Annotated in this window: 49 protein-coding genes and 1 pseudogene; 19 read left to right on the forward strand and 31 right to left on the reverse strand. The window is 64.9% G+C overall.

From position 1 onward, the window contains the following. Nucleotides 1-428 precede the first annotated feature (428 nt). The 12 genes from tyrS to A5785_RS13220 form a co-directional block, all read right to left on the reverse strand. Complete coding sequence (tyrS, locus tag A5785_RS13165) at nt 429-1730, reverse strand: tyrosine--tRNA ligase (RefSeq protein ID WP_064866857.1); 1302 nt, start codon at nt 1728-1730, stop codon at nt 429-431. Between the two features lie 75 nt (nt 1731-1805). Then, the gene (locus tag A5785_RS13170) at nt 1806-2018 is read right to left on the reverse strand and encodes a Trm112 family protein (protein ID WP_064866934.1); all 213 of its coding nucleotides are present in this window, start codon (nt 2016-2018) and stop codon (nt 1806-1808) included. Nucleotides 2019-2129: 111 nt separating this feature from the next. Further along, on the reverse strand, nt 2130-5201 hold the full coding sequence (locus A5785_RS13175; RefSeq protein ID WP_064866859.1) for an AMP-binding protein: 3072 nt from the start codon (nt 5199-5201) through the stop codon (nt 2130-2132). 108 nt (nt 5202-5309) lie between these two features. Further along, a complete protein-coding gene (gene argH / locus A5785_RS13180) occupies nt 5310-6767 on the reverse strand; it encodes an argininosuccinate lyase (RefSeq protein WP_064866860.1) in 1458 nt (485 codons plus the stop codon). Further along, nucleotides 6760-7962 (reverse strand): argininosuccinate synthase, encoded by a 1203-nt coding sequence (locus tag A5785_RS13185; protein WP_049698547.1) that lies wholly within the window; start codon nt 7960-7962, stop codon nt 6760-6762. The genes argH and A5785_RS13185 overlap by 8 nt, the downstream gene beginning before the upstream one ends. A 150-nt stretch (nt 7963-8112) precedes the next feature. Then, entirely contained in the window at nt 8113-8610 is a 498-nt protein-coding gene (locus tag A5785_RS13190; protein WP_064866936.1) for an arginine repressor, read from the reverse strand. Nucleotides 8611-8642: 32 nt separating this feature from the next. Next, a complete protein-coding gene (gene argF, locus A5785_RS13195; protein ID WP_064866865.1) occupies nt 8643-9566 on the reverse strand; it encodes an ornithine carbamoyltransferase in 924 nt (307 codons plus the stop codon). Then, on the reverse strand, nt 9563-10750 hold the full coding sequence (locus tag A5785_RS13200) for an acetylornithine transaminase (RefSeq protein ID WP_064866867.1): 1188 nt from the start codon (nt 10748-10750) through the stop codon (nt 9563-9565). The genes argF and A5785_RS13200 overlap by 4 nt, the downstream gene beginning before the upstream one ends. Then, nucleotides 10747-11745, reverse strand: coding sequence for an acetylglutamate kinase (gene argB / locus A5785_RS13205; protein ID WP_064866869.1), 999 nt, complete (start codon nt 11743-11745; stop codon nt 10747-10749). The genes A5785_RS13200 and argB overlap by 4 nt, the downstream gene beginning before the upstream one ends. Further along, complete coding sequence (argJ, locus tag A5785_RS13210) at nt 11742-13022, reverse strand: bifunctional glutamate N-acetyltransferase/amino-acid acetyltransferase ArgJ (protein WP_064866938.1); 1281 nt, start codon at nt 13020-13022, stop codon at nt 11742-11744. The genes argB and argJ overlap by 4 nt, the downstream gene beginning before the upstream one ends. Nucleotides 13023-13036: 14 nt before the next feature. Further along, nucleotides 13037-14074, reverse strand: coding sequence for an N-acetyl-gamma-glutamyl-phosphate reductase (argC, locus tag A5785_RS13215; RefSeq protein WP_064866871.1), 1038 nt, complete (start codon nt 14072-14074; stop codon nt 13037-13039). Between the two features lie 38 nt (nt 14075-14112). After that, nucleotides 14113-14811, reverse strand: coding sequence for a TetR/AcrR family transcriptional regulator (locus A5785_RS13220; RefSeq protein ID WP_064866873.1), 699 nt, complete (start codon nt 14809-14811; stop codon nt 14113-14115). A 125-nt stretch (nt 14812-14936) separates the two neighbouring features. Between A5785_RS13220 and A5785_RS13225 the strand changes: the two genes are divergently transcribed. Then, nucleotides 14937-15614 (forward strand): DUF4386 domain-containing protein, encoded by a 678-nt coding sequence (locus A5785_RS13225; protein ID WP_064866875.1) that lies wholly within the window; start codon nt 14937-14939, stop codon nt 15612-15614. A gap of 25 nt (nt 15615-15639) precedes the next feature. Here the strand turns inward: A5785_RS13225 and pheT are convergent, their stop codons facing one another. The 3 genes from pheT to A5785_RS13240 form a co-directional block, all read right to left on the reverse strand. Further along, nucleotides 15640-18114: a phenylalanine--tRNA ligase subunit beta gene (gene pheT / locus A5785_RS13230; protein ID WP_064866876.1), complete on the reverse strand. Its 2475-nt coding sequence runs from the start codon at nt 18112-18114 to the stop codon at nt 15640-15642. A 57-nt stretch (nt 18115-18171) separates the two neighbouring features. After that, nucleotides 18172-19233: a phenylalanine--tRNA ligase subunit alpha gene (gene pheS, locus A5785_RS13235; RefSeq protein WP_064866878.1), complete on the reverse strand. Its 1062-nt coding sequence runs from the start codon at nt 19231-19233 to the stop codon at nt 18172-18174. A gap of 193 nt (nt 19234-19426) precedes the next feature. After that, nucleotides 19427-20737: an acyltransferase family protein gene (locus A5785_RS13240; protein WP_331436053.1), complete on the reverse strand. Its 1311-nt coding sequence runs from the start codon at nt 20735-20737 to the stop codon at nt 19427-19429. A 112-nt stretch (nt 20738-20849) separates the two neighbouring features. On the opposite strand from A5785_RS13240, the gene A5785_RS13245 reads away from it, so the two are divergent. After that, nucleotides 20850-21308: an SRPBCC family protein gene (locus tag A5785_RS13245; protein ID WP_049698134.1), complete on the forward strand. Its 459-nt coding sequence runs from the start codon at nt 20850-20852 to the stop codon at nt 21306-21308. A gap of 13 nt (nt 21309-21321) precedes the next feature. On the opposite strand, the gene A5785_RS13250 is transcribed toward A5785_RS13245, so the two are convergent. The 4 genes and pseudogenes from A5785_RS13250 to infC form a co-directional block, all read right to left on the reverse strand. Then, nucleotides 21322-22116, reverse strand: coding sequence for a TrmH family RNA methyltransferase (locus A5785_RS13250; protein WP_197494435.1), 795 nt, complete (start codon nt 22114-22116; stop codon nt 21322-21324). Between the two features lie 55 nt (nt 22117-22171). After that, nucleotides 22172-22552 (reverse strand): 50S ribosomal protein L20, encoded by a 381-nt coding sequence (rplT, locus tag A5785_RS13255; protein ID WP_049698135.1) that lies wholly within the window; start codon nt 22550-22552, stop codon nt 22172-22174. A gap of 40 nt (nt 22553-22592) precedes the next feature. After that, complete coding sequence (gene rpmI, locus A5785_RS13260) at nt 22593-22787, reverse strand: 50S ribosomal protein L35 (protein ID WP_005208912.1); 195 nt, start codon at nt 22785-22787, stop codon at nt 22593-22595. A 105-nt stretch (nt 22788-22892) separates the two neighbouring features. Next, nucleotides 22893-23547 (reverse strand): annotated as a pseudogene (gene infC, locus A5785_RS13265) (translation initiation factor IF-3). 261 nt (nt 23548-23808) lie between these two features. Between infC and A5785_RS13270 the strand changes: the two are divergent. From A5785_RS13270 to A5785_RS13280, 3 genes are all read left to right on the forward strand, one after another. Then, nucleotides 23809-24249 (forward strand): DUF1844 domain-containing protein, encoded by a 441-nt coding sequence (locus A5785_RS13270; RefSeq protein ID WP_005208917.1) that lies wholly within the window; start codon nt 23809-23811, stop codon nt 24247-24249. Between the two features lie 159 nt (nt 24250-24408). Further along, complete coding sequence (locus tag A5785_RS13275; RefSeq protein WP_005208919.1) at nt 24409-24708, forward strand: DUF1540 domain-containing protein; 300 nt, start codon at nt 24409-24411, stop codon at nt 24706-24708. Nucleotides 24709-24814: 106 nt separating this feature from the next. After that, a complete protein-coding gene (locus tag A5785_RS13280) occupies nt 24815-25201 on the forward strand; it encodes a hypothetical protein (RefSeq protein WP_152930025.1) in 387 nt (128 codons plus the stop codon). 59 nt (nt 25202-25260) lie between these two features. On the opposite strand, the gene A5785_RS13285 is transcribed toward A5785_RS13280, so the two are convergent. Then, on the reverse strand, nt 25261-25689 hold the full coding sequence (locus tag A5785_RS13285; RefSeq protein WP_049698136.1) for an Lrp/AsnC family transcriptional regulator: 429 nt from the start codon (nt 25687-25689) through the stop codon (nt 25261-25263). A 68-nt stretch (nt 25690-25757) separates the two neighbouring features. Between A5785_RS13285 and A5785_RS13290 the strand changes: the two genes are divergently transcribed. Further along, complete coding sequence (locus tag A5785_RS13290) at nt 25758-26399, forward strand: LysE family transporter (RefSeq protein ID WP_049698137.1); 642 nt, start codon at nt 25758-25760, stop codon at nt 26397-26399. Nucleotides 26400-26450: 51 nt separating this feature from the next. Here the strand turns inward: A5785_RS13290 and uvrA are convergent, their stop codons facing one another. Next, on the reverse strand, nt 26451-29333 hold the full coding sequence (uvrA, locus tag A5785_RS13295; RefSeq protein ID WP_049698138.1) for an excinuclease ABC subunit UvrA: 2883 nt from the start codon (nt 29331-29333) through the stop codon (nt 26451-26453). A 290-nt stretch (nt 29334-29623) separates the two neighbouring features. Between uvrA and A5785_RS13300 the strand changes: the two genes are divergently transcribed. The 4 genes from A5785_RS13300 (at nt 29624) to A5785_RS13315 (ending at nt 34678) form a co-directional block, all read left to right on the forward strand. After that, nucleotides 29624-30310 (forward strand): MBL fold metallo-hydrolase, encoded by a 687-nt coding sequence (locus tag A5785_RS13300; RefSeq protein WP_049698551.1) that lies wholly within the window; start codon nt 29624-29626, stop codon nt 30308-30310. 200 nt (nt 30311-30510) lie between these two features. After that, nucleotides 30511-31518, forward strand: coding sequence for a DoxX family membrane protein (locus A5785_RS13305; RefSeq protein WP_049698139.1), 1008 nt, complete (start codon nt 30511-30513; stop codon nt 31516-31518). Between the two features lie 56 nt (nt 31519-31574). After that, a complete protein-coding gene (locus A5785_RS13310; protein WP_049698140.1) occupies nt 31575-32342 on the forward strand; it encodes a hypothetical protein in 768 nt (255 codons plus the stop codon). Beyond that, nucleotides 32339-34678 carry a HelD family protein gene (locus A5785_RS13315; RefSeq protein ID WP_049698141.1) on the forward strand — a complete coding sequence of 780 codons (2340 nt, stop codon included), beginning with the start codon at nt 32339-32341 and terminating at the stop codon, nt 34676-34678. The genes A5785_RS13310 and A5785_RS13315 overlap by 4 nt, the downstream gene beginning before the upstream one ends. Nucleotides 34679-34698: 20 nt before the next feature. Here the strand turns inward: A5785_RS13315 and helR are convergent, their stop codons facing one another. From helR to uvrB, 3 genes are all read right to left on the reverse strand, one after another. Continuing rightward, nucleotides 34699-36885, reverse strand: a complete 2187-nt coding sequence (helR, locus tag A5785_RS13320; protein WP_049698142.1) for an RNA polymerase recycling motor ATPase HelR — start codon at nt 36883-36885, stop codon at nt 34699-34701. A gap of 278 nt (nt 36886-37163) precedes the next feature. Then, the gene (locus A5785_RS13325) at nt 37164-37604 is read right to left on the reverse strand and encodes a universal stress protein (protein ID WP_049698143.1); all 441 of its coding nucleotides are present in this window, start codon (nt 37602-37604) and stop codon (nt 37164-37166) included. 173 nt (nt 37605-37777) lie between these two features. Then, entirely contained in the window at nt 37778-39940 is a 2163-nt protein-coding gene (uvrB, locus tag A5785_RS13330; protein ID WP_049698144.1) for an excinuclease ABC subunit UvrB, read from the reverse strand. A gap of 79 nt (nt 39941-40019) precedes the next feature. On the opposite strand from uvrB, the gene A5785_RS13335 reads away from it, so the two are divergent. Then, nucleotides 40020-40541, forward strand: a complete 522-nt coding sequence (locus tag A5785_RS13335) for a DUF402 domain-containing protein (protein ID WP_064866940.1) — start codon at nt 40020-40022, stop codon at nt 40539-40541. 7 nt (nt 40542-40548) lie between these two features. On the opposite strand, the gene coaE is transcribed toward A5785_RS13335, so the two are convergent. Both coaE and A5785_RS13345 read right to left on the reverse strand, forming a co-directional pair. Beyond that, entirely contained in the window at nt 40549-41742 is a 1194-nt protein-coding gene (gene coaE / locus A5785_RS13340) for a dephospho-CoA kinase (RefSeq protein WP_064866880.1), read from the reverse strand. Between the two features lie 137 nt (nt 41743-41879). Then, nucleotides 41880-42461, reverse strand: coding sequence for a helix-turn-helix domain-containing protein (locus A5785_RS13345; protein ID WP_064866882.1), 582 nt, complete (start codon nt 42459-42461; stop codon nt 41880-41882). Between the two features lie 192 nt (nt 42462-42653). Here A5785_RS13345 and A5785_RS13350 point away from each other — a divergent pair, with 192 nt between their 5' ends. Genes A5785_RS13350 through A5785_RS13365 form a run of 4 tightly spaced genes read left to right on the forward strand, consistent with a single transcriptional unit; the run spans nt 42654 to nt 47189 of the window. Continuing rightward, nucleotides 42654-44117: a purine-cytosine permease family protein gene (locus A5785_RS13350; protein ID WP_064866884.1), complete on the forward strand. Its 1464-nt coding sequence runs from the start codon at nt 42654-42656 to the stop codon at nt 44115-44117. Continuing rightward, entirely contained in the window at nt 44114-45079 is a 966-nt protein-coding gene (locus A5785_RS13355; protein WP_064866886.1) for an isopenicillin N synthase family dioxygenase, read from the forward strand. The genes A5785_RS13350 and A5785_RS13355 overlap by 4 nt, the downstream gene beginning before the upstream one ends. Then, entirely contained in the window at nt 45079-46146 is a 1068-nt protein-coding gene (gene add, locus A5785_RS13360) for an adenosine deaminase (protein WP_197494436.1), read from the forward strand. Before A5785_RS13355 ends, add begins: the two co-directional genes overlap by 1 nt. Next, the gene (locus A5785_RS13365) at nt 46143-47189 is read left to right on the forward strand and encodes an isopenicillin N synthase family dioxygenase (protein WP_064866889.1); all 1047 of its coding nucleotides are present in this window, start codon (nt 46143-46145) and stop codon (nt 47187-47189) included. The genes add and A5785_RS13365 overlap by 4 nt, the downstream gene beginning before the upstream one ends. 156 nt (nt 47190-47345) lie before the next feature. Here A5785_RS13365 and rpsA read toward each other — a convergent pair whose 3' ends face one another. Continuing rightward, on the reverse strand, nt 47346-48815 hold the full coding sequence (rpsA, locus tag A5785_RS13370; protein ID WP_049698146.1) for a 30S ribosomal protein S1: 1470 nt from the start codon (nt 48813-48815) through the stop codon (nt 47346-47348). A gap of 290 nt (nt 48816-49105) precedes the next feature. On the opposite strand from rpsA, the gene A5785_RS13375 reads away from it, so the two are divergent. Together A5785_RS13375 and A5785_RS13380 are read left to right on the forward strand one after the other, a co-directional pair. After that, on the forward strand, nt 49106-49708 hold the full coding sequence (locus tag A5785_RS13375; RefSeq protein WP_064866891.1) for a 2'-5' RNA ligase family protein: 603 nt from the start codon (nt 49106-49108) through the stop codon (nt 49706-49708). Then, nucleotides 49674-50585 carry a class I SAM-dependent methyltransferase gene (locus tag A5785_RS13380; RefSeq protein WP_442902850.1) on the forward strand — a complete coding sequence of 304 codons (912 nt, stop codon included), beginning with the start codon at nt 49674-49676 and terminating at the stop codon, nt 50583-50585. Before A5785_RS13375 ends, A5785_RS13380 begins: the two co-directional genes overlap by 35 nt. Nucleotides 50586-50615: 30 nt before the next feature. Here A5785_RS13380 and A5785_RS13385 read toward each other — a convergent pair whose 3' ends face one another. The 3 genes from A5785_RS13385 to A5785_RS13395 are packed head-to-tail and all read right to left on the reverse strand — an operon-like array spanning nt 50616 to nt 53296. Continuing rightward, entirely contained in the window at nt 50616-51401 is a 786-nt protein-coding gene (locus A5785_RS13385) for an amino acid ABC transporter ATP-binding protein (protein WP_269449552.1), read from the reverse strand. Then, nucleotides 51398-52357 (reverse strand): amino acid ABC transporter permease, encoded by a 960-nt coding sequence (locus A5785_RS13390; protein ID WP_064866893.1) that lies wholly within the window; start codon nt 52355-52357, stop codon nt 51398-51400. Before A5785_RS13390 ends, A5785_RS13385 begins: the two co-directional genes overlap by 4 nt. A gap of 3 nt (nt 52358-52360) precedes the next feature. Next, on the reverse strand, nt 52361-53296 hold the full coding sequence (locus A5785_RS13395; RefSeq protein WP_197494437.1) for an ABC transporter substrate-binding protein: 936 nt from the start codon (nt 53294-53296) through the stop codon (nt 52361-52363). Between the two features lie 319 nt (nt 53297-53615). On the opposite strand from A5785_RS13395, the gene A5785_RS13400 reads away from it, so the two are divergent. Beyond that, on the forward strand, nt 53616-54887 hold the full coding sequence (locus tag A5785_RS13400) for a lipase family protein (protein WP_442902852.1): 1272 nt from the start codon (nt 53616-53618) through the stop codon (nt 54885-54887). Here A5785_RS13400 and A5785_RS13405 read toward each other — a convergent pair whose 3' ends face one another. Further along, nucleotides 54888-55988, reverse strand: a complete 1101-nt coding sequence (locus tag A5785_RS13405) for an isocitrate/isopropylmalate dehydrogenase family protein (RefSeq protein WP_064866895.1) — start codon at nt 55986-55988, stop codon at nt 54888-54890. It abuts the gene before it with no gap. A 152-nt stretch (nt 55989-56140) separates the two neighbouring features. Here A5785_RS13405 and A5785_RS13410 point away from each other — a divergent pair, with 152 nt between their 5' ends. After that, nucleotides 56141-57640 carry an APC family permease gene (locus tag A5785_RS13410; RefSeq protein ID WP_064866897.1) on the forward strand — a complete coding sequence of 500 codons (1500 nt, stop codon included), beginning with the start codon at nt 56141-56143 and terminating at the stop codon, nt 57638-57640. Nucleotides 57641-57671: the final 31 nt, after the last annotated feature.

A 57671-nucleotide genomic window follows, 5' to 3' on the forward strand; every position in this document is an offset into this window, starting at 1 on the left:
TGACCAAACAAAAACTAGCAACACCCAGACCCAAAGACCTGAGCGTCACAAAAATAAATCATCACATAATCCAAAAACTTGGACACACGATGCCAAAATATGGCATCAGACAATCTTGTCAATACACTATCGAGTTCTCAAAGAACACACACCTACCAGCGCCACCCCGCATGGCGAGGCGCTCTCTAGTAAGCTGGTGTTTGGAATTGTTGACCCCGTCTCCGGAGCAACTCTTCCAGGCTACCAGATCCGATTCGCGTTCGCAACACCGTGTGTCGCGGGCTATTCGTTTCTGGCCGCATCGGTGTTCCAGGCCATCAGACCTGAGACACTGCAGTTTCCCCGATTCCGTGTCGGCCCCGGGGTCTTGCTCGCTGCGGTGCAACAAGAAAGTTACACACACGGGAACAGGGCGTCAAATCGCCTGGTCAGAGGCTTAAACGAGCGCCGGCAAAGCTCTTCTTACCGCGTCGGATGACCAGCCAACGGCCGTGCAGTAGGTCGGAAGTGCCTGGAGTCCACTCCGGATCGGTGATCTTGGTGTTGTTGACGTAGGCACCTCCTTCCCCGATCGCGCGTCGTGCGGCTTTGTTGCTCTCAGAGAGCCCGCTGTCCACGAGAAGTCCGACGAGCGTCGGTGCGTCGGAGCTGTATTCGGCGATCGTGGTCTCGCCCAGTGCTGCCGCGAGCGTCGACTCATCGAGATCGGCCAGTTCGGCGCGACCGAACAATGCGTGACTGGCCAGTTCCACGGCCTGGGTGTTGGCTGCGCCGTGGATGAGTGTCGTCATCTCCGCTGCGAGGCGCTTCTGCGCCAACCGAAGATGCGGAGTCTCTTCGGTTGCACGCTCCAGCTCCCCGATCTCTTCCCTGCTCAGGAACGTGAACCACTTCAGGTAGCGCACAACGTCGGCGTCGGACGTGTTCACGAAGTACTGGTACCAGGCGTAAGGACTGGTGAGTTCCGGGTCGAGCCAGAGGCTTCCGCCGCCGGTCGACTTACCGAACTTCTTGCCATCCGACGAGGTCACGAGCGGAACCGTCAGCGCGTGCACGGTGTCTCCGGTGATTCGGCGCGTGAGATCGACACCGCCGACGATGTTTCCCCACTGATCCGAGCCACCGATCTGCAGGCTGCATCCGTGCCTGCGGTGCAGTTCGAGGTAGTCGTTGGACTGCAGCAGCAGGTAACTGAACTCGGTGTAGCTGATCCCATCGGACTCGAGGCGTCGTCGAACAGTTTCTCGAGCGAGCATCACGTTGACCGAAAAGTGCTTACCGAGGTCGCGGAGGAACTCGATCGCGCTCAGCCCTGCCGTCCACTCCATGTTGTTGACCAGCAGCGCGCTGTTCGGACTGTCGTCGAATCGCAGGAAGCTGGCCAGCTGGTCGCCGATGCGTCCGGTCCATCCGCCAACTGTGTCGACGGAGTTCATGGTCCGCTCACCGACATCACGCGGGTCGCCGATGAGTCCTGTCGCACCACCTGCGAGAGCGATAGGCCGATGACCTGCGAGTTGAAAGCGACGCAGCGTCAGAAGCGGCACCAAATGCCCAGCATGCAGGCTCGACGCCGTCGGGTCGAAGCCCGCGTACACAGTGATCGGGTCGGCTTCGACAGCGGACCGCAGTTCATCGATGTCGGTTGACTGCGCGATCAAGCCTCGCCACTGCAGATCGTCGAGAATGTCTGAACCATCGATTCGGTCTTCAGAGGTCAGTGTGCTCACACATCGATCTTGTCATCTACGCGTGCGCGGCCGGCGAACACCCGACCTGTATCGATCAGACCCGACCCTCATCGATCAGGCAGAAGTGAGACGTTGATGCTCTTCGTCGTCGACCGCGCGCGCCTCAGTGGCCAACATGACCGGGATGCCGTCGGCATCGACCCGGTAGGCGACACGAAGCCGCGGGTTGTAGAGCTCATCGCCCGCGTCGAGCAGCGGTCCGTGATCCTGCGGGCACACCAGCCGGTCACGAACGATCGGATCCAGTGACTGCGCGCGAGAACCCATCGACTTGCTTCCTCTCTCAGCGGATTTCCCCAGCGGATTTCGACGCACCGCGGGGCACGACAGCAAGCCTAACGGCGCGGCGAACGCGTCGATCACCCGCTCGCCTCGACATCAACGCGTGCCGGTCGCGGCTCCCCCGGCTGTTGTCCTGGTCGGCGCGCCCGTTCCGACCGCTCTCGCCGACGTCGTGCGATCGCGGGAGGTTGCGGAGGAGGAATCCGGCAGCCAATCCACTCTGCTCACCGCAGTCTTGGTGAACCGTCGGTACCTGCCCTCCGAGTCGCGGTACCAGACCTTCGACCCGGGTTTCGGCACACCGCGAGCCGCCAGTGCGCTCGCCTGCGGGCGATAAGACTCCGATACCGGGATCTCGTCGACGACGCAGACCAGGTGAGGTCGACGGTGCGCGGGCAGTGCGCCAAGGCCGAGCCGCAGTTGCGTGACTGTCAACGAATCCACGTCGACATCGGACCGCATCGTCAGCGCGGCCACCACGATCTGGCTTCCCGGATCGCCGAGCCGGTAGGCGGCCACCTGATCGACACCGGGCACCCGCGAGAGCAGTTGCTCGATCGGCGGAAGGTAGATGGGGCCCTCGATCGAATGCGCCACGGTGTCAACCGATCCCATGAACCACAGGTCGTCGTCGGAGTCCCGGTAGAACAGGTGACCCGACACCTCCCACCGGTCCTTGGGCGCGAAGACGTCACGCAAGACGGTCGCGGTGGTGTCGAAGCGATGCCGCGAACGCGCCAGCAGCAGCCCCACCTCGCCCTGCCCCGCACGGTCGACGAAACCGTTTTCACCGACGACGAGGCGCTCGGCGTCGACGTCGTATGCCGCGATTGCCACCTCGTTGGTTTCCGGCAGAGCGCGACCCATCGACCCGACCTTGTCGGCGGCGACGTTGGCCAGGATGGCCGACCCGTCAGCTGTCGCGAAGAACTCGAGAACGCGGGCACGTGGGAAGCGTTCGCTTATCTCGTCCCAGAGACCGGTGGGAAGTCCCGATCCCATGAACAAGCGGATCGGATTGTGCTCGTTGATCTGAAAGTTCTTGTCGTGCAGTATCTCTCGCAGCATCGACCAGGTGTAGGACACCACCGTGACGCCGTATCGATGAACCTCGGTGGCGAAGTTCTCGGCGTCGACGCCCTCCGACAATGCGATACGCGACCGTCCGACGGCCGTCGCGCCGAGCGTGGTCAACAATCCGGAGGCGTGGTGCAGCGGCGGGATGCAATAGACCGTGTCGCGGTCTGTGAGACCTGCCGCCGACGCCGCTCCGAACGCCGACATCGCGAACCTGTGATTGGTCACCGGCCACACCGCAAGTTTGCCGCGTGAGCGGGTGAACAGGATGAATGCCAGATCGCCAGCGAGACCGGGATCGGGGCGATACCACGCGGGCATCTGTACGACGTCGGGGTCGATCTGTTCCATGTCGATGACGGTGCGGCCGTCGACGCCGTCGATCTCGCGTGCCGACCCGCTTCCGCCACCGAGTACGAGGACGCGATCGCTGTGAGCGGTTGCGGTTTCGAGGTGAACGGGATCGCAGACGACGACGTTCGCGCCTGCCAGCCGCAGCATCTCGCCGACATCGCCCTCACCGGCGAGAAGTACGGCGACCGCGCCCAACCGGGAGAGTGCGGCAACCGCGACCAGCGCGCTCGGGCGCGTGTCCATCAGAACCCCGATGTGCTCGCCGGGGCGCACGCCACACTGCACCAGTCCGGCCACCACGTTGTTGATGCGGGTGTCGACCTGCGAATGGGTGAGAACTCGATTCTCGAAGAGGAAGACCTCGCGGTCGCCGCCCCAGTCGGTGTTCTCCGACATCAGCTTTCCCAGCGAGATACGGGTACCTGACTGGATCTGCCCGAGGCGGAACAGTCGCGGCACCGTGCGGACGGATTCCTGCGCGACGGCAAGCGACGTCCGCTGCACAGCGCCCGCCATTTCCCACAGATCGCGGGACGCCCCGGCACCCGCATCGGCAACCGAACCGATGCCGTGCGTGATCCGAGACAGCAGTCCGACGCCGGTGCCTTTCCCGTCGACCGGCGCCTCCATCGGCTCGACGTGATCGGGCTCGGGCCCCAGGCCCTCCTGCCAATTGATCCATTCGGCAGTCGTCGGCCACGTACGAGTGCCCGATGTACTTCCCACCACAAGACCGAAATGCCCTACGGGAAGCCGTGATTCGTACACGCGAGCTCGGGGTGCCGCACGGACGACACCTCGGATCGCGACCGGTTGTCCGATGTCGTCGACCTCGCCTACGAAGCCCAGAACGGGGGCCGTGATCTCGGCGAGCGTCACAAGTTCGCCGTTGATCACAAATCCGCCGGACACCATGCGATTGTGCGCGACGAACTGGCGCAGCAGTTCCGCGATGGCCGGCCCGGACCAGGCGACCCATCCTTCGGCTTCGAGGAAGCGTCGCTGGTCTTCGCGGGGCAGAAGCGCGTCGCGGTCGTGGAGTTGGCGGAGGAAGTCGAAGCGGCTGCGCGCGGTCTTCACCGGGTCGAGCATTTGGAAACCGAGACGCGCCAGCCAACTGGGCACCCACAGGTGTGGAAATACCTTGTCGGCCAAGACCTCCGCGCCGGGAGCAACCAGTGCTGCGGGCAGTCCGAGCGGTAGTGCCGCGAGAACGTCGACCGGACTACCGAAGGTGATCACGCTGGCCACGCCGCGGGAACGTCGATACGCAGCTGCCTGATAGGCGAACATGCCGCCCTGCGAGTAGCCGGCGACGTGAATATCGCGGCCGGTGGATTCGATGATCCAGTCGATCGCCTCGCTCACCGCGACGACGTGGTCGGCGAGGTTGCGCTCCATCCCGCCTTCTTCGTGATCGGGAGATCCGAAGTCGACGACCCATGGGGTGATGCCGTTGCGGTGCAGCACCGAGACGGCACCGTTGTGTTCGGTCACGTCATAAACGTTGGCAGACACCATCATCGGGGGAATCAGCACGATGTTGGGACCGGTCGCCGGGGCATCCGGGAAGTAGCGTCGCAACCGGAACATCCGTGTGGTCTCGACCACGGTGAACGGCGCGGGCTCGGTCCCGGTCTGCAGACCGCCGTACCGGAGCACCTCGAGACCATTCTGCGCTGTCGCGAGGACACGCTCGGCGAATGCCTTCACGTCGGGAATACCGCCGCCTGCCATCAACCACGCTCCTCCCCGCACACCGTATGGTGATCTGCATCACCTTACCCAAGCTTGGTCAACTCGCACCGTACACGGATCGACATAGACCCCGCGCACTCGTCGACCTCACTGTGACGGTGAACTCACCGACCACCGTGATCGCAGTGCCGGGAGCGCGCGGTCGAGGACGTCGAGCTGGCGCTGCACCTGCGACGGAGCGGTTCCGCCGTAGGCGTCGCGCGACTCGATCGACCCTCGAACGGTCAGTACCTCACGAACCTGCGGGGTGAGGGCCGGATCGATCGACGCGAAGGTGGCATCGTCGAGTTCATCGAGTCCGACGCCGCGGTTCTCCGCCTCCCGCACACACGCACCGGCGACCTCGTGGGCCACTCGGAACGGAACACCTTGACGCACAAGCCATTCCGCAATGTCGGTGGCGAGGGTGAATCCCGCGGGAGCCAGCTCGGCCATCCGATCCTCGTGGAACTCGAGAGTGCCGACCATCCCGGCGATCGCAGGCAACAGCAACTCGAGCTGCGCGACGGCGTCGAATACGGGCTCTTTGTCTTCCTGCAGGTCGCGGTTGTACGCGAGCGGCTGAGCCTTCAATGTCGCCAACAAGCCGGTGAGGTCACCGATCAGCCTGCCCGCTTTGCCGCGTGTGAGTTCTGCGACGTCGGGGTTTTTCTTCTGCGGCATGATCGAACTCCCCGTCGACCAGGCGTCGGCGAGCGTGACGTAGCCGAATTCGGCAGTGCTCCACAGGATCACCTCTTCGGCGAGTCGCGAGAGATCGACGGCGATCATCGCGAAGACGAACGACGCCTCGGCCGCGAAGTCTCGTGACGACGTCGCGTCGATCGAATTCTCCGCGGCTGCGGCGAACCCCAGATCAGCGGCGATCGCCTCCGGATCGAGGCCGAGTGACGAACCCGCCAACGCACCGGACCCGTACGGGGACACCGCAGTTCGACGATCCGCGTCTGCAAGCCTGTCGACGTCGCGGATCAGCGGTTGCGCGTGCGCGAGCAGGTGGTGCGCGAGCAGCACCGGCTGCGCCGCCTGCAGATGTGTCTTCCCCGGCATGACGGCGTCGGGATGTGCGCGAGCCTGAGCAGTCAACGCCTCGACGACGTCGAGCACACCTGTCGCGATCGAGCGCATCGCCTCGCGCAGCCACATGCGGAAGAGCGTGGCGACCTGATCGTTGCGCGACCGTCCGGCGCGCAGCCTGCCACCGAGGTCGGCTCCGACGCGTTCGATGAGTCCGCGTTCGAGCGCGCCGTGCACGTCCTCGTCGGACTCGGCTGCCACGAAGGTGCCGTCGGCGACGTCGCTCGCGAGTTGGTCGAGACCGGCGAGCATGGCGGTCAGATCGTCGTCGGACAGCAGGCCTGCGCGGTTGAGAACCCTGGCATGCGCCTTCGACGCCTGGATGTCGAACGGGGCGAGCACCCAGTCGAATTGCGTCGACTTGCTCAACGCGGCCATTGCGTCGGCGGGTCCCGACGCGAAACGACCGCCCCACAGCGACCCCTGGTTCGTTGTCCCGTGCTGGGCTGAGAGGCCCTGATCACTCACTGAGCAGGTCCCGCTTCGCTGCGATCTTCGACGACAGACCGTGCAGCTCGACGAATCCACGTGCGGCGGACTGGTCGAAGCTGTCGCCCTCGTCGTAGGTCGCGAGGTTGAAGTCGTAGAGCGACTCGCCGCTACGGCGACCGTTGACCGAGATGTGGCCACCGTGCAGCACAAGGCGGATCTCGCCGGAGACGTGCTCCTGCGTGGAGTCGACGAAGGTGTCCAGCGAGCGCTTGAGCGGCGAGAACCAGAGGCCGTCGTACACCAGCTCGGCCCACTTCTGATCGGTCCGACGCTTGAAGCGTCCGAGTTCGCGCTCCAGGGTGACGTGCTCGAGCTCTTCATGGGCGGTGATCAGCACCATCGCGCCGGGAGCCTCGTAGATCTCGCGGCTCTTGATGCCGACGAGGCGATCCTCGACGACGTCGAGGCGGCCGACACCCTGGGCGCCCGCGCGGCGATTGAGTTCCTCGATCGCCTCCAGCACGCTGACCGGGCGACCGTCGATGGCGATCGGGCGACCCTTGTCGAACGTGATGATGACCTCGTCGGGCGAGTTCCAGTTGATCGTCGGATCCTCGGTGTAGCTGTAGACGTCCTTGGTCGGCGCATTCCACAGGTCCTCGAGGAAGCCGGTCTCGACGGCGCGACCCCACACGTTCTGGTCGATCGAGAACGGCGACTTCTTGGTCACGTTGATCGGGATGTCGTTCTCCTCGGCGAAGGAGATGGCCTTCTCGCGCGTCCACGCGTAGTCGCGGACAGGCGCGATGACCTCGAGATCTGGTGCCAGCGAAGCGAAGCCGACCTCGAAGCGCACCTGGTCGTTGCCCTTACCGGTGCAGCCGTGCGCGACGACGGTGCCGCCGTGATCGCGCGCCGCGGTCACGAGATGCTTGGCGATCAGCGGGCGCGACAGTGCCGACACCAGCGGGTACCGGTCCATGTACAGCGCGTTCGACGTGATCGCGGGCAGGCAGTAGTCGTCGGCGAACTCGTCGCGTGCGTCGACGAGCACGGCTTCGACGGCACCGCAGTCGAGCGCGCGCTGGCGGACGACCTCCATGTCCTCGCCGCCCTGTCCGAGGTCGAGCGCGACGGCGACGACCTCCTTACCGGTCTCCTTGCCGATCCAACTGATAGCGACCGAGGTGTCGAGGCCGCCGGAGTATGCAAGTACGACGCGTTCCGCCATGGTGGTGTGTGCTCCTATGTCGTGGTTCGACATCCATCATCGGATGTCGTGCCCGATGCGATCGGGCTGGGGTCTGTTTGTCGGTCCGGGTTCGGGCCTCGGTGTGTCCGACTCCGGCTCAGGGGCCGCCGGGGCGTCGGTAAGGGGTTGTCACACGAGGCCCTCGATTCGTCGTGCGAGCTCGGCCCCGTCGATCGGTGCGCGTGCGCACACGAAGATCGTGTCGTCGCCCGCAATTGTGCCCACGACGTCGGGCAAGCTGGCCCGGTCGATCGCACTGGCCAGGTAGTGCGCGGCGCCGGGCGGGGTGCGCAGCACGGCGAGGTTTCCGCTCGCATCCGTCGACACCAGCAGTTCGCTGAGCAGGCGAGACAGTCGGGCTGTGCCGCCGAACACCCCGCGAACGGGCGCACCATCCTCGGGGACGACGTACACGCCGACGCCGCCGTCTGCGGCGCGCAACTTGACGGCGCCGAGTTCGTCGAGGTCGCGTGAGAGCGTGGCCTGCGTGGCGTCGACTCCCCTGCCTGCGAGTAACTGCTGCAACTCCGACTGCGACCGCACCTGATGTGAACCGAGCACTTCGACGATGAGCGCGTGTCGCCCTGCCCGCGTGCTCGCGAGCCTCGTGTCGGAGTGATCGGCGATGCGCGCAGCGCCGCCGGTGTCGGCGTTGCTAGTCACTTCTGCCCCAACAGCCAGATGAGCAACGCCTTCTGAGCGTGCAACCTGTTCTCCGCCTCGTCGAGAACCGCACTCGCGGGACCATCGATCACGTCGTCGGTGATCTCATCGCCGCGGTGAGCGGGCAGGCAGTGCAACACGATCGCGTCCGGATCCGCCACTGCGAGGAGGTCGGAGTTGATCTGGTACGGCCGGAACGGTGCGCGACGATCCTTGCCGTCGTCCTCCTGCCCCATCGAGACCCACGTGTCGGTGACCAACACATCGGCCCCACGCGAGGCGGCGACAGGGTCGGATTCGACGCTGACCGATCCTCCGGTCAGAGCGGCCCGCTTCTCGGCGTCGGCGATCACGACGGGGTCGGGCTCGAAACCGTCCGGCGCACTGATCGTCACGTGCATTCCCGCGGTCGCGCCACCGAGCGCCAACGAATGCGCCATGTTGTTCGCACCGTCGCCGAGGTAGGTCATCGTCAACCCCGCGGTACGGCCTTTGCGTTCGACGATGGTCTGCAGGTCGGCGAGGACCTGGCAGGGATGGAAGAGATCCGAGAGTGCGTTGACGATCGGAATCGACGCCGTCGAGGCCATCGCTTCGAGCCGCTCTTGCCCGAAGGTCCGCCACACGACGGCCTCGACGAATCGTGACAACACCCGGCCGGTGTCTTCGAGCGATTCGTCGCGGCCGAGCTGAGTGGTGCGTCCGTCGACGACGACGGCGTGGCCACCCATCTGCGCGATGCCCATCTCGAACGAGAACCTCGTTCTCGTGGAGTTCTTGTCGAAGATCACCCCGACTCCCCGAGGACCCTCGAGCGGTCGGTAGGCGAACGGCTGGCGCTTCACCTCGGCGGCTAGGGCAAGCACTTCGGCCTGCTCGTCGGGCGTGAGGTCGTCGTCGCGTAGAAAATGTCTTGTCACTGTGCGCTCCTCTCGTCGGTTGCGGCGTCGAGGATCTGCGGCAGTGCTGCGACGAAGTCGCCGGCCTGGTCCTCGGTGAGGATGAGGGGCGGCGCGAGCCGCAAGACGTCGGGAGCCGGCGCGTTGATGAGGAATCCGTTGTCGCGAGCAGTCGACTCGACCTTCGCCGACACCGGCGCGGTGAGCACGACGCCGAGCAGCAGCCCCGACCCGCGCACGTGGGAGATCAGCGGATGGTCGAGTGCTTCGACGCCCGTCGCGATCGACTTTCCCACGGCGGCAACATGATCGACGAGGTTGCTGTTGTCGATCTCGTTGAGGACCGCGAGCGCCGCGGCCGCCGACACCGGGTTACCGCCGAATGTCGTGCCGTGCTGTCCGGGAGTGAACAGTTCCGCGGCAGGGCCTGTCGCGATGGTCGCCCCGATGGGCAGCCCGCCGCCGAGCCCCTTGGCGAGAGTCATGACGTCCGGCACGATCCCCGCGGCCTGGTGTGCGAAAAACGTTCCGGTACGACCGATTCCCGTCTGCACCTCGTCGAGGATGAGCAATGCGCCGTGCTCGGCGGTCAGCCTGCGCGCGTGCGCGAGGTAGTCCGCAGGCGGAACGACGACACCGGATTCTCCGAGGATCGGCTCGAGGATCACCGCGGCGGTCTCCGACGACACTGCGGCGGTCAAGGCATCGACGTCGCCGTAGGGCACGAAATCGACCCCTGCGGGCATCGGTTCGAACGGTGCGCGCTTCGCCGGTTGACCGGTCATCGCGAGCGCACCCATCGTGCGTCCGTGAAATGCCTTGTTCGCGGCCACGATCTGCGGCCTGCCGGTGAGTCGGGCCAGCTTGAATGCTGCCTCGTTGGCTTCGGTTCCGGAGTTGCAGAAGAACACCCGGCCGGGCTGCCCGAACTTGTCGAGAAGACGCTCGGCGAGTTCGACGACCCGCGGGTTGATGTACAGATTCGAGACGTGACCGAGTGTCTGGAGTTGCTCGGTCACCGCGGCCACGATCGCGGGATGCGCGTGACCCAATGCGTTCACCGCGATGCCACCGAGTAGATCCAGGTAGCGGTTGCCGTCGGCGTCCCACACGTAGGCTCCCTCGCCCTTCGTCAGGGCGATCGGCGGCGTGCCGTAGTTCTTCATGAGGGCGGATGACCACCGCTCCTGCCAGGGTGCGGTCATGAGTGGGACGCTCCGTCTGTGTCTAGCGTGGTGTGCGCGGTTGCGGGAGAGAGGTTTTCGGGAGCGACGACGGTTGTCCCCGTGCTCGCCGCGGTCAGCAGTTCGGCCAAGACAGCGTGCGGCACACGGCCGTCGACGACATGAGCTCGCCCGACACCGCCTTCGACCGCACGCAGGCACGCCTCCATCTTGGGCACCATGCCCGCGTCGAGACTCGGAAGCAGCTGTGCCAGTGCGTCGGTCGAGATCTGCGACACGAGTGACGAGTGGTCGGGCCAGTCGGTGTAGAGACCTTCGACGTCGGTGAGCATCACCAGCCGGGTGGCGCCGAGCGCCTCGGCGAGAGCGCCCGCAGCCGTGTCGGCGTTGATGTTGTGGACCACGCCGTCACGGTCGGGCGCGAGTGTCGAGACGACCGGAATGCGTCCCGCACCAACTAGATCGAGCACCGCGGAGGTGTTGACCGAGGAGATGTCGCCGACGAGTCCGATGTCCGTGGCAACTCCGTCGACGACGACGGTGCGCCGCGTCGCCGTGAACAGGTTGGCGTCCTCACCGGTGAGGCCGACGGCATAGGGTCCGTGCGCGTTGATCAAGCCGACGAGCTCGCGACCGACCTGACCGAACAGCACCATCCGCGCCACGTCCATCACCTCGGGCGTGGTCACGCGGAACCCTCCGCGGAACTCGCCGGTCAGACCGAGACGTGCGAGCATCGCCGAGATCTGGGGTCCGCCACCGTGGACCACGATCGGGTGCATACCGCAGGCGCGCAGGAAGACGATATCGGCGGCGAAGGCGCGTTTGAGGTCGTCGTCGATCATCGCGTTGCCGCCGTACTTCACGACGACGGTCGCACCGTGCATGGCCTGCAGCGCAGGCAACGACTCCGCCAGGATCGCGGCCTTCGCCGCGCCGCTGATCGAGCCATCCCCGCCGAGCGCGCCATCCCCGCTGATCGAGTCGTCCCCGCTGATCGAGCTTGTCGAGATCATGACGAATACGCCGAGTTCTCTTCGACGTACGCGTGCGAGAGGTCGGTGGTCCGGATGCTGCCGGTCTCCGCGCCGAGGCCGAGGTCGACGAGGACCGCCACGTCGGGACCCGACAGGTCGACGTCACGCGCGCCGTCGACGCCCGTGCCGTTGACGCAGACCGCTTTGCCGTTGAACGACACCGTGATTCGATCGGGGTCGATGGTGACCGGTGCGATCCCCGTCGCCGCGAGCACGCGCCCCCAGTTGGGATCCGACCCGAAAAGTGCTGTCTTGACCAGACTGTCGCGGGCAATGGTCCGCGCGACGGCTATGGCGTCGTCTTCGGTGGCAGCACCGGTGACCGTGATGACGATGCGCTTGGTGACTCCCTCGGCGTCGGCCATCAACTGCGCGGCGAGATCGTCGCACACCGACAGCACGGCGGCGTCGAGTTCGGTTTGCTCGACAGGGATCTGGCTGGCACCGGAGCTGAGCAGCAGCACAGTGTCGTTGGTCGACGTCGAGCCGTCGATGTCCAGCCTGTCGAACGTCTTCGAAGTCGCTCGCCGCAGCGCGAGGTCGAGTTGTTCCGCGCTGGCCCGCGCATCGGTGGTCAGCACGCACAACATCGTCGCGAGCGAGGGTGCCATCATGCCTGCGCCCTTGGCCATGCCGCCGATGTTCCACCCCTGTGGATGGTGCAGCGCAACCTGTTTCGGCACGGTGTCGGTCGTCATGATCCCGTAAGCGGCGTCGGTTCCGCCGGAGAGTCCGCCGCCCATCTCCTGGACGATCTCGGTCACACCCGCGAGCACCTTGTCCATCGGGAGGCGATCACCGATCAGACCCGTGGAACAGACAGCGACCTCGACGGCGCCGGTCTCGGTTCCCCAGTTGCTCAGCGCTTCGGCAACAGCCTCTGCCGTCGCGTGCGTGTCCTGGAAGCCCAGGGGTCCGGTACAGGCGTTGGCGCCACCAGAATTGAGGACGACGGCGCGCAGCCTGCCGGTGGTGAGCACCTGCTTGCTCCACAGCACCGGCGCGGCCTTGACCTGGTTGCGGGTGAAGACACCGGCCGCCGAATAGTCGGGGCCCTCGTTGAAGACCAGCGAGAGGTCGGGGGCGCCGGAAGCCTTGATACCGGCGGCGATTCCCGCCGCTCGGAATCCGAGCGGTGCTGTCACACCCTGATTGCGCAGCAGGCGTGGCCCGGTCGCCGGTGCACCGCCGGCGATCCGGTCGTCGGAGTCGTCGACCTGCGTTGTGTTGCCTGCTGTCGAATTGCCTTCTGCCACATTGCCACTCGAGCTCACGGTGCCACTCCCACGGTGCTCAGTCCTTCTGCTTCGTCCCAGTCCAACGCGAGGTTCATCGACTGGACCGCCGCGCCGCCGGTCCCCTTCGCGAGGTTGTCGATTGCGCCGACCACCACAAGTGTTCCGGCCTGCTCGTCGACGGTGACGGCGAGTTGCACCGCGTTGGAACCCATCACCGAGCCCGTCGCGGGAAGACTGCCCTCGGGAAGCAGATAGACGAATTGCTCATCGGCATAGGCCTTTTCGTACACCGCGCGGACCTCGTCGGCCGCCGCCGTCGTACGCGCCGTGCACGTCGCGAGGATTCCGCGTGACATCGGGACGAGCACAGGCGTGAACGAGACCGCGACCGGTTGGTCGGCGGCCTCCGACAGTGCCTGCGAGATCTCCGGGGTGTGCCGATGCGACCCGCCGACCCCATACGCACGCGCGGAACCGATCACCTCCGAGGCGAGTAGGTCCACCTTGGGTGCCCGTCCCGCCCCCGACGTTCCACTCACCGCGACGACCGTGAAGTGCGGTTCCACGAGGCCGGCCGCGAGCGCGGGAAGCAGCGACAGAATCGAGACCGTCGGATAGCAGCCGGGTACAGCGATTCGACTCGCGTTCTGCAGGACCTCGCGGTTGCCAGGGATCTCGGGCAGGCCGTACGGCCAGGTGCCCGCGTGATCGCCGCCGTAGTAGGCGACCCAGTCGTCGGAGTCACGGAGCCGGAAGTCGGCGCCGCAGTCGATGATCAACGTCGTGGGAGGCAGAGCGTCGGCGATCTGCGCCGACGTTCCGTGTGGCAGTGCGAGGAACACGACGTCGTGACCAGCCAGGACGTCGGGCGTCGTTTCCTGGAGTTCACGCTGCGCCAACGGCAACAGGTTGGGATGATGGGAACCGAGGAGTGTGCCCGCGTTTCCGCCGGCCGTCAGGGCGCCGATCTCGAGGTCGCCAGATCGCAGACGCGGGTGTCCGCACAGCAGACGAAGCACTTCCCCACCCGCATAACCGCTCGCGCCAGCGACAGCCACCTTGATCGTCATACACATCATTATGCATGGTGGCGCAAATCAATACGGAACTAGGTCGGCGGGCGCAACGAAGTAGATTCCCAACCGGCGTCGTGTAGTCGTTCGACGGCCTCGAGAATCAGATCCACCGCGAACTCGAACTCGAAGTCGTCGTCGCAGCCAGCGGGCCCAGTACGAGCGCGAGCATCGAGGGCGATCGCCGTCACTGCGGGATATCGCTTCGCGAACTCGGCCTCCGCTGCCACCCGATCCTCCGAATCGAGGTCGGCAGACGGCGCGGCACTACCGGTGAACACTTCCGCCGTGAAGCCCCAGATACGCGATCCGACCACGTGCATGGCGTGGTGGGTCAGATCGACTGCGATGCCTCCCTCGATGAACTCCGCCGCCAGGGAATCCATGTACGCGAGCGCGCCCGGCGTCGGCGCGTGGCGGGATTCGATCGCTGTGCGCATCCACGGGTGCGCTTGGTACACGCGCCGTGCGGCGAGTATTCGCGAGCGCACCGACCTGCGCCAGCCCTTCGCAGAGGACGCAGGGTAGGAATCGACGACGACGTCGATCATTCCGTCGACCAGGTCGCTCTTGTTGGCCACATGTTTGTACAGCGCCATGGGCACTACGTCGAGCTCCGTCGCAAGCGCGCGCATGGTGACCGCGTCGAATCCGTCCCTGTCGGCAAGACGGACGGCACAGCCGAGTACGCGCTCCCGGTTGAGCGGAACTCGCTGAGCTGAGTCATCCGACATACCCGAGACCCTAGCGAAGCCTTGACCGGGTGTACGTCGTACACCTACGGTAGGCGAGGTGTACGACGTACACCACTGACCCAGCGCGCGTCACGCGCACCTAGGCCACAGGCAGGAGATCTCGCATGGTCGAGTCGAACGACCGAGCCCGGGCGCGGTGGGCCGGTATCTGGTACCTAGTCACCTTCGCGACGTCGATTCCGGCTCTCGCTCTCAAGAAGCCCTTTCTCGACGGCGATCCCGACGCATCGGTGGCCGCTGCCCAGTTCGGATGCGTGCTGGAGGTCATCCTCGCCGTGAGCTGCGTCGGCACCGCCATTGCGCTCTACCCCATCATTCGACGCCACAACGACGCCCGCGCACGAGGCTTCCTCGCGTCGCGAACCATCGAAGCGACGCTCGTGTTGATGGGAGTGGTGGCTGTACTGGCACTCGTCAAGATCCGGGATGACCCCGGTACACCGTCAGGAGTCGACGACGCGCTCGTCGCACTTCACGATGGCGCGTTCCTCCTCGGTCCCGGCTTACTACCGGCAGTCAATGCACTCCTGCTGGCTCCGGTGCTGTACGCGAACCGACTGGTTCCACGTGCCATTCCCGCAGTCGGGATCATCGGCGCGCCGCTCCTGCTCGCGTCGGCGACCGCGACGATCCTCGGCCTTGTGTCACAGGTGTCGCCGATCGGCGCGCTCGCCGCCGCCCCCATCGCGCTATGGGAACTTGCGCTGGGCGTCTGGCTGACCGCGCGTGGCGTGCGAGAGCACAGCGAGGCGTCGAACAGCACACCGGTCGCCGTCGCCTGATGTGGCCGGGTATCGACGTCCCGAACTATCGAAGGCGAGCGCCGACGCCCTCGGTCGCGCGGGCCACGGCAGCCAGTTTGGCCGCGGTCGCCTCGTCTTCGGTGAGGGTCCGATCGCCTGCCCGGAATTTCAGCGCGAAGGTCAACGACTTATTGCCCTCGCCCACCTGCTCACCGGTGAAGACGTCGAAGAGCTCGATGGAGTCGAGCAGCTCACCGGCGCCCTCGCGCAGCAACGCCTCGACCTCTGCCGCGGGCACGCCGTCCGACACCACAACGGCGACGTCCTGCAGCACCGCCGGGAACACGGAGATGTGCGGAGCGGGCAATGACGCGTCGAGCGGCAACGCGTCGACGTCGATCTCGACGGCGCACATCCGCTTCGGCAGCCCCGCACGTTCGAGCACCGCGGGATGGAGCTCGCCGGCATGTCCGACGACCCGACCGTCGGCGACGACGGCCGCGCACCGACCCGGATGCCAGGGCGCGTAGGTGTCGGCCACCAACGTGACGTCGACTCCGGCTGCGACGCCGATCTCACGAGCAGCCTCGAAGGCGTCGAGATAGTCACCGGGCCTGCCAGGACCCCACGGGCCCGCCGGATCACGCAGCCCGGTCAGCGCAACCGCGACGTGCAGTGGCTGAGCGGGTAGCGAGTCGTCGAGTTGGGCGATCTCCTCGGCCGTGGGGCGTCGGGTCACGTCGAGTTCGGCCACCGGGCGCATGTGGTCGGTGGCCAAGACGACCTGTCCGATCGTGTACAGCGACAGGTCGCGCTGGCCGCGAGCAATATTCCGGGCGACCATCTCGAACAGCCCGGGCAGAAGCGTCGTGTTCAGCTCCGGCCGGTCGGACTCGAGCGGGTTGAGCACCTTGACCGTGCGGCGTCGAACGTCGTCGGAGGACAGGTCCCAGGTGTCGAAGACGCCCGCGGGCATGAACGGGAAAGGCAGTACCTCGACGTAACCGTCGAGCGCGAGCGTGCGACCGATGCTGCGGCGTCGACGCTGGGTTGGCGTCAGCCCGCGTCCGCCAGGAGCAGACGGGAGCACGGCCGGAATGTCTTCGAGACCTTCGAGCCGCAAGACTTCTTCGACGAGGTCGGCGCGCTGACGCAGATCCGGTCGCCACGACGGTGGCGTGACGGTCAGCGGGTCGGTGCCGGTGACCGTGCAGCCGACCTCGACGAGCCGAGCTGCGGTGGTGCCGGCCGGGTAGGTGACCCCGGCAGTGCGGTCGGGCTCGTCGGCAGAGATCGTGATGGGCGCGGTCGCCGGAAGCGATATCCGCTCCTCGGCCAGTGGCGACGCGATGGCACCACCCGCGAGTTCGACGATGAGTCCGGCTCCGCGGTCAGAACCTGCGGCGGTGATCTCCGGGTCGACGACGCGCTCGAACCGCTTACTCGCCTCCGACGTGAGCTTGTGCCGTTTCCCGGTCCGGAAGACACGGACGGGATCGAAGGTCGCCGCCTCGAGCAGGACGCGCGTGGTCTGCGGGCCCACCTCGGTGCTCTCGCCGCCCATGACACCTGCCAGCGCGACGGGGCCGCTGTCGTCGGCGATGACGACGTCCTCGGGATCGAGGTCGCGTACGACACCGTCGAGGGTTGTCAGCTTCTCGCCCGACCGCGCGTTGCGGACGGTGATGGTCCCGGACAACTTGTCTGCGTCGAAGGCGTGCAGCGGCTGCCCCAATTCGAGCATCACGTAATTGGTGACGTCGACGATCGCGGAGATCGGGCGGACCCCCGCGACCATGAGGCGCTTCTGCATCCACCACGGCGAGATGGCAGTCGGGTCGACGCCCTCGATGAGGCGCGCGGTGTATCGGGTTGCGCCGGAATCCTTCTCGATCGCCACCGGCCAGGGCGCACCGTCGGACACCGAGATGGCGGGGACGGAGGTACCGGGATCGACGAACGGCACGGTGAAGCTGCTCGCCAGCTCACGGCCGAGTCCGCGGATCGAGAACGCGTAGCCACGGTCAGGGGTGACGTTGACGTCGATCGCGGCGTCGTCGAGTCCGAGGACCTCGCGGGCGTCGGCGCCGGGCTCGGCGGTACCGGGCGCCAGGACGAGGATGCCGCTGTGGTCGGTGCCGATACCGAGCTCGGACACCGAGCAGATCATGCCGTCGGAGATGTGTCCGTACGTCTTGCGGGACGCGATCTCGAAGGGCCCGGGCAGTACGGTTCCGGGCAGAGCGGCGACGATCAGGTCACCCTCCGCGAAATTGCGTGCACCACAGACGATTCCGCGGGGTTCCGACTCCCCAACCTCGACCTGGCAGAAGCGAATGGGCTTCTTGAACTCGGTCAGTTCCTTGATGTGCTCGACGCGCCCGATCACCAGCGGGCCGGTGATCTCGGGGAACGACTCGATGTCTTCGATCTCGAAGCCGACGCGAACGAAACCAGCGTCGATCTCCTCAGTGGTCGCCGACCAGGTGGGGTCGCCGGCACGGAGTACCTCGGTGTACCAGGACTGCGGTGCACGCATCGGTCAATCAGCTTCTTTCATCGAGTGGAATCGGTGCGGGTTGCGGCGTCGACCGGCTCAGGCCGCCGGGCCGAACGGAAGGCTGAAGCGGACGTCGCCCTCCACCATGTCGCGCATGTCCGAGATGTCGTTGCGGAACTGCAGAGTGCGTTCGAGTCCCATCCCGAACGCAAACCCGGAGTAGACGTCGGGGTCGATTCCGCTGGCGCGCAACACGTTCGGGTTGACCATGCCGCAGCCGCCCCATTCCACCCAGCCCGCACCGCCCTTCTTGGCGGGGAACCAGACGTCGACCTCGGCCGACGGCTCGGTGAAGGGGAAATAGCTCGCGCGCATACGCGTCGTGGTCTCGGGGCCGAACAGCGCGCGAGCGAACGCCTCGAGCGTGCCGCGCAGATTAGCCATCGTCAGTCCCTTGTCGACGGCGAGGCCCTCGATCTGGTGGAAGACCGGCGTGTGCGTGGCGTCGAGCTCGTCGGTGCGGAATGTCCGGCCGGGGCACGCAACGTAGATGGGGAGATCTCGCGACAGCATCGAACGCACCTGCACGGGTGACGTGTGGGTCCGGAGAACCTGACGTGATCCCTCGGGCGCGATGTAGAAGGTGTCCTGCATCGATCGCGCCGGATGATCCGGGAGAAAGTTCAGCGCGTCGAAGTTGTAGTGCTCGGTTTCTACCTCGGGTCCCTCGGCGATCTCCCAGCCCATACCGACGAAAACGTCGGCGACCTGCTCGGAGATCACTGTGATGGGATGGCGTGCACCGCCGGGACGTCGACGACTCGGCAGCGTGACGTCGACCGACTCGGAGGCGAGAACCGCGGCGTCGCGCTCGGCCTGCAGCTGCGCCGTCCGGCCGTCGAGGACCCCATTGACCCGCCCACGAACCTGGTTGACCAGTTTGCCTGCTTCGGATCGCTGGTCCTTCGGCAGCGAACCGAGCGCGCGACGAGCGAGCGCTATCGGCGAACGATCGCCGAGGTGCGCGGTCTTGGCGGCCGCGAGCGCATCGAGATCAGCGGCCGCAGCGAATGCCGCAGCGGCGGCGTCGGCCGCGGCGTCGAGTTCCTCGGTGCTGGGGAACGTTGGCTGCGCTTGATCGTCGGCAGAGCTGGCCACGGTCGGCGGTCTCCTAGTGCTTGCTGGTGCGGATGACGGAACCCATCACGACCACCTCGAGGACGAGAGCAGATCAGCAATGCGCCGGTCAGAGGCCGTGATACTTCCTCGTCAAGGTTAGTCGACCGTCCTGGGGCCCTACCTCGACGCCCCCACGAACCCGCGCCGATCGATCATCCACGATCCGCCCGGCTCAGCAGCGTCGGGAGCTCGCAGGTGCTCGACCCAGTGATCGAGCGGCCATCGCGGCGGCGACGCCGATCACCAACCAGATCCAGCCGGCGACGATTCCCGAACCGGCCAGGAGCAGCGTCGTCACACCGACGACGACCAGGAGCCCCACGATGAGGGTGTCGCGTCGTGCACTCCACCCACCGACGACCTGCGCGTCCCACCACGGCACCGGACGGTTCTCCAGGACGAGCAGCACTCCGGTCACCGGGATCATCAGCGCGAGCAGGCATGCGGTGGTCGCGAGAACCGTCGGCCAGAACAGCAGGGCGTGGGGATCTCTATGCAATCCACACAGCGCGGAGAGGCCAATGATGAGACCCAACACCGGAAGGTGCCACAGATACAACGTCATCGCACCTCGGTTGCCGAGCACGACCCACCACCAGACCCGTGGGCGGGCGGCGACTCGTGCAAGTGGCGCGCGCAACGCGATGACCAGCGCACACAGCACCACAGTGTGACCAGCGAGTAGCAGGCTCGGCGGACTCATGTTGGACAGTTGCTGTCCGGGGACGGTCACCAACGACATCTCGTACGGACCGAGGGCCACCAGCGCGATGTCGACGACCAGAGCGGTCACGCACAGCACTGCGGCTTCGACCATCGAGAACAGGCGTTTCGCATACGCGACGCCGAGGATCGCCGGGATGATCCACACGCTGAGAAAGTTGACGTAACCGACGTTGTTCGACGCACCGACGGCGATCCGAAGGGCGTCGACGACCGCGGTCACCAGCCACGCGGCCGCCAGAGCTGACAGCACAGCCCGGCGCGACGAGAGTCGTTGGAGCATGGGCATCACCGCGAGCACCAACAGGTAGGCGCCGAGAAACCACAGCAACTGAACTCCCAGGCGCGCCACGACGTCGGCGATGGCGGCGGCACCGACCAGCGTCGACACCCCGTAAACAATCAGGACGACCACGAGATACCACCCGACCGGCCGCAGAAGTCGCTGGACCCGACGCAACAGCCAGTGGCCGGGACGTGTGCCTGGACGCCACCCGTAGGTCGACGCCGCGGCGCCTGCGAAGAAGAACAGCGGAAGGATCTGGAACAGCCAGGTCATCGGTTGCAGAAGCGGAACGTCGGCGAGGGTGTTACCGAGGACGAGCCGACCGTCGTCGACGGACACCGTCAGCATGAGCGAATGCCCGGCGATCACGACGACCAGCGAGGTGAGTCGGATGAGATCGACGACGCGATCGCGGTTGCCGGTCAGCGCGTCGAGTTCTGCGACAGAGGGAGTCAGGGTTGAGTGGTTTCGCACTCCGAGAAGTCTTCGCCGACATGCCCTTTCGATCATGGGTGCAACTACTCAGCACGCGTATGCGTTTCAACTCGATCAGCCGGTGCCGCCCGTCGCCCTAGACTCGACACCCATGCGATACACACTGGAAGATTCCGTTGTCGTCGAGCGCAGCCCGGAGGACGTGTACGCGCTGATCAGCGACGTCACACGCACCGGAGAGTGGAGCGAACAGTGCCACGCGTGTGAGTGGGACAGTTCCGCACGCGGTGCGGGCGCGACCTTCACCGGTCACAACCGCACGCCGGTCCGCGAGTGGTCGACCGTCTCGACCGTGACCGTCGACGAGCCCGGCACTCGCTTCGAATGGACGATCGGAACCAGCGGAACGAGGTGGGGCTATCGCGTCGAAGCCGTCGGCGACGGCAGCACACGGCTCACCGAGTACACCGCCTTCTCTGACACCGGCGAAGTATTCTTCCGCGAGAAGTACGGCGACGACGCCGATGACCAGATGAGGATTCGCCTCGTCGCGGCGGCTGAGGGAATTCCTGCCACTCTCGCCAGGATCAAAGTGATCGCCGAGGCGTGAGCTGCGCTACAACCTAGCGGGCTTGTACTCGTGCGCTCTCGTAGAGACAGATCGACGCCGCCGACGCGAGATTGAGGCTCTCGGCGCGACCGCGGATCGGAATGGACACCCGGTGGTCGGCCGACTGCGCGAGTGGTGCGGACAACCCGTGGGCTTCGTTGCCGAACAGCCAGGCGGTCGGCTCGGCGAGGACGTCTGAGGCGTCGTCGAGCACGAGCTCACCGTCGGCCGACGTCGCCAGGATCGTGATGCCCGCCGACCTCACCGACGACAGCGCCGCGTCGACGTCTCGTTCCCGAACGATCGGCAGATGGAAGACGCTGCCCGCGCTCGCGCGTACGCACTTCCCGTTGTGCGGATCAACCGCGTCGCCGAGCAACAGCACGGCGTCGGCGCCCATCGCGTCGGCTGTGCGGATCAGCGTCCCGGCATTACCTGGTTCACGCGGCTCGACGGCCACCGCCAGTAGGCGCGGACCGGACGACAGCACGTCGTCGAGGGACGCGTCGAGGAGCTCGGCGAGAGCGAAGATTCCGGGCGGCGTCGTCGCTTCCGAAAGCTTTTCGGCGGCGCGATCCGACAATCCGACGACGTCGACGCCTGCGCCGGATGCGGCGCCGAGGATCTCGGCGTGCCGGTCGGCGTCACTCTCGCGGACCAGGATCTGCACTGCCCGACCACTCTCCAGAGCGGCGGCAACCGCATTGGCGCCTTCGACGAGAAATCTTCCCTCGGACCGTCGTACCGACGCCCGATGGAGCTTTGCATACGACACGACCCGCGAGGATCGTTCGGACAAGATCTCCATCAGATGATGTCCGTGATCACTCGCGGGTCGTGTGCGACGTGTTCGATGTGAACGCTCAGGCTGCGGGAGCGTTGACGTCGGCCGGCAGTGCCTTGCGGGCAACCTCGACGAGGCCGGTGAAGGCCTCCGGGTCGGTCACGGCGATGTCGGCGAGCACCTTGCGGTCAACCTCGACACCCGCGGCCTTGAGGCCCTGGATGAAGCGGTTGTAGGTGATGTCGTTGGCGCGGGACGCAGCGTTGATACGCGCGATCCACAGCTTGCGGAACTCACCCTTGCGGGCGCGACGGTCCCGGTAGGCGTAAGTCATCGAGTGGAGCTGCTGCTCCTTGGCCTTGCGGTACAGGCGCGAGCGCTGCCCGCGGTATCCCTTGGAGGCCTCCAGCGTCGAACGACGCTTCTTCTGGGCGTTGACAGCCCTTTTCACGCGTGCCATGTCAGTTCCTCTTGTTCGTCAGATGTGGTGGTCGGGTGCGTCAGCGGTTGAGCAGTCGCTTGATACGCGGTGCGTCGTTCTCACTCACCACGGCGATGCCGTCGAGACGACGGGTACGGCGAGAGGACTTGTGCTCCAGGAGGTGGCGACGGTTGGCCTTCTGGCGGACGATCTTTCCGCTGCCGGTCACCTTGAAGCGCTTGGCTGTGCCCTTGTGGGTCTTGCTCTTCGGCATGTTCTTTCCTTCATTCGAGCGGACGCAAGCCACACCCGCGGTTGTCGGGTGCGGTATGCGTCCGCAGTGGTTCTCCGACGGTCCGTTCTCACGGACCGCATCGGCTTAGCTGGCCGTGTCGTCCTTGGCGCCCTGCTGGCGGGGCGCGCGGTCGTCACGAGTCTGCTGCGCTTTCACGCGGGTCTTCGCGCCCTTGTGCGGGGCGAGGACCATGGTCATGTTGCGGCCGTCCTGCTTGGCCGAGGTCTCGATGAAGCCGTAATCGGCGACGTCGTTTCCGAGGCGCTGCAGCAGTCGGTATCCGAGTTCGGGTCGCGACTGCTCGCGGCCGCGGAACATGATGGTGACCTTCACCTTCGAGCCTGCCTCGAGGAACCGGATGACGTGACCCTTCTTGGTCTCGTAATCGTGGTCGTCGATCTTCGGCCGGAGCTTCTGCTCCTTGATGACGGTCAACTGCTGGTTGCGACGCGACTCGCGTTGCTTCTGCGCTGCTTCGTACTTGAACTTGCCGTAGTCCATGATCTTGCACACCGGCGGACGGGCGTCGGGTGCGACCTCGACCAAGTCCAGGTCGGCCTCGTAGGCCAGGCGCAGCGCATCTTCAACACGCACGATGCCCACCTGCTCCGAATTCGGTCCGACGAGTCGGACCTCCGGTACGCGGATGCGCTCGTTGATGCGGGTCTCAGTGCTGATGGGGCCTCCTTGATAAAACCTGACAGGGGTGGCCGTCGCGGAGTGGTCGGTGGCCGCGCATGGAAAGGGGCTCTCAGCAGAAGAGCCCCGAGATGGTGTTCACCATCGTCAGGGCTCCGATACCGACCGGTCTGCACACCATTGGATGCGCATCGCCGACGGCGTGGAAAGACCACGCCCATCGGCAGGACCGGACCGTACAACTGCGTGAATCGCGTGTGCGGCAAGCGCACATATTCGACGCGTCGTAGCGGTGGGAGCGGAACTCCACTTGCGACCCCGGCGCCAACCGGGGCGGTCGTGCTATGGAAGTCTAGCAGTCATGCCCGAGAACACCTATTCGCCTTCGGGCGACGATGCAGGTGACGACCTCACCGGCGTTCCGAACAACGATTCCGCGCGTCCGGACGTGACTACTTCCACAGACGATGATGACAACGTCCGTGACATGGCCGACATTCCCTCGATCGAGGTCGTGACCCGGGCCATCGTCATGCTGATGAGCGCGTCGGCGGAGAAGCTCGGCCTGGCGCCGGGGGCATCCGAAGACGACGCCGATCTCGATGAGGCCCGAAAACTCATCACCGCACTGGCCGGACTCGTCGACGCAGCCAAACCGGATCTCGGCGTTCATGCCGCTCCCATCCGAGACGGACTCAAGCAACTGCAACTGGCGTTCCGCGACGCGAGCGCATACCCGGACGAGCCAGGCGAGGGCCCCGGCGAGAAGTACACCGGACCGGTTCGAGACCGTCGTCGGTGACGCTCTCGTTGGCCGCGAATTCACCGCGATGTAGGTAGCGCTTACCTAACGTTTCAGCAGGTCAGGCGAGCCTTTGCTTGCTGGAAAGGGTCAACGGACTCACCTAGATTGGAAGGCAGGGCAGATACCCGCCCGCCAACCTCGATCCAGGAGTTCACGATGGCCACGCTCGAAATGCCACATGTCGCCGAATGCACCGTCAGTGAGTGTTCCTACAACCACGACGGCTGCCACGCGTTCGCGATCAACGTCAGCGGAACCAACGGCACTGCCGACTGCGCGACGTTCATCCCCCTGACAACTCGCGGCGGCCTCGACCGCGTCTCCACCCAGGTCGGTGCATGCCAGCGGGTCGACTGCGAGCACAACGCGAATCTCGAATGCACGGCCACTGCGGTCCGTATCGGTGCAGGCGAGAGTTCCGACACCGCGAACTGCCTCACCTACTCCCCTCGCTGACGGCTTCGCGTCACCAGACCACTCTGCAGCCCTCGACGGACGTCGTGCGGGTCATTCTGTGACCAGCGCGGCGTCCGTCGTTTCGTATGCGGGCTAGCCTGAATCCATGACCTCCGAAGGTGCGCACGACCACGACCCGGCCGATCCGACACGGACGACCTCCTCGGCCGGCGGCACAGAGCCCGTCGGAGAGATCATCGACGCCGAGGTCCTGGATACGGAAGTCGTCGACACCGCCTCTCCCGGATCCAGCTTTCCCGGCTCGACGACCATCTCGAGCCCCGGGCACATCGATCCCGACTACAGCGAGCAAGGTGTGCCGAGTTTCGATTTCGTCCGCGACAAGATCGAGAAGCGCATCTCGACCGCGATCGGTTCCCAGGAGTTGGCTGAGGGCACGCCCGAGGGCCAGGGCGTCGACGACATGATGCGCAAGCGCGACGAGGCCGCGAAGAAGAAGCTCGACGAGATCCGAAAGTCCATGGGGCACTGACACTCCCCACCACTCTTCTCCCCCGGCCTCGGCGAACCTCGCGCCGGCGGCGAACCCAGTCAGTGATCCGGCCGCAGCGCGATGCGCGTCTGGGTCTGCGCGGCACCGGCGTCGCTCTTGAGCCGCCGAAGCAGTCTGTCGAGTCCCGCGGTGTCGGCCACCGATACCTGCAGCAGGTAGTCGTAAGGGCCGGTCACGTGGACCGCGTCGCGCACCATCGCCTCACGTTGCGCCCACCGCAAGAACTCCTCCGAGTCGCGATCAGGGTGCAGCCGTACGTCGATGAACGCTTCGATCCCGGCCGGTGACGGTGCGTCATCGGTGCTGATCACCGCGCGATAGCCGAGGATGACACCGTCGCGCTCGAGGCGTCGCACCCGCGCTGCGGCACTGTTGGTTCCAAGCCCCACAAGCCGACCGAGCGCACTGAACGATGCGCGACCATCATGGCGAAGTGCCTCTATGATCTGTCGGTCGATCGGGTCCACATCGAAAAGATATCAGTCGAAGCGACATCTTTTAGGCATCGTCATCAACCGCGGTCGATGGTGGTCAGATGTCGGTGATCCACGCACTCACACTCGGTCTCGTGGCGGGTTTCGGTATTGCGATGCCGCTCGGTGCGATCGGTGTGATGCTCATGCTCGAAGGAGCGGAGCGCGGTGTGCGCAGTGCACTCGAGGCCGCGGCCGGGGTCGCGACGGTCGACGCCGTCTACGCCGCCGCGGCCACAACGTTCGGAGCGGCGATCGCACCGTTCATCAGCCGTCTCGGCCCGTATCCCGGCATCGTCGGCGGCAGCGTGCTCTTACTCGTGGCGGCGCACGCCATATTCCGCGCACACTCGGCGTCGAGCCGTGCCCAGTCGACGTCGAGCCGTGCCCAGTCGACGAGGGGGCACCGCTACCTCATGTTCGTCGGGTTGACCGCGATGAATCCGGCGACGCTCATCTACTTCGCATCCATTGCCGTACCAGCTGTCGCCTTGCCGAGCGGGGGCCACATAAGTGGTTGCGGCGCAGCACTATTCGTGGCCGGGGTCGGCCTCGGTTCCCTGCTGTGGCAGGCGGTTCTGGCGATCGCCGGGGCGGCCGCCGGTACTCGGATAACCGGCAGCGGCCGTCGACTCACGATCATCGCCGGAAACGCCGTCGTCGCTTTGCTGGGCGTGTCACTGATCGCAGCATCACTGCACTGAACCAGATCGGCTGGACGAGACCGGCTGATCGGGACCGCGGGCAAACACGAATCAGCCGGCAGTCGCGACCGGCTCCCCTGTCTCGAGCACGTCGGCGAGGAACTTCCCGGTGTGGCTTCCCGGTGTCTCCGCAATGTCTTCGGGAGTCCCCTCGGCGATCACCGTGCCACCGCCCGTTCCACCTTCTGGTCCCATGTCGATGACCCAGTCGGCAGTCTTGATGACGTCGAGGTTGTGCTCGATCACGATCACCGTGTTGCCCTTGTCGACCAGTCCGTTGATCACGTCGAGGAGCTTCTTGATGTCCTCGAAGTGCAGGCCGGTCGTCGGCTCGTCGAGGATGTAGACGGTTCGGCCTGCCGACCGCTTCTGCAGTTCGGCGGCCAGTTTGACGCGCTGGGCCTCACCGCCCGAGAGTGTCGGTGCGGGTTGTCCGAGACGGACGTATCCGAGGCCGACGTCGACGAGCGTCTTGAGGTAGCGGTGGATCGAGGTGACAGGCTCGAAGAAGTCGGCGGCCTCCTCGATCGGCATGTCGAGAACCTCCGAGATGGTCTTGCCCTTGTAGTGCACCTCGAGGGTCTCGCGGTTGTACCGCGCACCGTGACACACCTCGCAGGGAACGTAGACGTCAGGCAGGAAGTTCATCTCGATCTTGATGGTTCCCTCGCCCTGACACGCCTCGCAGCGTCCGCCCTTGACGTTGAACGAGAACCGTCCTGGCTGGTAGCCGCGCACCTTCGCTTCGGTCGTCGCTGCGAACAGCGTGCGGATCTTGTCGAAGACGCCTGTGTAGGTCGCCGGATTCGAGCGCGGTGTCCGACCGATCGGCGACTGATCGACCTGCACGAGCTTGTCGAGGTTGCCGAGGCCGTTCACGCGAGTGTGCCTGCCCGGTACCTGACGCGCACCGTTCAGCTTGTTGGCGAGCACCGTCGCAAGGATGTCGTTGACCAGCGTCGACTTTCCGGATCCGGACACCCCGGTGACAGCGGTGAGCACGCCGAGCGGAAACGAGACGTCGATGCCGCGCAGGTTGTGCTCGCGCGCCCCCACGACGGTGAGTTGGCGGTTCTTGTTGATCGGCCGACGGATGGGCGGGACCGGAAGCGTCTCGCGGCCGGACAGGTAGTTGCCCGTCAGCGACTTGCGGTTCTTCAGCAGATCCTTGTAGCTACCGGAGTGCACCACCTTGCCGCCGTGCTCGCCCGCGCGCGGTCCGATATCGACTATCCAATCGGCTGCGCGGATCGTGTCCTCGTCGTGTTCGACCACGATCAGCGTGTTGCCCAGATCGCGCAGTCGCGTGAGGGTGTCGATCAGTCGACGATTGTCGCGCTGGTGCAGTCCGATCGACGGTTCGTCGAGGACGTAGAGGACACCGGCGAGACCCGAACCGATCTGAGTGGCCAAACGGATTCGCTGCGCCTCGCCACCCGACAGCGACCCTGCGGCACGGGACAGCGACAGATAGTCGAGTCCGACGTCGAGCAGGAACGTGATGCGTGCCTGCACCTCTTTGAGGACGCGGCCGGCGATCGCCTCCTGGCGTTTGTCGAGCTTCAATCCGCCCAGGTAGCCCGCGGCGTCGGCCACCGACAGCGCCGACACCTCGGCGATCGATTTCGGTCCGTATTCGGGGTGATCGAGCGTCACCGCGAGGATCTCCGGACGCAACCGCGCACCCTGACAGACCGGGCACGGAACGTCGCGCATGTACCCCTCGTACCGTTCCTTCATCTGTTCGGATTCGGTCTGGTCCATGCGGCGGTTGAGGAACGCCATGACACCCTCGAACTCGGTGTAGTACGAGCGCGTCCGTCCGTACCGGTTACGGAACTTGACGTGCACCTGGTGCTCGCTGCCGTTGAGCAGCGCGTTCCGCGCCTTGGCGGGCAACTTCTTCCACGGGGTGTCGACGTCGAATCCCATCTCGTCGGCCAGACCGGACATGAGTCGCAGGAAGTAGTCGGCGTTGTGTCCGGTCGACCAGGGGGCGATGGCGCCCTCGGAGAGTGAGAGGTCGGGATCGGGCACGACGAGGTCCTCGTCGACCTCCTTGCGAATCCCGAGGCCGTCGCATTCGGGACATGCGCCGTACGGCGAGTTGAAGGAGAACGACCGCGGCTCGAGATCGTCGATGGCGATCGGGTGTCCGTTCGGGCACGCCATGCGCTCGGAGAATCGACGTTCGCGGTGGGGATCGTTCTCCTCGATGTCGACGAAGTCGAGGACGACAATGCCATCGGCAAGCCGCAGGGCCGTCTCCACCGAGTCGGTGAGACGCTGCTTGGCGCTCGGCTTCACGACGAGCCGGTCGACGACGACGTCGATGTCGTGCTTTTCCTGCTTCTTGAGCTTGGGCGGGTCCGTCAGCGAATGGATCTTGCCGTCGACGCGCGCACGGGAGAAGCCCTGGGTCTGCAGTTCGGCGAAGAGGTCGACGAACTCACCCTTACGAGTGCGGACGACCGGCGCGAGGACCTGAAAGCGGGTGCCCTCGTCCATGGCGAGCACCTGATCGACGATCTGCTGAGGTGTCTGCTTGGCGATCTCGGCACCGCAGATCGGACAGTGTGCGACGCCGGCGCGTGCGTAGAGCAGGCGCAGGTAGTCGTAGACCTCGGTGATCGTGCCGACCGTCGACCGAGGATTGCGGTTCGTCGACTTCTGGTCGATCGACACCGCGGGCGAGAGTCCTTCGATGAAGTCGACGTCGGGCTTGTCCATCTGCCCGAGGAACTGCCGCGCATACGCAGACAGCGACTCCACGTAGCGTCGTTGGCCCTCGGCGAAGATCGTGTCGAAAGCCAGCGACGACTTCCCCGAACCCGAGAGTCCGGTGAACACGATGAGGCTGTCGCGGGGCAGATCAACATCGACACCGCGAAGGTTGTGTTCGCGGGCACCACGGACGATCAAACGATCAACCACTACTGTCCTATCCACATGTCTTGGCTGGTCCATACGTCTTGGCCAGCCCCTGCGCGGGATCGCCGCGCATCCGGCCGCCGCTGGGCACCGATCGTCGACCGATGTCACGTTGGGCGTGTCTGTCTCGTTGGGCGTGTCCGCGGCTCACCATAACGGCAGCCACCGACAAGAAATCTCGACGCCGAGCCGGCGGTCTCCAGGCGGCGTCACAACACTTGTCAACGATACGCGGCCCACCAGGTGTTCCCATCCTCGTCCACCGCGTCGACCTGCGTGGCTACGCTGAGTTCATGACCTCGTCCGACCTCACCATCACCGACGAATACACCGGCGATCTGTCCGAGACCGGCCCGCAGCGCCGCACACTGAGCAACGCCTCGATCGTGAAGATCTCCGTTGGGCCCATGGACAACAACGTCTACATCGTCACCAGTGTCGCGACCGGCGACCAACTCATCATCGACGCCGCCAACGATGCGGACACCATTCGCGATGTGCTCGACGAACTCGACGGCACCCCGCGCACGATCTTCACCACGCACCAGCACTACGACCATTGGCAGGCACTTGCCGACGTCGCGTCAGCGACGGGAGCGCCGACCGCGGCCGGCAGGATCGACGCTCCCGAACTGCCCGTGACCCCCGACATCCTCCTCGACGACGGCGACGTGCTGACCGTCGGCGACCTGACCTTTGACGCAATCCACCTCGTCGGCCACACGCCCGGATCGATCGCGCTGGCACTCACCGATCCCGCAAGCGGCGTCGTCCACCTGTTCACCGGCGATTCCCTCTTCCCGGGCGGCGTCGGAAAGACCTGGGCGCCAGGCGACTTCGACACTCTCGTCGACGACGTCGAGACCAAGCTCTTCGAGCGCTATCCCGACTCGACCGTCGTGTACCCCGGCCACGGCAAGGACACGACCCTCGGCACCGAACGCCCGTCGCTGGACGAATGGCGCGAACGCGGCTGGTGAGAATCGGCCTACACGCACAACACTTGCGCCAGATCATCAACTCCGCCGAGCGCCCCGACACCGGACGGGTAGCCTCGATAGAGCGCCGCCGACCCCAGTCCAACGCGTGATCGACCAACGCAGTGACCGAAGAGCCGCAGTAAACGAAAAGCACAGTGACCGACTAACACAGTGACTTCCGAAGGGACCGTGTCAACAAGATGATCCTCCGCCGTATTGCCCGACCGATGCTCGCATCGGTGTTCATCGTCTCCGGCTATGACGCCCTGCGACACCCGCAGAAGCGAGCAGAAATCGCGGAGCCCTTCGTGGAGAGCACCGTCGGTGTGCTGCCGGACGAGGTCACCTCCGTCATCCCCACCGATCCGGTCACGCTGGTCCGAGTGAACGGCGGCATCCAACTCGCGAGCGGTGTCCTCCTTGCGACGGGCAAGTTCCCACGCTTCGCGTCGGCCGTTCTGGCGGGCTCCCTCGCACCGACGACGTTCGCCGGCCATCCCTTCTGGGAAGAGTCGGACCCGGTTGCGCGGAGTATGCAGCGCACACACTTCCTGAAGAACCTGAGCCTGATGGGCGGCCTGCTGATCTCGGCGGCCGACACCGAGGGCAAGCCCTCGCTCGCGTGGCGTGGTCGACGCAAGGCCGACGCCGCACTCGCGGCCCTGCCACTCGGCGCGAAGGCGAGCACCACAGCGTGGGATTCGATCCGCGAGCACGCACAGGATTCCGCGTCGACGCTCGGTGAGAAGTCCAGCGAGGCCGCAGGTCTCCTCAAGCAGGACGCGCACAAGTTGGGAGAGCGTTCTGCCGAGGCCGCGGAGAAGTTCCGCGATCGTGCGCCCGTCGTCGCAGAAAACGCCCGCGAGCGTTCGGCGGAATTCGCCGACAAGGTGCGCGACCGTGCGCCCGTCGTCGCAGAAAACGCCCGCGAGCGTTCGGCGGAGTTCGCCGACAAGGTGCGCGACCGCGCCCCCGAGATCGCTGAGACGGCACGCGAGCGCTCCACAGAATTTGCCGACAAGGTGCGCGACCGCGCCCCCGAGATCGCAGAAGCCGCTCGGGAGCGCTCCGCAGAGCTCGCCGAAGCCGCGCGGGAGCGTTCCGCAGAGCTCGCAGAGTCGGCCAAGGAACTGGTGTCGACCGCAGGCGACAAGGCCGACGCAGCCGTCGCCGACAGCAAGAAGCGCTGGCGCAAGGCCCGGTCCTGACCCCTTCGCTCTACGCGCGGACCCCATCGCCTTCGGAACAGACTCCGAGCGGGCGCATGGGGTCCGCCGCGTTTCCGCCACAGCACTATCCGTGGGTCGCGGACACCGACTACGCCCCTCTGGAGATGCGCCACGAAGGTCGCACGCTCATGGTTGCCGTCGGTTCCAACGCATCACGCGCGGTGCTGACCACAAAGCTCGCCGATGTGGGCGGCGTCGACATCCGTCCTGCCCGCGTCGTCGTGAGCGGTATCGCTGTCGGGTATTCCGGCCACGTGTCGGCCCGCGGATACATTCCGGCAGCTCCCTTCGCGTCCCCCGGCGCCAACACACCTCTGACGGCGTTCTGGCTCGACAACGACCAACTCGCCGCACTCGACCGCACCGAACCCAATTACCATCGATTGACAGTGACCACGACTTCTCATCCCCTGCGTGAACTCCTCGACGACGTCGACTCCGCTCCCCTCCGCTCACCGATGCCGGTGCGCGAGTTCGCCATATACGCATCACGACACGGAATCCTCACCGATCGACGCTCGACCCCGCTCCCCTTCTCGACCCAGTCCGCAGTCCTCGCGCACCTTGCGGAAGCGCTCGACGACCCGTCGCTGGCGGAGCCGCCCGCGATCGTCTGCGCGCGACTCGGCGACACCGACGCGGGCAAGGATCTGACAGCGGGCAAGGATCTGACACGGCGCATCCAGAGCCGCGGACAGTGCCGTCCCGACGGCCTCAGCCGCGACACCGCACCCCACCATCCCGACAGCACCGCACATACCGCATTCGGTACGCACGCCGAACCCGACGATGAGATCCGATGAGTACCTCGCCGACACACACCGAACGCACCGATCCCCGGATCGATGAGGAACAGACACACCTCGACGCCGTGTACGGGCGTCTGGACAGGATGCGTGCCAACACCCGTCGTCGACTCGCCGCAACCCTGCGCGAGTCCGCGGGAACCCCGCAGGCGCTGTCCGAACGCGAGTCCTACGAACGCATGTACGTCGACGACCTCGCGAAATACGATGCCGCCGAACACAATCTGTATTTCGGCCGCCTCGACCTCGACGACGGCGAAACCCGGCGGATCGGACGCATCGGAGTCCTCGACGACGATGACGGCGACACGACACTGCTTCTCGACTGGCGGGCGCCCCTGTCGCGAGCGTTCTACCTCGCAACGCCTGCAGCGCCGGAAGAGGTCGCTCGCCGCAGACACATCCGCACGCGAAATCGTGGCGTCCGTGAGGTCAACGACGAATTCCTCACCGCGGGTGAGGCTTCGATCGACGAGTCAGCGCACGGCGACGTGGTCAACGAGTCCGCGCTCGTAGCTGCCCTCAACGCCGCACGTACCGGCGAGATGACCGACATCGTCGAGACCATCCAGCGCGAGCAGGACCTCATCATCCGGTCACCGCACCGCGGCGTCACGGTCATCCAGGGCGGCCCCGGCACCGGCAAGACCGCCGTGGCGCTCCACCGCGCCGCATACTTGCTGTACACACATCGAGACATCCTCTCGCGCAGTGGAATCCTCATCATCGGCCCCAACAGCGACTTCCTCGACTACATCGGCCAGGTGCTGCCTTCGCTCGGTGAGTCCGGAGTGCTCCTCGCGACGATCGGCGAGCTCTTCCCCGGCGTCACCGCGACCGCCGACGAACCTCGACGCACCCGAGAGGTCAAGGGGCGCTTACAGATGCTCGACGTGCTCAAGCGCACGGTTCGGGCACACGAGTCGCTGCCGACCAAGCCGGTATCCGTGGACTTCGACGGTTACCGGGTCGAAATCGACAGTGCACTCGTCAAGGCAGCGCGTACGGCGGCCCGCGGGTCGCGCAGGGCGCACAACCAGGCGCAGCCGGTATTCCTGCGCTCGGCACTCGACGCACTCGCCGCCCGACACTCGGCGGCGATCGGCGCCAGTCTGCTCGACGGGTCGCAACTCCTCACGCCCGCCGACCTCAAGGACATTCGCGACGACATGGGTCGCGATCCGGATATCCGTGAGGCGGTGCTCGCCTTCTGGCCGACGCTCACTCCGACGGACGTTCTCCGCGACCTCTACGACGACCCCGCCGCCATCCGCAAGGCCACGCCGGGCTGGTCCGACGATGATCGCGCAGCGCTCCACCGGGCACGCCGCAGGCCAGTCGGCAAAGCGGAAAAGGGCAGCGAGAGCGACGAGTTCACTCCCGCCGACGTTCCGTTGCTCGACGAACTGGCCGAACTCGTCGGCTACGGCACCGATGAGGCCGAACGTGCCGAACGCGAGCGGTGGCGTCGACAACTCGCCGACGCCCAGGATGCGCTCGACATCCTCACCGGCTCGGCACCACAGGATCTCGAGGACGAACTCGACCCGGAGATCCTGATGGCCTACGACCTGATCGACGCAGAGCAACTCGCCGCGCGCCAGACCGACGTACAACGCGCGACCACCGCGGAGCGCGCCTTCAACGACCGCACCTGGACATTCGGCCACGTCATCGTCGACGAAGCCCAGGAGTTGTCCGGTATGGCGTGGCGCATGGTGATGCGCCGAATCCCGAACCGGTGGATGACCATCATCGGCGACACCGCACAGACCGGCGACCTTGCGGGCACGACGTCGTGGAGCGAGGTACTGACACCCTACGTCGCGAACCGTTGGCAGTTGCGCGAGCTGACCGTCAACTACCGCACGCCGAGTGAGATCATGACCTACGCCGCGCGCGTCCTGGCGCACGTCGGCGATTCACTGACACCGCCGACCTCGTTGCGCAGCAACGGAATCGATCCGTATGCCCGTTCGGTGTCAACTGCCGAGCTCGTCGCGACTGCGATCGAGGAGGCCACGCGACCGGAACTGCGCGGGCTGACCGGAATCGTGGTGCCCGACAGCCTCTTCGACGCCACCTCGCAGTTGGTCGCCGGCCTCGACCCGACGACACTCGGCGTCGACGAGCTCCCCCGCGTCCACACGGTCACCACCTGTAAAGGGCTCGAGTTCGACACGACTGTCGTCGTCGAACCGAGCGCACTCATCGCTCAGTCGCCGCGCGGATACAGCGATCTCTACGTCGCGCTGACCCGCAGCACGCAGCGCCTCGTCGTGGTCAACGCCGACCCGCTGCCAACAGAGCTCGACGACATGCCGCGTCGCTGAACGGCTTTCGACGACGCCCGTCACACTCCTGATCGCTCATCCTGATCGCCCGTATGGTCGCCCTCGGGGTGCAGGATGACGAGTTCGCGGGTCGCACGAGTCATCGATACGTAGCGGTCGACGGCCCCGGTGATCCCCGAGCCGAAGACCTCGGACTCGACAACCACGACCAGATCGAACTCGAGGCCCTTCGCAGTGATCGGATCGAGTGCGCGCACCCGGCCCGTGCTGGTGAAGTCCGGATCACCGATCACACACGCGACGCCCTCGTCATTGCGCGCGAGCCACTCGGCGAGGATCACATCTCGGTCACCGTGCGAGGCATGTCGAACGGGCAGTCCCGATTCCCTGATCGACGACGGCACGTTGGCATCCGGTATGGCAGCTCGGATCACCGGCTCGGCCGCCTCCATGACCTCGGCGGGCGTTCGATAGTTGATCAACAACGACTCGACGCGCACGTCCCGGCATCCGACGCTGCGAAGCCGTTCCGACCACGACTCGGCGAACCCCGCCCGCGCCTGCGCCCTGTCGCCGACGATCGTGATGCTTCCGGACGGGTTGCGCCGCAGCACCATTCGCCACTGCGCCGGGGTGAGTTCCTGCGCCTCGTCGACGATGATGTGCGCGAACGGCCCGTCGAAGGTGCCGGGCTCGATGTCCGGCGCGGCCGAATCGTCGACAAGAACGTCGCGCAGGTCTTTCTGCCGAAGCATCGACATCAGGCCCTCGCCGTCGTCGTAGGTCGTCGACGCCATGAGGTCGTCGACGACGAGGTCCATACGACGGCGCTCGGCTCGCAGCGCGGCGGACCGGCGGCGACGCCGATCGTCCGCACTGCGGTCTCCCAATCGGTTGCGCGCGGCGTCGAGAAGCGGGAGGTCGGCGTCGGTCCACGCATCCGGACGCTCGCGCTGGAGCCGTCGCACGTCATCCGGCGCCAACCACGGCGCACACATTCGGAGGAACGCGGGAACCGACCACAGGTCGCCGACGAGATCCGTCGCGTCGAGCATCGGCCACGCGCGCCCCACTGCCGCCGCAAGAGAGTCGTTGCGCCGCAACGATTCCTGCACGTCGTCCAGGTCGAGGTCATCGTTGCCGATGCGTCGCCGCACCGTCTCGGCCAGGTATTGCCAGATCGCGCCGCGCGCCTCGTTGTGTGGCATGCCGGCCTCGGGCGCCGCGAATGCTTCGGCCCAATCCCGCCGCCGCAGAGTCACATCCGCCCACTCGGTCTCGACAAGAAGCGGTTCCGTCGGCGGTTCCTCGTACCACCGCACCGCCGTCTCGATCGCGTCGACCATCCCCGCCGTCGACTTCAGTGCCGCCGCCACATCGTCGGCCTCTCGCACCGCGGTATCGCCCTCGGCGACCAGATCGCGCAACGTGCACGTCTGCACGCCTTCTTCACCGAGACTCGGCAAGACATCGGCGACATACGAGAGGTACTGCTCGTGTGGTCCGACGATCAGCAGACGTCCGCGCGTGAGCCGCGCGTCGGAGTAGAGCAGGTAAGCGGCGCGATGCAGCGCGACGACGGTCTTTCCGGTGCCGGGGCCGCCGTCGACGACCAGCGCGCCTGCCGAGTCGGCGCGGATGATGGCGTCCTGGTCGGCCTGGATCGTCGACAACACGTCACGCATGCGTGGCGAACGGCTCGCGGAGAGGCCTGCGAGCAGCGCCGAATCGCCGTCGAGCCAGACCCCATCGTCGGCGGCGTCCGCGGTGAACACTTCGTCCCAGTAGTCGGTGATCTGCCCGCGCGTCCATCGGTAGCGTCTGCGGGAACGCACGCCCATCGGCTGCGCCGCGGTCGCGTTGAAGAACGGAGCAGCGGCGGGGGTCCGCCAGTCGACGAGCAGTTGGCGGCCCGACTGATCGGTCACCCCGACGCGACCGATGTAGACGGGGTCAGGCTCGTCGATCAGCGTCATCCGGCCGATGCACAGGTCGAGGCCATAGCGACGCAGCGTCCGCAGACGGCTGGTCAACTGATGAATCTCGAGGTCGCGATCCGATGCGCGCTGCCCACCTCCACCCTCTGCCCTGCGCGCGGCGTCGAGCCTGGCTGAGAGCGCATCGACCGTGCCGGCGAGGGATGCAGTGGTGTCCTCGAAATGGCGCACGTCGCTCTCGATACGAGTCGGGACGGATTTCGGTGACTCGGGCGGAAGATTGAAGACATGGTCGGTCACTGCGGGCACTGGGCGACTCCGAAAAAGGCTGGGCGGGGGGCGGAATCACCGATTGTGCACCCGGATGGGGGCCTTGCGGCAAGGCCCCTACCTCGCGTTATAGTGAAAAGGGCAGGGACGCAGCAGTGACCACGGCGGATCGGGAGTCACGCTCCCCACAGCACATCGCGACGGCTTTCATCACGACGACTTTTCATCACGGCGGCATACGTCGAACCACCAGCACACGCGCAACAGCTGGGCAGACGAATCCGTCTGCCCGGCTGTTGGTTTCGAGGAGAAGCGAACTAGGTGGTGTGCACGATCAGCACATCGCACGCAGACTTACGCGCGACGTCGGCCGGCACCGAACCCAGCAGACGTCCCGCAATCGAATTCAGTCCACGATTGCCGACGACGAGAAGATCAGCTTGAACATCGGTGACCAACTGCAGCAGAGCATCCACGGGTGCGCCCTTCACCGGGCGTGCCACGATCTGCGTGCCCCCCGACTTCGATGCCCGCTCCTTCGCCCGACGCAGAATCTCGTCGGTCGGGGCACTTCCGGTCACCTGATAAGCCTCGTCTTTAAGGACGTCCGCAGCCTCACCGGCGCCGCGATCGTTCGGAAAATATGCACATGCGATCACCAATTTCGAATCGCCCGCGATCGCACCCGCGCGATCGACCGCCTTCAACGACGATTCCGATCCGTCCGTTCCGACGACGATCGTCTGGTAAGCGCCCATCCCTGACCTCCACACATGTCTGATTCCGCACATTCGCGGACTTCATCGATCACGACAACTTTAGAGTCACCTGAATCGGCAGGATAGTGTGCCACGCAACATTTGTCCGATGATCACGGCGATCGCTACACCGCGCACCCGAGTGGGACGAACGTCCCAATGGGGAGTGCCAACTACTTGATTCCGGCGGCATCCATGCCGCGCAGCTCTTTCTTCAGATCTGCGATCTCGTCGCGCAGCCTTCCGGCGAGTTCGAACTGCAGATCGCGAGCCGCGCTCATCATCTGCTCCGTGAGTTGCGCGACGAGATCGGCGAGCTCGGCTCGTGGCATCGATCCCACATCTCGCTTCTCGACGACCCCCGCGGAGCCGCCCTTCGCCTTCGAGACTTCTCCCTGCGCTCGCCGTCCACGGCTGGCGTTGCGGCCGGAGCCACCGACGTCGACTGCCGAATCCTCCGCTTCGCGGTACACCTGATCGAGGATGTCGGCGATCTTCTTGCGCAGTGGTTTCGGGTCGATGCCGTGTTCTTTGTTGTAGGCCACCTGCTTCTCACGACGACGCTCGGTCTCTTCGATCGCGTTGCGCATCGACTCGGTAACCGTGTCGGCGTACATGTGCACCTCACCCGAGACGTTACGGGCAGCACGCCCGACAGTCTGGATCAGCGATGTCGTCGACCGCAGGAATCCCTCCTTGTCGGCGTCGAGGATCGCGACGAGCGACACCTCGGGAAGGTCGAGTCCCTCGCGCAGCAGGTTGATACCGACCAGCACGTCGTATTCACCCGATCGGAGCTGCCGCAGCAACTCGACCCTTCGTAGCGTGTCGACCTCGGAATGCAGGTAGCGCACACGGATACCGAGTTCGAGAAGGTAGTCGGTGAGATCTTCTGCCATCTTCTTGGTCAATGTCGTCACCAGCACGCGTTCGTCGCGCTCTGTGCGATCACGGATCTCGTGAACCAGGTCGTCGATCTGCCCCTTGGTCGGCTTCACCACGATCTGCGGATCGACCAGCCCGGTCGGGCGGATCACCTGCTCGACGAACTCTCCGTTGGACTGGCCGAGTTCGTACGCGCCCGGCGTCGCGGACAAATAGACCGTCTGCCCGATACGACCGACGAACTCGTCCCAGGTGAGCGGACGGTTGTCGACCGCGGACGGTAGCCGGAACCCGAAGTCGACCAGATTGCGCTTGCGCGACATGTCGCCCTCGTACATGCCGCCGATCTGCGGGACCGTCACATGCGACTCGTCGATCACGAGGAGGAAGTCGTCGGGGAAATAGTCGATCAGCGTTGCGGGGGCGCTGCCCGCCGGCCTGCCGTCGATGTGGCGCGAGTAGTTCTCGATGCCCGAGCAGAACCCGACCTGCCTCATCATTTCGAGGTCGTAGCTGGTGCGCATGCGCAGGCGCTGCGCCTCGAGGAGTTTGCCCTTGCCCTCGAGGTCGGCCAGGCGCGCCTCGAGCTCTTCCTCGATGCTCGTCATCGCCTTCTCCATGCGCTCAGGTCCCGCGACATAGTGCGTCGCGGGGAAGATGCGCAGCGTGTCAACCTGTCTGACCACATCACCGGTCAGTGGGTGCAGATAATAGAGCGCCTCGACCTCGTCGCCGAAGAACTCGATCCGCACCGCCAACTCTTCGTACGACGGGATGATCTCGACGGTGTCGCCGCGGACACGGAAGCTTCCGCGGGTAAACGACATGTCGTTACGGGTGTACTGCACGTCGACCAGCAATCGAAGCAGTGCGTCGCGGTCGATCTCGTCGCCGACCTCCACCTCGACCGAACGGTCGAGGTAGGACTGCGGCGTGCCGAGGCCATAGATGCACGACACCGATGCCACGACCACCACGTCGCGCCGTGACAGCAGACTCGACGTCGCGGAGTGCCGCAGGCGTTCGACGTCGTCGTTGATCGACGAGTCCTTTTCGATGTACGTGTCGGTCTGGGCGATGTACGCCTCGGGTTGGTAGTAGTCATAGTACGAGACGAAGTACTCGACAGCGTTGTGCGGCAACATTTCTCGAAGTTCGTTGGCGAGCTGCGCAGCAAGTGTCTTGTTCGGTGCCATCACGAGCGTCGGGCGCTGGACCCGCTCGATCAACCACGCGGTGGTCGCGGATTTACCGGTGCCGGTGGCGCCGAGTAGGACGATGTCGCGCTCCCCCGCCCCGATACGACGTTCGAGGTCGTCGATGGCTTTGGGCTGGTCACCTGCGGGCTCATACTCGCTGACCACCTCGAATCGACCCTCGGTACGTTCGACGGCGCCGACAGGACGGTGCTCGGAGTGCGCGAGAATCGGGTGTTCGGTAGCAAAAGCCATAGTGCCAGGGTAAACGCGACCTATGACAAATCTGTTCCGGATTCACGCACACCCCGTGACCTGCGGTTAAGGTGTGACGATGTCCGATCTGCACCCGCCGAAGCGGGAGATCTTCGACGTTCCTGCAATGACCAATACGGACAACAAGGGGTTCGTCCGACCGGTGGACCGATACGAGGAGACCGCGTTCGGTCTCTACATGTCGCGCACGGCCGATCACCCCAGATTCAGGCACCTCGAATCCTGGCTGCTCCCCGCACTCGGACTTCGCGCGAACATCTTCCACTTCGTCGATGGGCATCGGACCGGGCAGCGCCTCTACCTCGACATAGGACGCTTCCACGGTCCCGACGACGATGGCCGCTGGCACGCCGAGGACTGGTACCTCGACCTCGTCGATGTTCCCGGTCGCCCACTCGAACTCATCGACGTCGACGAATTGTTCGACGCACACGCAGCGAGCCTGTTGTCGACCGCCGAGTGCGAGGAGGCCGTCCACATCGCACGGCGGGCACTGGTGGGTGCGGCCGAACATGACCACGACATCCAGAAGTGGCTCGACACCGCGAACGGCGGCCGCGTGTCGTGGCTCGACGACTGACGTCGCGCTAGGTCTCCCGACGACCGGCACGCCAGGCGGCGACTCGCGCATATGCCCGATCGAACCAGGGTTCCTTCGCCGCGACGTACGCGTCGCGGTCGCCGTCTGCAGCGGCCATTGCGGCCAGCTTGATCTCGGCGTACTCGTCACGTGCTGCGGCGTCTGACCTCAACCAATCGCGGAACTCGACGGCGAACCGACCGCCCGGTGATCCCTGCGCCCGCACATGCACATTGACCGACCGCCCGGGATCGGCCGAACCGTGGAACCTCTTGCCCCACAGGCCGTCATCGACCGAGCCGGTCTCCGGGTCCGGCTTCGGCCGGTCGCTCGTATTCTCTGGATTACGCGGGAACCCGCCGTCGGCCAGCACGTCGGCCAGAGCATCCGCGACGTCGAGGTCGGCGACGGTGATCTGGATGTCGATCGTCGGCTTCGCGATCAACCCCGGCACCGCCGTCGACCCGATGTGATCGATCGCCGACGCTTTGTCGCCGACGATCGCCCACAGGCGATTGACCAGTCGCACACCCGTGGCCGCCCATGCCGGCTCGGGATCGGCCAGTGCCAACGGGCCGGGGACGATCGTCCGGGAACGCACATTCTCCTCGTATGGCACCAACCGCTCGTCCCAGAGGTGTGCGGCAGCGTCCGCGAGATCGTCTGGTGTGCCCGAGTTGTCGAGCCAGACGTCGGCGACGGCCCGTCGCTGTTCGTCGGTGGCCTGGGCGCGTATTCGGGCGCGTGCGTCGTCCTCGGGCATGCCGCGCAACTCGGTCAACCGTTGGACGCGCAGTTCCTCGTCTGCCCCCACGATCACGACGAGATGGAAGAACGGAGCCATGTTGCCCTCGACGAGTAGCGGGATATCTTGCACCACAATCGCATTCGACGGCGCCTCGGCGAGCAGTTCCTGCGTACGGGCACCGACCAGCGGGTGCGTGATCGAGTTCAGCTTCTGCCGACTCTCGTCGTCGACGAACGCCTTGGCCGCCAGTGCTGGCCGATCGAGCGTCCCGTCAGCGGCCAGAATGTCGTCGCCGAAAGCCTCAACCAACTGCGTCAGACCGGGCGTTCCGGGTTCGACGACCTCGCGGGCGATCTTGTCGGCGTCGATGTGATATCCACCCCGCTCCACGAAGGTCTTGGCCACGGTCGATTTGCCGGCTCCGATGCCGCCGGAGAGCCCTACACGGATCACGAGGTCCAGTGTGGCAAACGACCGCCAGAGCTTTTGCGCGACATCGACAACACCGTCACCTCGACAAGACCCATGGACGCTGTGTCGCCGGCGGCATGAGCATTTCCGCCATCATCGAAAAGGATACGACCCCACACTCACCGATCACCGCTGATGATCAATAGCGCGTCTGCGGGCTGGTTGTCGACCAGTAGCCACCGATGCCGCAACGGCGAGGGGTGGGTGATGAGTTCGCCCGCCCCGATCCGATACGTGCCGGCACCTTCAACGGTGACGTCCAACTCGCCGCCGATGAGGTAGAGCGCGAGCACGCCGGGCGTCTGGAACCATTCTCCGATGTACTGATCAGGCTTGATGGAGTACTCGATGATCTGCAATCGCGACTGCGGGTCCATGAGCATCACGCGTCCAATTGCGGCATCAGCACGATCAGAAACTGGCAGCATCTGGCCATCGCCGCGGCGGACGACCTCGACCTGGTCGTCGGTGCTGGCCGGAAGGAGGTCTCCAGGAGTAACTCCGAGAGCTTCGGCCAACCGGTAGACCGTGATCATCGACGGCATGCTCAGTCCGCGCTCGATCTGGCTGAGGAACGGCTGGCTGATACCCGCGCGCGCAGCAACCTCGCGCATTGATAGATCCGACCTTTCACGAATTGCTCGGATCGCAGCGCCGGCACGGACTGCCAACGCCTCCTCATCGAGCGCCTCGGACACCATGACCACATCCTTCCGCTGTGAACTTTCCTGAGTTGCCGTGGTTCTGCGTTACGTGCCAGAAACACTCGGAATATAACTGAGAAATATCAAGGCCTCAGTCTTATAGGTGTGAGTAATCACCGCTGCGCTTAGTCTGTTCCTCCCGAGCGCTGGAATTGAACGTCACACCAACCACAACCCCAGGACGTGCAGATGGCAAGCATAGACCAACCACCGATAGACGGGAGTGATCAGAAGTCGCTCATTTCCGTTGAACAACGAGGTATCGAGCACATACCCGAGTCCGAGCGACACGGTCGACCCTGGCAGGTCGGCGTGATGTGGTCCGGTCTCGTGCTCAACGTACTGTCAGTCGTCTACGGCAGCATCCTCGTGGCCCTCGGTCTCAACGTGTGGCAAGCGCTACTCGCGATCGTGCTCGGGAACCTGACCTGGATCGTCACCGGCGTAGTCTCGCTGGCCGGCCCGGCTGCCGGAACGACCACATTCGGCGTCTCACGAATTGTGTTCGGCCGTCGCGGAGTGCGACCTGTTGCCTTCTTCAACTGGATCATGATGCTCGGCTACGAGGTCCTCGACCTGGTGGTGATGGTCCTCGCGGCAAGTGCGTTACTAAAAATGGGCGGCGTACAGGTGTCGAATCCGATCCAGGTCGCACTCGTCGTCGGACTGTCGGTGCTGCAAGCGATCCTGCCGCTACTCGGCCATTCCGCAGTGACAACTGTTCTCCGAGTGCTGGTCCTACCCTTCGCCGCCATTTTCCTGATCATGGCATGGCTGATTGCGGACAAGGTGAGCACAGGCGTCGGCGCACCAGGTTCACTTGCTGTGTTCCTCGGCGGAGTCGCCTTGGTCGCGAGCAGCTCCGGGCTTGGTTGGGCATCGTCTGCTGCGGACTACTCTCGCTATCTCCCGGCAGCGACGAAACGCCGTCGGATCGTTGGAGCAGTCACTGCGGGCGGCGCGATTCCGCAGATGTTTCTGATGGCCCTCGGTGTGGCCATCGGCATCGCCATGCCAGACGCCACCGATCCGGTGAGCGGGTTGTCGACGGTGTTTCCTACGTGGTTGGTCGTCATCTATCTACTGCTCGTGATCGTGCAGATGGTCGCGCTCAATGCTGTTGATCTCTATTCGTCGGGTGTCACCCTGCAGGCCATGGGAATTCGCCTAAAGCGCTGGCAAGCAGTAATGCTCGACGGCGTTATCTGCGGAGTCATCGGCGGCATTGTCGTCTTTTCCGGCGATTTCTACACCTTCGTCAACAACTTCCTTCTGTTCATGATCATCTGGTTCGCGCCATGGGCCGGCATCTTCTGCACGGACCTCTGGCTCCGTCGCGCGCAGTATCCAGAAGTGACACAACCACTTCGGGTTGCCTGGTCGTTGCCTGCCTGCACAGCTCAGTTGCTGGGCATGGTCGCGGCAACCGCGTGCATCCACACGTCGATCTACACCGGGCCGCTCGCTTCCGCTCTCGGCGGCGCCGACCTAAGCGTCATCGCCGGGCTCGTCGTCGGAGCGATCTCGTATGGCCTGCTGACATCACGAAGCGACCGAACGACGCCTCACCCTTTTGACCACACCAGCGACCTGATCGTCGCACCACCCACTACCGCCGCACCCGTCGCGGCGAAAGAAGGAGAACTCGCATGACCACGCCAATTCCATTGATCGATATAGCGTTGTGGCGCAACGGATCTACCGCTCAGAGGGATGAACTTGCGGCAGTTGTCGACGCAGCTCTCGTCGAAAGCGGATTCCTCCTGGTCGGCGGCCACGGAGTCGCCGGCGCGCTGCGCGACGACCTACGCGCCGCCGCCCGTCGATTCTTCTCACTGCCGGCCGATGTCAAGGCACGCTATGCGTCCGCGGTCGGCGGACGCGGTTGGATTCCGCCGGGTAAAGAGGCCAATGGTGCCCTGCTCGGGATGGACCTCCCGCCGGACCTCAAGGAGACGTTCGTGTCTGGCCACGAACTCGACTCGGGAGACGCAGAAGTCAACGCCGAGTGGTTTCCCGCGAATGTCTGGCCAACCGAGGTGGCCGAACTGGAACAGTTGTGCGAGACCTATGCCGCCAACATGCGTGAATTCGCAGACGATCTACTCGAACTCCTGGCGACCGCGGCCGGCCTGCATCCGCGATGGTTCGCCGAGCGGTGCGCCGAGTCCCCGCATTCCTTCAACATCAACCGTTATCCTGCACTGCGGTTGACCGGACCGGTCCACGAGGGCCAGTACCGCATCGCGCCGCACACCGACTTCGGGACGATCACCATCCTCGACCGTCAACCCGGCTACGCGGGCCTGCAGGTATGCACCCGCTCTGGCAACTGGATCGATGCGCCTGTGGTGAGGGACGCCTACACCATCAACATCGGAGACTTGATGGCGCGCTGGACAGGGGACCGTTGGACATCCACCCGCCACCGTGTGCTTCCGCCTTCGCCCTTGGCGCCCGACGAAGAGTTGATCTCGCTCATCTTCTTCTACGAGGCAGATCTGGATCAGGTGATCGAGTCGTTCCCGCCGCCGTTGGGCCGGGACAACGACTACGAACCCGTCACCGTCAGCGACTACCTCCGGTCTCGCTACAGCGCGATCGCGGTACCGTGATGGCTGCGCATCCGATGTCGGTGTCGAGGGAGCTGGCACGCGAGATCCCCAAAGTGAGCTTGCATTGCCACCTCCTAGGCGCAGTACCGGCAGCCACAGCAGTCGAGCTCGCGCGACGGCACGGCGTCGAGATCCCTGGAAATCCCGACGCAGCAAGCATTTACGACAGTCAGTCGTACGACGATCTCGGGCAGTTCTTGTCCGTGTACGACTTGGTGGGCCAGTCGCTGCAAACGCGTGACGACTTCAGTCGAGTCACGTATGAATCGCTGACCGTATTCGGTTCCGACCACGGCGTGACCTACCGCGAGATCTTCGTGTCCCCGCAGCCGAGTCCCCTGCCATACGCTGAGGCACTCGCCGGGATCGTCGACGGGATGCACGATGCGCGCAGCGACTGCGGTATCGACAGCCGGATCATCATGGCCATAAATCGCGAACACACAGTCGCTGAGGCGATCGAGTTCGTCGATCTCGTGATCGATAACCGAGTCGACGAAGTAGTCGGCATCGGACTCGACTACGAAGAGGTCAACGGACCGCCGGCGCAGTTTGCTCCCGCGTTCGAGCGTGCAGGCCGGGCGGGTTTGCACCGAACCGCGCACTCCGAGAGTGGCCCACCATCGGCGATCGAGGTCCTTCTCGATCAATTGCATTGCAGCCGAATCGATCACGGATACCACGTGGTGACCGACGACCGGATTGCACAAAGGTGTGTCGACGAGCAGATTCCGTTCACGGCGACCCCGGTCAGTTCCGACATCGGCCGCTACAGCGGGTCCGGTGACGGCAGTCATCGACGGATCAGGGAGATGGTCGACCGTGGCATCGTTGTGTGTATCGATTCCGATGATCCGCCGATGTTCGGCACCGATCCCACCAACGACTACTACGCGCTCAGCACAGCGTTGGGGTATGACGCCACCCAACTCGCCCAATTCACCCACAACGCGATCACGGCGTGCTGGCTCGATGATTCCGACAAAGTCACTCTTCGCAACGACTTGGCTGACTGGCTGCACGCCTATGCCAACCAATCCACCGCAAAGGTTGCTGAAACGTTATGAGCACCAGATCTTTTGAGATACCGACGATCGACATCACGCCGTACGTGAGTAACGGTTACGACCCCGACCGCCGCAGGGTTGCCGACGCCGTAGACGCCGCATGTACTCGGGTCGGCTTCATGCAGATTGTCGGCCACGGCATTCCTCGAGGCGTTCTGAGCGGCCTCGGCGACGCCATCGACGCGTTCTTCGCACTCCCGCTCGAGACCAAAAAGCAGTATTGCATCGTCGGTGCCAACCGCGGCTACACCCCGCCCAAGTCCGAATCCCTCAGCCTCAGCGTCGGAATCGAACCGTCGTCGCGGATGAATGACTTCTTCGAAGCATTCAACGTCGGTGTGGAAGCAGGCTCGTTCGTAGGTCTCGACCTCGACGAGTCGGACTACGGCATCAACGTCTGGCCCACTGAGACCGCTGGGTTCGAGGAGCAGGTCCGGGCCTACTTCGCCGAAGCGGGACGCGTTGCCCGAACTCTGACGACGATTTTCGCCGATGCACTGAGTCTGCCGACAGACTACTTTGACCGCCTCACCGATCACTCGATCGACGTGCTGCGCATGAACAACTATGCCCTCACCGAGGGCATGGCGGCACCAACCGACGACATCACTGGCATGGGTGAGCACACTGACTTCGGCATCGTCACGGTACTCTGGGCCGACCAAGTCGCAGGATTGCAGATTCTCGGCACAGACAATCGGTGGCACAACGCCCAGCCGGCCGATGACGCGCTCCTGGTCAATCTTGGCGACCTGACCGCCAGAATCACCAACGATCGTTGGATGTCGACGCTGCACCGAGTCAAGCCACCTGTAATCGAAGGGATAGTCGCACGCCGTCGATCCGCAGCCTTCTTCCATGACGGCAACGTTGATGCCGTGGTCGAGACCGCGGAGCCATTCCTCGATGCAGACTCGGGCCTTGCGTACGAGCCGATCACGGTACGTGATCACATCAAGGCAAAACTCGCCGGATCACGGCAGGGCAAGGCCAATGCCGGAGCCGTTCGCGAGGCCGCGCGCGTTCTGGCGGCATCTAGTTGATGCCCTGCGGGTGACCACCTGTCGCCATCCGACGCATAGACGGATAGCGTTCAACGCCCACCGACTTGGCCATTCCGAACAACACAACGCTCCCCGGCTCGCAATGAGCCGGGGAGCGTTGTGTTGGTGCTGTGTCAGACCGTCAGGTCCGAACTATCAGGCGTTGCCCGACAGCTTCTCGCGCAGTGCGGCGAGCTGCTCGTCGCTGGCAAGCGAGCCGCCCGACGATGCGGGAGCGCTGCTCGACGAAGCGCTGCGGCTCTCCGACGATGCCGACGAGTAGTCCTGCGGGGCCTTCTCGGCCTCGGCTGCGGCAGCAGCGAACTTCTCGATCTGCGCGGTGTGCATCTTGTGGCGACGCTCGGCCTCGGCGTAGCGGTTCTCCCACTCTTCACGCTGCTTCTCGTAACCGTCGAGCCATTCGTTGGTCTCGGCGTCGAAGCCCTCGGGGAAGATGTAGTTGCCCTGCTCGTCGTAGCTGTCGGCCATGCCGTACTTCGAGGGGTCGAACTCCTCGGTGTAGTCCTCGTTGGCCTGCTTGAGGCTCAGCGAGATACGACGACGCTCGAGGTCGATGTCGATGACCTTGACCATCGCGTCGTCGCCGACGGCGACAACCTGGTCAGGGACCTCGACGTGGCGCTCGGCCAGCTCGGAGATGTGGACGAGGCCCTCGATGCCGTCGTCGACGCGGACGAACGCACCGAACGGAACCAGCTTGGTGACCTTGCCCGGCACGATCTGACCGATCGCGTGGGTCCGGGCGAACTGACGCCACGGGTCTTCCTGAGTTGCCTTGAGCGACAACGACACACGCTCGCGGTCGAGATCGACGTCGAGAACCTCGACCGTGACCTCGTCACCAACGGTGACGACCTCGGACGGATGATCGATGTGCTTCCAGGAGAGCTCGGAAACGTGGACCAGACCGTCGACGCCGCCGAGATCGACGAACGCACCGAAGTTGACGATCGAGGACACGACGCCCTTGCGGACCTGGCCCTTCTGGAGCTGGTGCAGGAACTCGCTGCGGACCTCGGACTGGGTCTGCTCGAGCCATGCACGACGCGACAGCACCACGTTGTTGCGGTTCTTGTCGAGCTCGATGATCTTGGCTTCGATCTCCTTGCCGATGTACGGCTGCAGATCGCGCACACGACGCATCTCCACGAGCGATGCCGGGAGGAAGCCGCGCAGGCCGATGTCCAGGATCAGGCCGCCCTTGACGACCTCGATGACGGTGCCCTTGACGGCCTCGTCCTTTTCCTTGAGCTCCTCGATGGTGCCCCAGGCACGCTCGTACTGCGCGCGCTTCTTGGACAGGATGAGGCGGCCTTCTTTGTCCTCCTTGGTGAGAACAAGGGCCTCGACCTCGTCACCGACGTTGACGACCTCAGAGGGGTCGACGTCGTGCTTGATCGACAGTTCGCGAGAAGGGATCACGCCTTCGGTCTTGTAACCGATGTCGAGCAGAACCTCGTCACGATCGACCTTGACGATGGTCCCTTCGACGATGTCGCCATCGTTGAAGTACTTGATCGTGGAGTCGATGGCTGCGAGGAAGTCCTCAGCCGAGCCGATATCGTTGACGGCTACTTGCGGCGAGGTGATCGTGGGGGACGACATATGTTGAGTTGCTCCGGACAGGTATGTAGTAGGTACAGTTCACATTGTTTGAACAGCGATGTCAGGCGACGCGCGGCTCGATCACAGTGCCACCGAGCTGCGTCCTCCCAGGTCATCACACGAGGGTGACGTCCAGGTGACGACAAGCTGAACTGCGCGAAAGATGCCTCCACGCGCTTTGTCTACCTTACTCTAGCGGCGTTGTGCTGGGCAAATACCACTTCTGAGCGCATCCCGCCACCGCGCAAATGACACGGGCCGGGACACCACGACAGGCGAGGGGTGCAACGTTGGCGCATTCGGTGGAATTCCTCTTCGACGACGAGTCAGAGGTTCGCCTGCGCATGTTCTGGGAAGCCCTCGCGGCGTCGCACCTGCCCAACGCAGGCACGAACCCCTCGCCCACCAACCGCCCGCACGTCACGGCCGTCGCGACGCGACGGATCGACCCGGCCGCCGACCGGGCAGTACGCCAGTGCACCGCAACACTTCCGATCCCGGTCACCGTCGGCGCGCCATTGATCTTCGGCCGTGGCGACCGCCTCGTCGTCGCACTGCTGGTGGTGCCGACCGCCCGCTTGCTGACCGCCCATCTGCAGCTGGTCGAGGCGCTGTCCGGATATGCGTTCACCGCCGACGACGAGCCGGGCGTCTTCTCCCACTCACTCCCGGGCTCCTGGACCCCACACGTCACGATGGCACGCCGTGTGCACTCCGACGTCCTCCCCGACGTCGTGGCCGCGCTCGATCTGCCCCCTCACGGCATTCGCGCCGGTGCTACCGAAGATGGAGGCATTCGCGCGACCATCACCGCGATCCGACGCTGGGACGGCGACAGTCGAACAGATGTCGTCTTCGATGAGCATCCCGACGGTTCGGGTTCGGCCTCATGACTCCCGGCCGGCCGATGGTTCCGCCATCTCTAAACTCAGTCAGGTGATCGGCGACGACGAGACTCCCCACGCGCCGCGACTGCTCGGCCGTATCGATTCGTCGACGAGCGATGCCGCGAGCCGCGCCTGGTGGGATGCAGAGGCGCAGGACTATCACCGCGAACACGGCGGGTTCCTCGGCTCCGACTCCCGTGGCGGCGAGTTCGTGTGGGGACCAGAACGGTTGCGAGAGGCCGACGTTCACCTGCTCGGCGATGTCGCCGGCCGCGACATCCTCGAGATCGGGTGCGGTTCCGCGCCGTGTTCACGGTGGCTCGTCGCCCGAGGTGCGCGCACCGTCGGACTCGATCTGTCGCAGAAGATGCTCGCGCACGGGCTCGCCACCATGAAGCGATTCGACGAACCGCGCGTACCGCTCGTTCAGGCGACCGCGGAGTCGCTGCCCTTTGCCGACGAGAGCTTCGACATCGCGTTCTCGTCGTTTGGCGCAGTGCCTTTCGTCGCCGAACCCGCCCGGGTGATGGCCGAGGCCGCACGCGTCCTGCGGCCGGGCGGCCGCTGGGTCTTCTCGGTGAATCACCCCATGCGCTGGATGTTTCCCGACGATCCAGGGCCCGCCGGGCTGACCGTCACCATGCCGTACTTCAGCAGAACGCCCTATTCCGAGGTCGACGCCGACGGCACGGTGACCTACGTAGAGCATCACCGCACCATCGGCGATCGAGTCCGCGACATCCGCGCTGCCGGACTGATCCTCGACGACATCGTCGAGCCGGAATGGCCGGACGACCTCGAGGATGAGTGGGGTCAGTGGAGTCCGCTTCGGGGACAGTACTTTCCGGGCACCGCGGTGTTCTGTTGCGTCAAACCCAGCTGATCACAGAGCAATTGGTGACAGCGGAATCGATCACAACAGCTTCGACAGAAAGGTCTTGGTCCGCTCGTGCTGCGGATTGGCCAGCACCTCTCGTGGATCGCCCTGTTCGACGACGACGCCACCGTCCATGAACACCAGTTGGTCTGCCACCTCGCGGGCGAAACCCATCTCGTGGGTGACCACGAGCATGGTCATTCCACTTGCCGCGAGTTCGCGCATGACGCCCAGCACCTCACCGACCAGTTCGGGATCGAGCGCCGACGTCGGCTCGTCGAAGAGCATCAGTTTCGGCTCCATCGCCAGTGCTCTGGCAATCGCGACGCGCTGCTGCTGTCCGCCGGAGAGTTGCGACGGATAAGACTGCGCCTTGTCGGCGAGTCCGACGCGCTCCAGCAGGTATTCGGCGCGAGACGTGGCCTCGGCCTTGTTCTTTCGTTTGACCTGCGTCGGCGCCTCGATCACGTTCTCGATTACCGTCCGGTGAGGGAACAGGTTGAAGTGCTGGAACACCATGCCGATGTCACGACGCTGCTTGGCCGCATCCTTCGGACTCATCTCATACAGTTTGCCGCCACGTTCGCGATAACCGATGAGGTCGCCGTCGACGTACAGCCGTCCCGCGTTGACCTCCTCGAGATGGTTGACGCAACGCAGGAATGTCGACTTGCCAGAGCCCGACGGACCGATGATGCACAGGACCTCGCCGCGCTCGACCTCCAACGAAATGCCTTTGAGCACCTGCGTCGTACCGAAGCTCTTACACACCCGGTCGGCCAGCACCATCGGTGTCGCCGACGTCTCTTCGACCACCGTCATGCTCCCCCACCCCCGTGTTGTGGATCGGTCACCTCTGCCTCTGCGGCGAGTGCCTTGAGTTGCTTACCTGTCAGCGCACGTGTCGCACCCCGCGCGTAGTGCCGCTCCAGGTAGTACTGCCCGACCATCAGGATGCTCGTGACCACGAGGTACCAGGTCGACGCGACCATCAGCAGCGGGATCGGCTGGAAGATCACGCCCGAGATGTCACGAGCACGACCGTACAGTTCGAGGCTGAACGGCACCGCCGCCACGAGGCTCGTGGTCTTGAGCATGCTGATGACTTCGTTGCCCGTCGGCGGGATGATCACACGCATCGCCTGCGGGAGCACCGTTCTGCGCATGGTCTGCGACCATGTCATACCCAGCGCCACCGACGCCTCGGTCTGCCCCTCACCCACCGACGACACACCCGCGCGCACGATCTCCGCCATGTAGGCGGCCTCGTTGAGGGCCAGGCCGATGACCGCGAACAGAAATGCAGCATTCAGCGACTGGATATCGAAGTGCGCGAACTGAACTGTGAACGGGATACCCAGGTCGATGCGCTTGTAGATCGAGGGGAACAAGCCCCAGAACACGAGTTGGACGTACACCGGCGTACCGCGGAACACCCATAGATAGACCCACGACGTCGAACGGAGTACCGGATTCGGCGACAGTCGCATGATCGCCAACACGACGCCCAGCACGATCGCGATCACCATCGACAGGACCGTCAGCGCGAGTGTGTACCCGACACCCGACATGATGCGGGTGTCGAACAGGTACTTGGCGTAGGTGTCCCACGCGTAGGCCTTGTTGGTGGCCGCGCCGTAGATGAACAGGGCGACAAGGATGAGCACGATCGCCGCGGCGATCCACTGACCGGGATGTTTGAGCGGTACGGCCTTGATCGGGGTCGGCTCCGCTTTCGCGGAGTCGACCCCGACTCTGCCGTCAGACGGCGTCGACACGGATCAGCTGACCGCGCCGTTGATCACAGATTTCTGGATCGCGCCTGCTTCGACGCCCCAGTTCTCGGCGATCTGCTTGTACTGACCGTTGTCGATGAGGTGCTGAACAGCCTGCTGCAGCGCCTGGGTCAACGACGACCCCTTCTGCACCGGGTAGCCGTAGGGTGCCGAGTCGAATACTCCGCCTGCGGCCTCGAGCTTGCCGTCCGAGCGCTTGATCGCGTAGGCGGTCACGGGCGAATCCGCCGACATCGCATCCACCTTGCCGAGCACGAGAGCGTTGGTCGCTTCGTCCTGGCTGTCGAACTTGACCTTCTCGATGGCAGGCTTACCCGCGTCGGTGCACGCCTTGCTCTTGGCAGGAACCTCGTCGGTGTCCTCGACGGTGGTCGACTGCACCGCGACCCGCTTGCCGCAGGCGTTGTTCGGGTCGATGTTGCCGCCCGCCTGCTGCGCCCACTGCACACCGGCGTTGTAGTAGGTGACGAAGTCGACCTGCTGCTCGCGCTCCTTGCTGTCGGTGAACGACGACATGCCCACGTTGTAGGTGCCCTGCTGGATCGCCGGGATGATCTTGTCGAAGTCGGCTTCCTTGTACTCCGGCTTGAGACCGAGCACTGCGGCGACCGCGTTCATCAGATCCACGTCGTACCCGACGATCTTGCCGGAGGGATCCTTGAACTCGTTGGGGGAATAGGGAACGTTGACACCGACGATGAGCTGGCCCGACTGCCGAATCGGTTCAGGCACAAGCGCGGCGATGGAATCGACCTTGGTCGCCTCGACGGCCTTCGACGAGCTGGCCGCGCCGCCGGCCGACCCCTCGTCGGACTCGTTGTTCGTACATCCGGCGAGTACCAAAGCCAGCACTGCCACCAGTGCGGCGAACAGGCCACCGAATCGCCATGATCGCGCACGTGTCGATCGCTGAAGTCGCATCGAAATCCTTCCCCCGGCACCCCTGTGGGCGCCTCGAGACCACACACCGACACACCGTCGGCACTTCGAAGTAACTTACTGGCTCAGCGTTGAATCCACCCGGTAGTTACGCAGGATTAACTGCGCTCGGCTCGAGGACGCATCCGAGTACCGGTACTGCCGGGCGCTTAGGTCAGACCGGCCCGAGTCGCACGGTCGGGCATGAACACAACGTGTCCGATCAATAAACTTCTCCACGCGAACATTTTCGAGAAAACGTGAATTGATGGATTCAAGATAAAGTTTGCGAAGAGCCCTTCTTCGCATTAGCATTCCGACCGTGATTCGCCCCACTCGGCCATTCTGGGTCGCATTGTCCGGATTTGTTGCGGCACTGTTGGCAGCGACGCTCACGGGTTTCCTCGTGCCTGCAACAGCTTCCGCGAGTCCATTGAAGCCTCCGTCCCAGGACCCCTTCTACGGCACGCAGCGAAGTCTTACCCACGTCGCACCCGGTACGCCACTGAAGACTCGTGTCGTCCAAGTGGCCTACGGCGACAAGAGGTTTCCGGCAGTTGCGACGCAGATCCTGTTCCGCACCACGGATCAATTCGGCAAGCCGACGGCAGCAGTCACCTCGATACTCGAACCGGTGACATCCGGGCCGCGAAAACTGATCTCGTATCACTCCCCCTATGACGCACTCGGGTCACAATGCGATCCCTCGTACGCTCTCCGCGGTGGCAATACCGGCCGCGGACCGGAATTCGACGACATCATCATCGGTTCATTTCTTGCGCAGGGATACACCGTCGTAGTCCCCGACTACGAAGGCTTGAAGATGCGCTGGACGATGGGGCGCGAGTCCGCGCAGACCGCTCTCGACAGCATCCGTACCGCTGAGCGACACCTGCGCCTGCCCTCGTCGACGCCGGTCGGGCTCTTCGGCTACTCGGGCGGATCGGTGCCCACCGGCTTCGGCGCCGACCTGGCCGCGAGCTACGCTCCCGAACTCCACATCGTCGGCGCCGCCGCGGGTGGAGTCCTCGTCCAGCCGTCGCACAACCTGCCCTATGTCAATGGCAGCAAGCAGTGGGCCGGCGTGATCCCCGCGCTCATGAATGTCTACAACGCGACCTTCGACCTCAACATCGGCCAGTACCTGTCCCCCAAGGGAACCCAAACACTCGCGCAGACCCAGGGGCAGTGCCTGATCAACTTCGCGACCAAATATCCGGGACTGACCGACACACAATTGCTGCTACCGCAGTATCCGGGGCTGTTGACCGTCCCGGGGATCCCGCAGGCCTTCAACCAGAACATCATGGGTTGGGTCGGCAAGCCGAGAAATCCGATGTTCCTCGGTGTCGGCAACGTCGACGGAACCGGCGACGGGATCATGATCGACGGCGACGTGCAGGGATTGGCGACGAAGTACTGCCGTGAAGGAGTACCGACGCAGTACAAGACCTATCCCAAGCTCAGTCACTTCGATGCGTTCCTGCCCTGGGCACCCGATGCGGAGAAGTTCCTCGCCGACCGTTTCGCCGGGCGTCCCGCGACCTACTGCTCGGGAATTCCGACCGGCAACACCCTGGGCCCCATCAGCTAGTCAGGACCCATCAGCCCGTTCGGTGCCGCGGTCGATCGCTTCGACGACCGCGGCACCGAACTCTGTCGTGGTTGAGGCCCCGCCGAGATCGGCCGTGCGAATCCCCGCGGCCAGCGTGACGTCGATGGCGTCGTCGATTCTCGCGGCGCAGCGCGTGAGCGCATCGTCGGCTCGCTGATCGCCCCACCATCGGAGCATCATCGCGGTCGAGGCGAGAATGCCGACGGGATCGGCGATTCCGCGCCCGGCGATGTCGGGGGCCGCACCGTGGCTGGCTTGCGCCATGGCCTTGGTCGACGAGCAGTTCACCGAACCCGCCATTCCCAGCGAACCCGCCAACTCGCCCGCGAGATCGGAGAGGATGTCGCCGAAGAGGTTTTCGGTGACCAGCACGTCGAAGTCCGCGGGCCTGCGAACCAGCAGTGCTGCCATCGCGTCGACATGCTGCTCGTCGACGTCGACGTCGGGGAAGTCCACCGCCACCTCGCGGCACGCATCACGGAAGAGGCCGGTCGTGAGTCGTAAAACGTTGGCCTTGTGCACGATGGTGACATGCCGCGAGCGCTGCCTCGCGAGTCGGAATGCCTCTCGAGCGATTCGACGACTCGCCTCACGGGTGACGACTCCGACCGCGAGCGCAATATCGGGTGTCGGCATGAATTCACCACTCCCGACGGCCATGTTCCGGTCTGCGTACAGCCCCTCGGAGTTCTCCCTCGCGATCACCACGTCGATGTCAGGCGCGGTTGCGGCCACGCCGCGATAGGCCCGACACGGCCGAATATTCGCATATAGCCCGAACCGCTTACGGATCACCGCACCAGGCGTCAGCGTCCCACGGAACTCCTCGGGATATCCGGCCGAGTCGTGCGGGCCGAGAATCCACACGTCGAGTTCGTCGAGACCCTCGAGCGTCGATTGCGGTGTCGGCGTGCCGTGCTCGGCTATTGCGTCACGACCGAGAGGCAAAGTCACCCAATCGAATTCGATGTCTTCGCGCGCACCTGCCGCACTCGCCGCGTCGACGGCGATCGGCACGATCTCCGGCCCGATCCCGTCGCCGTCGAGTACACCGATCGCCAGTCGACTGTCCCTACTCATTTCGCAAATATTGCCAGAACGCTTGACAACTCTGCCGAGCCACCTCAGCATAGCTAGAAACCGAATGACATTCGGTTTGGCTTTCAACGCCGCAGGCCAGCCGCCATTCTCTTCGACGACGCTCTCGTAGCGTCGCTCTCGAAAGGCTCCCCATGAGCACTGCAGATCCATCCCGAGTCGGCACTCCACCTGCCGCTGTCGATTCGCAACCACCCGCAGGTATCGATCTCAAACAGGACGCACTCGGCGCACCGTCGATTGCTTTCATGGTGATCGCGGCGGCGGCCCCGCTGACCGTGATGGCGGGCGTCGCGCCCCTGGCACTGGCCATCGGCGGCGTCGGCGCGCCGGTCGCCTATCTCGCCGCCGGCATCAGCTTCGCGGTGTTTGCGGTGGCGTTCATGGCGATGACCAGGGCCACCGGCGGCAAAGGCGCCTTCTACTCCTACATCACTCTTGGCCTCGGGCGGGTCGCCGGACTCGCATCAGGCTTCCTCGCGGTCGTCTCGTACAACGCACTCCAGATCGGCGTGTACGGCCTCCTCGCCGTTCAGACGCACGACGCCATCTCGCGGGTGCTCGGCGTCGACATCCCGTGGCCCGTACTCGCACTCGTCGCGATCGCGATCGTGTGGTTCGTCGGCCGTCGCGGAATCGACGTCGGGGCGCGATTCCTCGGAGTCCTCCTCGCCCTCGAAACCGGCATCCTGCTGGTTCTCGCCGTCGCGATCCTCGTCAAGGGCGGAGCGCACGGTATCGAGTTCTCCACCTTCACTCCCAAGGCGATCTTCGCTCCTGGAATGGCAGGCGTGCTGGCCTTTGCGTTCGCGGCGTTCATGGGATTCGAGTCGACGGCCCTCTATCGCTCCGAGGCTCGCGACCCCGACCGCTCCATCCCCCGCGCCACCTACTGGGCAGTCGGCTTCATGGCCATCTTCTACTGCTTCATCGTCTGGGCGATCGTCCAGGCATTCGGCGCCGCTCAGGTGCAGCAGGCCGCGGGCGACGACGTCGCCGACCTCTTCTTCTCCGCCATGACGACGTATGTGGGCAGCTGGGCGACCGACGTGATGTCGCTGCTCATCGTCACGAGTGCACTGGCATCGCAGATCGCGTTCCACAACGCCATCAACCGCTACACCTATGCACTCGCACGCGACGGCGCGCTGCCCCGCATCCTCGATCGCACTCACCCTGTGTACAAATCCCCTTCTCGCGCAGGCAATCTGCAGACCATCCTCGCCGCCGTCGTCATCGCGGCGTTCGGCCTGGCCGGTGCAGATCCGTACTATCAACTCCTGCTGGTCCTCAACACCCCGGGAATCGTGGGAATCATTGCGCTGCAGGTGATCACATCGCTCGCGGTGGTCGCGTACTTCGTGCGCAAGCACTACGTCAGGGCCGAGCGGGTCGGACTGATCGCGGGAGTCCTGAGCACCATCCTTCTCGGCCTCGCATTGCTACTACTCGTGGCAAACATCAAGCTGCTGACCAATATGGGCACCGCTGCCAACGCGGCACTCGTCGGCAGCGTCGGGGTCGTGTTCCTCCTCGGAATCGGTGCGGCACTCTACTTCCGCGCCCGGGTACCACGCACCTATGCCCGCATCGGCGGCCTCTACGACGACCCGCACGCCAGCACCGAACGCTGACACCAGGGACCTGAACACGCAGTGGCACAAC

This window comes from Gordonia sp. 852002-50395_SCH5434458 (assembly GCF_001665905.1).
GTDB classification, from domain to species: Bacteria; Actinomycetota; Actinomycetes; order Mycobacteriales; family Mycobacteriaceae; genus Gordonia; species Gordonia jacobaea.

Coding starts and splice junctions, on each gene's coding strand:
- A5785_RS13170 (WP_064866934.1), bottom strand. CDS start 2,018: ATGGGTTCTCGCGCGCAGTCACTGGATCCGATCGTTCGTGACCGGCTG.
- A5785_RS13175 (WP_064866859.1), bottom strand. CDS start 5,201: ATGGCAGGCGGCGGTATTCCCGACGTGAAGGCATTCGCCGAGCGTGTC.
- A5785_RS13185 (WP_049698547.1), bottom strand. CDS start 7,962: ATGGCGGAACGCGTCGTACTTGCATACTCCGGCGGCCTCGACACCTCG.
- A5785_RS13200 (WP_064866867.1), bottom strand. CDS start 10,750: ATGACCGCACCCTGGCAGGAGCGGTGGTCATCCGCCCTCATGAAGAAC.
- argB (WP_064866869.1), bottom strand. CDS start 11,745: ATGATCTCGACAAGCTCGATCAGCGGGGACGACTCGATCAGCGGGGAT.
- argC (WP_064866871.1), bottom strand. CDS start 14,074: ATGACGATCAAGGTGGCTGTCGCTGGCGCGAGCGGTTATGCGGGTGGG.
- A5785_RS13220 (WP_064866873.1), bottom strand. CDS start 14,811: ATGTCGGATGACTCAGCTCAGCGAGTTCCGCTCAACCGGGAGCGCGTA.
- A5785_RS13225 (WP_064866875.1), top strand. CDS start 14,937: ATGGTCGAGTCGAACGACCGAGCCCGGGCGCGGTGGGCCGGTATCTGG.
- pheT (WP_064866876.1), bottom strand. CDS start 18,114: ATGCGTGCACCGCAGTCCTGGTACACCGAGGTACTCCGTGCCGGCGAC.
- A5785_RS13245 (WP_049698134.1), top strand. CDS start 20,850: ATGCGATACACACTGGAAGATTCCGTTGTCGTCGAGCGCAGCCCGGAG.
- A5785_RS13250 (WP_197494435.1), bottom strand. CDS start 22,116: ATGGAGATCTTGTCCGAACGATCCTCGCGGGTCGTGTCGTATGCAAAG.
- rplT (WP_049698135.1), bottom strand. CDS start 22,552: ATGGCACGCGTGAAAAGGGCTGTCAACGCCCAGAAGAAGCGTCGTTCG.
- rpmI (WP_005208912.1), bottom strand. CDS start 22,787: ATGCCGAAGAGCAAGACCCACAAGGGCACAGCCAAGCGCTTCAAGGTG.
- A5785_RS13270 (WP_005208917.1), top strand. CDS start 23,809: ATGCCCGAGAACACCTATTCGCCTTCGGGCGACGATGCAGGTGACGAC.
- A5785_RS13275 (WP_005208919.1), top strand. CDS start 24,409: ATGGCCACGCTCGAAATGCCACATGTCGCCGAATGCACCGTCAGTGAG.
- A5785_RS13280 (WP_152930025.1), top strand. CDS start 24,815: ATGACCTCCGAAGGTGCGCACGACCACGACCCGGCCGATCCGACACGG.
- A5785_RS13290 (WP_049698137.1), top strand. CDS start 25,758: ATGTCGGTGATCCACGCACTCACACTCGGTCTCGTGGCGGGTTTCGGT.
- A5785_RS13300 (WP_049698551.1), top strand. CDS start 29,624: ATGACCTCGTCCGACCTCACCATCACCGACGAATACACCGGCGATCTG.
- A5785_RS13305 (WP_049698139.1), top strand. CDS start 30,511: ATGATCCTCCGCCGTATTGCCCGACCGATGCTCGCATCGGTGTTCATC.
- A5785_RS13310 (WP_049698140.1), top strand. CDS start 31,575: ATGGGGTCCGCCGCGTTTCCGCCACAGCACTATCCGTGGGTCGCGGAC.
- A5785_RS13315 (WP_049698141.1), top strand. CDS start 32,339: ATGAGTACCTCGCCGACACACACCGAACGCACCGATCCCCGGATCGAT.
- A5785_RS13325 (WP_049698143.1), bottom strand. CDS start 37,604: ATGGGCGCTTACCAGACGATCGTCGTCGGAACGGACGGATCGGAATCG.
- uvrB (WP_049698144.1), bottom strand. CDS start 39,940: ATGGCTTTTGCTACCGAACACCCGATTCTCGCGCACTCCGAGCACCGT.
- A5785_RS13335 (WP_064866940.1), top strand. CDS start 40,020: ATGTCCGATCTGCACCCGCCGAAGCGGGAGATCTTCGACGTTCCTGCA.
- A5785_RS13345 (WP_064866882.1), bottom strand. CDS start 42,461: ATGGTGTCCGAGGCGCTCGATGAGGAGGCGTTGGCAGTCCGTGCCGGC.
- A5785_RS13350 (WP_064866884.1), top strand. CDS start 42,654: ATGGCAAGCATAGACCAACCACCGATAGACGGGAGTGATCAGAAGTCG.
- A5785_RS13355 (WP_064866886.1), top strand. CDS start 44,114: ATGACCACGCCAATTCCATTGATCGATATAGCGTTGTGGCGCAACGGA.
- add (WP_197494436.1), top strand. CDS start 45,079: ATGGCTGCGCATCCGATGTCGGTGTCGAGGGAGCTGGCACGCGAGATC.
- A5785_RS13365 (WP_064866889.1), top strand. CDS start 46,143: ATGAGCACCAGATCTTTTGAGATACCGACGATCGACATCACGCCGTAC.
- rpsA (WP_049698146.1), bottom strand. CDS start 48,815: ATGTCGTCCCCCACGATCACCTCGCCGCAAGTAGCCGTCAACGATATC.
- A5785_RS13380 (WP_442902850.1), top strand. CDS start 49,674: ATGAGCATCCCGACGGTTCGGGTTCGGCCTCATGACTCCCGGCCGGCC.
- A5785_RS13385 (WP_269449552.1), bottom strand. CDS start 51,401: ATGACGGTGGTCGAAGAGACGTCGGCGACACCGATGGTGCTGGCCGAC.
- A5785_RS13395 (WP_197494437.1), bottom strand. CDS start 53,296: ATGCGACTTCAGCGATCGACACGTGCGCGATCATGGCGATTCGGTGGC.
- A5785_RS13405 (WP_064866895.1), bottom strand. CDS start 55,988: ATGAGTAGGGACAGTCGACTGGCGATCGGTGTACTCGACGGCGACGGG.
- A5785_RS13410 (WP_064866897.1), top strand. CDS start 56,141: ATGAGCACTGCAGATCCATCCCGAGTCGGCACTCCACCTGCCGCTGTC.